At 63.1% G+C, this 41,682-nt stretch carries 36 protein-coding genes; 23 read left to right on the forward strand and 13 right to left on the reverse strand.

Annotated features, from left to right (window positions below):
• A partial coding sequence (locus tag A4A58_RS16960) for a transposase (protein WP_139069873.1) occupies positions 1 to 236 on the forward strand: 236 nt, incomplete at its 5' end.
• A gap of 77 nt (positions 237 to 313) precedes the next feature.
• Here the strand turns inward: A4A58_RS16960 and A4A58_RS16965 are convergent.
• The gene (locus tag A4A58_RS16965; RefSeq protein WP_068734239.1) at positions 314 to 1,486 is read right to left on the reverse strand and encodes an isovaleryl-CoA dehydrogenase; all 1,173 of its coding nucleotides are present in this window, start codon (positions 1,484 to 1,486) and stop codon (positions 314 to 316) included.
• Between the two features lie 260 nt (positions 1,487 to 1,746).
• Here A4A58_RS16965 and A4A58_RS16970 point away from each other — a divergent pair, with 260 nt between their 5' ends.
• The 7 genes from A4A58_RS16970 (at position 1,747) to A4A58_RS17000 (ending at position 11,809) form a co-directional block, all read left to right on the forward strand.
• A complete protein-coding gene (locus tag A4A58_RS16970; protein WP_244499790.1) occupies positions 1,747 to 2,943 on the forward strand; it encodes a cytochrome P450 in 1,197 nt (398 codons plus the stop codon).
• Between the two features lie 46 nt (positions 2,944 to 2,989).
• A complete protein-coding gene (locus tag A4A58_RS16975) occupies positions 2,990 to 4,261 on the forward strand; it encodes a cytochrome P450 (protein ID WP_068734185.1) in 1,272 nt (423 codons plus the stop codon).
• A 49-nt stretch (positions 4,262 to 4,310) separates the two neighbouring features.
• A complete protein-coding gene (locus A4A58_RS16980) occupies positions 4,311 to 5,486 on the forward strand; it encodes an acyl-CoA dehydrogenase family protein (RefSeq protein ID WP_068734187.1) in 1,176 nt (391 codons plus the stop codon).
• 9 nt (positions 5,487 to 5,495) lie between these two features.
• Positions 5,496 to 6,590, forward strand: a complete 1,095-nt coding sequence (locus A4A58_RS16985) for a CaiB/BaiF CoA transferase family protein (RefSeq protein ID WP_068734189.1) — start codon at positions 5,496 to 5,498, stop codon at positions 6,588 to 6,590.
• Between the two features lie 25 nt (positions 6,591 to 6,615).
• Positions 6,616 to 7,467: an FAS1-like dehydratase domain-containing protein gene (locus A4A58_RS16990; RefSeq protein WP_068734191.1), complete on the forward strand. Its 852-nt coding sequence runs from the start codon at positions 6,616 to 6,618 to the stop codon at positions 7,465 to 7,467.
• A gap of 341 nt (positions 7,468 to 7,808) precedes the next feature.
• Entirely contained in the window at positions 7,809 to 9,437 is a 1,629-nt protein-coding gene (mdlC, locus tag A4A58_RS16995) for a benzoylformate decarboxylase (RefSeq protein ID WP_068734193.1), read from the forward strand.
• Positions 9,438 to 9,466: 29 nt separating this feature from the next.
• On the forward strand, positions 9,467 to 11,809 hold the full coding sequence (locus A4A58_RS17000) for a molybdopterin guanine dinucleotide-containing S/N-oxide reductase (RefSeq protein WP_068734195.1): 2,343 nt from the start codon (positions 9,467 to 9,469) through the stop codon (positions 11,807 to 11,809).
• A 211-nt stretch (positions 11,810 to 12,020) separates the two neighbouring features.
• Here the strand turns inward: A4A58_RS17000 and A4A58_RS17005 are convergent, their stop codons facing one another.
• Both A4A58_RS17005 and trhA read right to left on the reverse strand, forming a co-directional pair.
• On the reverse strand, positions 12,021 to 12,815 hold the full coding sequence (locus A4A58_RS17005; protein ID WP_068734197.1) for an SDR family oxidoreductase: 795 nt from the start codon (positions 12,813 to 12,815) through the stop codon (positions 12,021 to 12,023).
• 113 nt (positions 12,816 to 12,928) lie between these two features.
• Positions 12,929 to 13,627, reverse strand: coding sequence for a PAQR family membrane homeostasis protein TrhA (gene trhA / locus A4A58_RS17010; protein WP_068734198.1), 699 nt, complete (start codon positions 13,625 to 13,627; stop codon positions 12,929 to 12,931).
• 224 nt (positions 13,628 to 13,851) lie between these two features.
• Between trhA and A4A58_RS17015 the strand changes: the two genes are divergently transcribed.
• Entirely contained in the window at positions 13,852 to 15,315 is a 1,464-nt protein-coding gene (locus tag A4A58_RS17015) for a YcjX family protein (protein ID WP_068734199.1), read from the forward strand.
• Positions 15,312 to 16,346 (forward strand): YcjF family protein, encoded by a 1,035-nt coding sequence (locus A4A58_RS17020; protein ID WP_068734201.1) that lies wholly within the window; start codon positions 15,312 to 15,314, stop codon positions 16,344 to 16,346. The genes A4A58_RS17015 and A4A58_RS17020 overlap by 4 nt, the downstream gene beginning before the upstream one ends.
• A 12-nt stretch (positions 16,347 to 16,358) precedes the next feature.
• On the opposite strand, the gene A4A58_RS17025 is transcribed toward A4A58_RS17020, so the two are convergent.
• Positions 16,359 to 16,751: a RidA family protein gene (locus A4A58_RS17025; protein WP_068734203.1), complete on the reverse strand. Its 393-nt coding sequence runs from the start codon at positions 16,749 to 16,751 to the stop codon at positions 16,359 to 16,361.
• A 131-nt stretch (positions 16,752 to 16,882) separates the two neighbouring features.
• Here A4A58_RS17025 and A4A58_RS17030 point away from each other — a divergent pair, with 131 nt between their 5' ends.
• Positions 16,883 to 17,644, forward strand: a complete 762-nt coding sequence (locus A4A58_RS17030) for an ArsR/SmtB family transcription factor (protein ID WP_081421918.1) — start codon at positions 16,883 to 16,885, stop codon at positions 17,642 to 17,644.
• Here the strand turns inward: A4A58_RS17030 and A4A58_RS17035 are convergent.
• Positions 17,626 to 19,224 (reverse strand): glycosyltransferase family 39 protein, encoded by a 1,599-nt coding sequence (locus A4A58_RS17035; protein WP_068734205.1) that lies wholly within the window; start codon positions 19,222 to 19,224, stop codon positions 17,626 to 17,628. The genes A4A58_RS17030 and A4A58_RS17035 overlap by 19 nt on opposite strands.
• A gap of 119 nt (positions 19,225 to 19,343) precedes the next feature.
• Here A4A58_RS17035 and A4A58_RS17040 point away from each other — a divergent pair, with 119 nt between their 5' ends.
• From A4A58_RS17040 to A4A58_RS17050, 3 genes are all read left to right on the forward strand, one after another.
• Complete coding sequence (locus tag A4A58_RS17040) at positions 19,344 to 21,104, forward strand: adenylate/guanylate cyclase domain-containing protein (RefSeq protein WP_068734208.1); 1,761 nt, start codon at positions 19,344 to 19,346, stop codon at positions 21,102 to 21,104.
• Positions 21,105 to 21,270: 166 nt separating this feature from the next.
• Positions 21,271 to 21,516, forward strand: a complete 246-nt coding sequence (locus A4A58_RS17045) for a hypothetical protein (protein ID WP_068734241.1) — start codon at positions 21,271 to 21,273, stop codon at positions 21,514 to 21,516.
• Between the two features lie 334 nt (positions 21,517 to 21,850).
• Positions 21,851 to 22,051 (forward strand): cold-shock protein, encoded by a 201-nt coding sequence (locus tag A4A58_RS17050; RefSeq protein ID WP_068734210.1) that lies wholly within the window; start codon positions 21,851 to 21,853, stop codon positions 22,049 to 22,051.
• Between the two features lie 280 nt (positions 22,052 to 22,331).
• Here A4A58_RS17050 and A4A58_RS17055 read toward each other — a convergent pair whose 3' ends face one another.
• Entirely contained in the window at positions 22,332 to 22,901 is a 570-nt protein-coding gene (locus A4A58_RS17055; protein ID WP_433993632.1) for a hypothetical protein, read from the reverse strand.
• Between the two features lie 179 nt (positions 22,902 to 23,080).
• Positions 23,081 to 23,545 carry an Lrp/AsnC ligand binding domain-containing protein gene (locus A4A58_RS17060; RefSeq protein ID WP_068734214.1) on the reverse strand — a complete coding sequence of 155 codons (465 nt, stop codon included), beginning with the start codon at positions 23,543 to 23,545 and terminating at the stop codon, positions 23,081 to 23,083.
• 112 nt (positions 23,546 to 23,657) lie between these two features.
• On the opposite strand from A4A58_RS17060, the gene putA reads away from it, so the two are divergent.
• The 3 genes from putA to A4A58_RS17075 all read left to right on the forward strand — a co-directional run bounded on the left by putA (position 23,658) and on the right by A4A58_RS17075 (position 28,783).
• The gene (putA, locus tag A4A58_RS17065; RefSeq protein ID WP_068734243.1) at positions 23,658 to 26,660 is read left to right on the forward strand and encodes a bifunctional proline dehydrogenase/L-glutamate gamma-semialdehyde dehydrogenase PutA; all 3,003 of its coding nucleotides are present in this window, start codon (positions 23,658 to 23,660) and stop codon (positions 26,658 to 26,660) included.
• A 134-nt stretch (positions 26,661 to 26,794) separates the two neighbouring features.
• A complete protein-coding gene (locus A4A58_RS17070; protein ID WP_068734216.1) occupies positions 26,795 to 28,000 on the forward strand; it encodes a CaiB/BaiF CoA transferase family protein in 1,206 nt (401 codons plus the stop codon).
• A gap of 219 nt (positions 28,001 to 28,219) precedes the next feature.
• Complete coding sequence (locus A4A58_RS17075) at positions 28,220 to 28,783, forward strand: fasciclin domain-containing protein (protein WP_068734218.1); 564 nt, start codon at positions 28,220 to 28,222, stop codon at positions 28,781 to 28,783.
• Positions 28,784 to 28,853: 70 nt separating this feature from the next.
• Here A4A58_RS17075 and A4A58_RS31160 read toward each other — a convergent pair whose 3' ends face one another.
• The 3 genes from A4A58_RS31160 to A4A58_RS17085 all read right to left on the reverse strand — a co-directional run bounded on the left by A4A58_RS31160 (position 28,854) and on the right by A4A58_RS17085 (position 31,581).
• Positions 28,854 to 29,012, reverse strand: coding sequence for a hypothetical protein (locus tag A4A58_RS31160; RefSeq protein ID WP_176454609.1), 159 nt, complete (start codon positions 29,010 to 29,012; stop codon positions 28,854 to 28,856).
• A gap of 12 nt (positions 29,013 to 29,024) precedes the next feature.
• Positions 29,025 to 30,530 (reverse strand): hypothetical protein, encoded by a 1,506-nt coding sequence (locus A4A58_RS17080; protein ID WP_068734220.1) that lies wholly within the window; start codon positions 30,528 to 30,530, stop codon positions 29,025 to 29,027.
• 94 nt (positions 30,531 to 30,624) lie between these two features.
• On the reverse strand, positions 30,625 to 31,581 hold the full coding sequence (locus A4A58_RS17085; protein ID WP_081421921.1) for a hypothetical protein: 957 nt from the start codon (positions 31,579 to 31,581) through the stop codon (positions 30,625 to 30,627).
• A 173-nt stretch (positions 31,582 to 31,754) separates the two neighbouring features.
• Here A4A58_RS17085 and A4A58_RS17090 point away from each other — a divergent pair, with 173 nt between their 5' ends.
• Positions 31,755 to 32,366 carry a glutathione S-transferase family protein gene (locus A4A58_RS17090; protein ID WP_068734224.1) on the forward strand — a complete coding sequence of 204 codons (612 nt, stop codon included), beginning with the start codon at positions 31,755 to 31,757 and terminating at the stop codon, positions 32,364 to 32,366.
• A gap of 3 nt (positions 32,367 to 32,369) precedes the next feature.
• Here A4A58_RS17090 and A4A58_RS17095 read toward each other — a convergent pair whose 3' ends face one another.
• Genes A4A58_RS17095 through A4A58_RS17105 form a run of 3 tightly spaced genes read right to left on the reverse strand, consistent with a single transcriptional unit; the run spans position 32,370 to position 34,381 of the window.
• The gene (locus A4A58_RS17095) at positions 32,370 to 32,867 is read right to left on the reverse strand and encodes a TPM domain-containing protein (RefSeq protein ID WP_068734226.1); all 498 of its coding nucleotides are present in this window, start codon (positions 32,865 to 32,867) and stop codon (positions 32,370 to 32,372) included.
• Complete coding sequence (locus A4A58_RS17100; RefSeq protein WP_068734227.1) at positions 32,867 to 33,748, reverse strand: TPM domain-containing protein; 882 nt, start codon at positions 33,746 to 33,748, stop codon at positions 32,867 to 32,869. Before A4A58_RS17100 ends, A4A58_RS17095 begins: the two co-directional genes overlap by 1 nt.
• A 24-nt stretch (positions 33,749 to 33,772) precedes the next feature.
• A complete protein-coding gene (locus A4A58_RS17105; protein WP_068734229.1) occupies positions 33,773 to 34,381 on the reverse strand; it encodes a LemA family protein in 609 nt (202 codons plus the stop codon).
• Positions 34,382 to 34,569: 188 nt separating this feature from the next.
• Between A4A58_RS17105 and A4A58_RS17110 the strand changes: the two genes are divergently transcribed.
• The 5 genes from A4A58_RS17110 to glgA all read left to right on the forward strand — a co-directional run bounded on the left by A4A58_RS17110 (position 34,570) and on the right by glgA (position 41,420).
• Positions 34,570 to 36,132, forward strand: a complete 1,563-nt coding sequence (locus A4A58_RS17110) for an AMP-binding protein (RefSeq protein WP_068734231.1) — start codon at positions 34,570 to 34,572, stop codon at positions 36,130 to 36,132.
• Positions 36,133 to 36,316: 184 nt separating this feature from the next.
• Positions 36,317 to 36,820: a helix-turn-helix transcriptional regulator gene (locus A4A58_RS17115; RefSeq protein ID WP_068734233.1), complete on the forward strand. Its 504-nt coding sequence runs from the start codon at positions 36,317 to 36,319 to the stop codon at positions 36,818 to 36,820.
• A complete protein-coding gene (locus A4A58_RS17120; protein ID WP_081421920.1) occupies positions 36,817 to 38,241 on the forward strand; it encodes an MATE family efflux transporter in 1,425 nt (474 codons plus the stop codon). The genes A4A58_RS17115 and A4A58_RS17120 overlap by 4 nt, the downstream gene beginning before the upstream one ends.
• Positions 38,242 to 38,409: 168 nt before the next feature.
• Positions 38,410 to 39,801 carry an MFS transporter gene (locus A4A58_RS17125; RefSeq protein ID WP_068734235.1) on the forward strand — a complete coding sequence of 464 codons (1,392 nt, stop codon included), beginning with the start codon at positions 38,410 to 38,412 and terminating at the stop codon, positions 39,799 to 39,801.
• Positions 39,802 to 39,998: 197 nt separating this feature from the next.
• A complete protein-coding gene (gene glgA / locus A4A58_RS17130) occupies positions 39,999 to 41,420 on the forward strand; it encodes a glycogen synthase GlgA (protein WP_068734237.1) in 1,422 nt (473 codons plus the stop codon).
• The last annotated feature ends 262 nt before the right edge of the window (positions 41,421 to 41,682 follow it).

The raw sequence follows: 41,682 nt of genomic DNA on the forward strand, positions 1-41,682 counted from the left end.
CGCCACCGCGGGCGATGATTGCCGGCGGTCGGCCCTGCGTTCGCGCCGCGCTGTACATGGCAGCTCTCGTTGCCTGCCGCCATCATCCGCAGATGAAACAGGCCTATCAGGCCCTGCGGTTGCAGGGAAAGCCTGCCAAGGTCGCACTCATCGCCGTTGCCCGAAAGCTCCTCATCACCGCCAACGCGCTCGTCAAAGCCAACAAACACTATGACGGAGAGACCCAGCCTCATTGACACACAAGACAGTCGCCGGGTTCGCACTTCAGCGGCTTTGCCGCTTTCGTGCGCCCCGGAATGACGGCGTGAAAACCTCACCCGTTCTTCGCAAACAACTCCCGCCCGATCAGCATCCGCCTGATCTCGCTGGTGCCGGCGCCGATTTCGTAGAGTTTGGCGTCCCGCAGCAGGCGGCCGGTGGGATAGTCGTTGATATAGCCATTGCCGCCGAGGAGCTGGATCGCGTCGAGCGCGCATTGCGTGGCGCGTTCCGACGCGTAGAGGATGGCGCCGGCGGCATCCTCGCGGGTGGTCTCGCCGCGATCACAGGCTTTCGCCACCGCATAGACATAAGCGCGGGCAGAACTCAGCGCGACATACATGTCGGCGATCTTGCCCTGCACGAGCTGGAAGTTGCCGATCGGTTCGCCGAACTGCTTGCGCTCGTGCACATAAGGCTGCGCGACATCAAGACAGGCCTGCATAATGCCGAGCGGCCCCGCCGCCAGCACCGCGCGCTCATAATCGAGGCCGGACATCAGGACATTGACGCCGCGACCGACCTCCGCGAGCACATTCTCCTCGGGCACCTCGCAATCCTCGAAGACGAGTTCGCAGGTATCCGAGCCGCGCATGCCCAGCTTGTCGAGCTTCTGCGCCGTCGAGAAACCCTTCATCCCCTTTTCGATGATGAAGGCGGTGATGCCGCGCGGGCCGGCCGCCGGATCGGTCTTGGCATAGACCACCAGCGTCTGTGCCACCGGACCGTTGGTGATCCACATCTTGTTGCCATTGAGAACGTAGCGATCGCCCTTCTTGTCGGCGCGGGTCTTCATCGACACCACGTCCGAGCCGGAACCCGGCTCGGACATCGCCAGCGATCCCACATGTTCGCCGGAGATCAGCTTCGGCAGATATTTGCGCTTCTGCGCCTCGTTACCATTGCGACGCAACTGATTGACGCAGAGGTTCGAATGCGCGCCATAGGACAGGCCCACCGACGCCGAAGCGCGCGAAATCTCTTCCACCGCGATGACGTGTTCGAGATAGCCGAGCCCGGCACCGCCAAACTCTTCCTCCACCGTGATACCGTGCAGGCCGAGCGCGCCGATCTTGGGCCAGAGATCGAGCGGAAACTGATTGGTCTTGTCGATGGCTTCGGCGCGCGGCGCGATCTCGTTCTGGGAGAAGTCACGCACCGTCTCGCGAATCGCGTCCGCAGTCTCGCCGAGATCGAAATTGAACATCCGTTGAGCGTTCGAAATCACAGGGTCGCCTCCGGTCAGAACGGCGCGCAAGCGCGCCGATTTTGTTGATTGAAATCACCATGTCACGGGCCGAACGGGCTGAGAAGAGGCATAAAGTGGTCCTTGCTCTTGGCCGCGCAACGGGTTGTAATTCATCCAAATAAGCCCTCCGGGACCCAACCACGGAAGGCATGCCAGGGAGAGAACCGATGCTCGATCGCGTCCAGGATTCCGACAGCAACGAATCCGCCCAAGCCGCCGCTCACGCCCAAGCTTACGGGATGCCGCTCGATGAGTTCGATCCCGGCAACCCCGAACTGTTCCGCACCGATACGTTCTGGCCCTATTTCGAACGGCTGCGCCGCGAGGATCCCGTCCACTACTGCAAGGACAGCATGTTCGGACCGTATTGGTCGGTGACCAAGTACAACGACATCATGCAGGTCGAGACCAATCACGCCACCTACTCCTCCGCTGCGGCTTTCGGCGGCATCACCATCCGCGATGCCGGTGTGCAGTTCCGCCGGCCGATGTTCATTGCGACAGATCCACCGCATCACAGCGCCCAGCGTAAGACGGTGGCGCCGATGTTTGCGCCTCACCACATGGACGAGCTCTCCAGCCTGATCCGCAGCCGCACTGCCGAGGTGCTGGACTCCCTGCCCCGCAACGAGACCTTCGACTGGGTCGACCGCGTGTCGATCGAATTGACCACACAGATGCTGGCAACCCTGTTCGACTTTCCCTGGGAGGAGCGCCGCAAGCTCACCCACTGGTCGGATGTCGCCACCATGTTGCCACCCACGCCCGAGGCCGAGCTGGAGCGGCAGAGAGAACTGCGGGAATGCGGCGAGTATTTCGGCCGGTTGTTTCAGGAGCGACTCAATGCGCCGCCGAAGAGCGACCTGATATCGATGATGGCGCATAGCGAGGCCACGCGGCATCTCGATCCGGAGAGTTTTCTCGGCAACATCATTCTGCTGATCGTCGGCGGCAACGACACCACGCGCAATTCGATGTCTGGCGGTGTCTACGCACTCAATCAATTCCCCGGCGAATATGACAAGCTGCGCGCCAATCCCGCGCTGATCGAGAGCATGGTCCCGGAGATCATCCGCTGGCAGACGCCGCTGGCACATATGCGGCGCACGGCGTTGCAGGATGCCGAGCTCGGCGGCAAGCAGATCAGGAAGGGTGACAAGGTCGTGATGTGGTATGTCTCGGGCAATCGCGATGACGAGGTCATCGAAAACCCGAACGAATTCATCATCGATCGCGTTCGTCCCAATCGCCATCTGTCATTCGGCTTCGGTATCCACCGTTGCGTCGGCCTCAGACTTGCCGAACTTCAATTGAAGATTGTGTGGGAAGAGATCATGAAGCGCTTCGAGCGGATCGAGGTCGTCGGCGAGCCCCGCCGCGTCTTTTCGAGCTTCGTGAAGGGCTATGAAACACTGCCTGTGCGGATCCCTGGCTGAACCAGCGACCACAACAGCTCAGGATCGATTTTGGAGAGCAGACGCCATGAATATCCAGACCAGGATCAATCCTGACAAAGCCGAGATCCAGCGCATCGCACGCGATCTCGCCTATTCGATGCCGCTGAAGGACTTCCATCCCGGCGCGCCGAAACTGTTCGCTACCGACACGCTATGGCCGTTCTTCGAACGGCTGCGCGCGGAAGAGCCGGTGCATTACTGCACCAGCGCGCCGATCGAGCCATACTGGTCGGTGACCAAGTACAACGACATCATGAAGGTCGATACCAGCCACGGCATCTTCTCGTCGGATTCCAAGCTCGGCGGCATCGGCATTCGTGACGAGCCGGAAGGCTATAGCTGGCCGAGCTTCATCTCGATGGACGAGCCGAAACACACGCCGCAGCGCAAGACCGTGACGCCGATGTTCACGCCCGATCATCTCGACGAACTGGCCAAACTGATCCGCACGCGCACATGCAAGGTGCTGGACGGCCTGCCGCGCGGCAAGACCTTCGACTGGGTCGACCGCGTCTCGATCGAACTCACGACCCAAATGCTGGCGACGCTGTTCGACTTCCCGTGGGAGGAACGCCGCAAGCTGACACGTTGGTCCGACGTTGCCACGGCGCTGCCAAAAAGCGGCGTCGTCTCCAGTCCGGAAGAGCGTCGCGAGGTAATGGACGAGTGCTTCGCCTATTTCCAGAACCTCTGGAACGAGCGAGTAAATTCCGAACCACGGAATGACCTCGTCTCGATGATGGCGCATAGCGACGCGACGCGCTTCATGGATCCGGACAACCTGATGGGCAACATGATCCTGCTCATCGTCGGCGGCAACGACACCACCCGCAACACCATGACGGGCTCGGTGCTGGCGCTGAACGAGAACCCCGACCAGTATCAGAAGTTGCGCGACAATCCGTCGCTCATCGAGACCATGGTCCCCGAAGTGATCCGCTGGCAGACGCCGCTGGCGCATATGCGCCGCACGGCGCTCCAGGATACCGAACTGGGTGGCAAGACCATCAGGAAAGGCGACCGCGTGGTTATGTGGTACGTCTCCGGAAACCGCGACGACGAGGTCATCGAGCGCCCGAACGAGTTCATCATCGACCGTGCGCGGCCGAAGATTCACCTGTCATTCGGTTTTGGCATACACCGCTGCGTGGGCATGCGCCTGGCGGAGTTGCAATTGAGGATCGTTTGGGAGGAGATACTGAAACGGTTCGAGAACATCGAAGTTGTGGGGGAACCCAAGCGCGTGTATTCGAGCTTCGTTAAAGGCTACGAGACCCTCCCGGTGAGGATTTCGTAATGCCGGTCAGGATTCATAATTTTCCCCTCAAGAAGAGAAGCTCAATTCCTTGACGAAACACCATCCCGCGGAACAGGACGAATTCCACGATATCCGCGATGCCGTTGCCAAACTGTGCGCACAGTTCCCCGGTGAATACTGGCGCAAGCTCGACCGCGAGATGGCCTATCCGAAGGCTTTCGTCGATGCACTGACGGAAGCCGGCTATCTGTCGGTGCTGATCCCCGAGGAATATGGCGGCTCCGGCCTCAAGCTGTCGGCCGCAGCGGCGATCCTCGAAGAGATCCAGCGCGCCGGTTGCAACGGCGGCGGCTGCCACGCGCAGATGTATACGATGGGCACGGTGCTGCGTCATGGCAATGACGAGCAGAAGGCCAAGTGGCTGCCGAAGATCGCCAGTGGCGAAGTTCGCCTGCAGGCCTTCGGCGTCACCGAGCCGACCTCGGGCACGGACACGTCCTCGCTGAAGACGGTGGCGAAGAAGGACGACAACGGCGACTACATCGTCAACGGCCAGAAGATCTGGACCAGCCGCGCCGAATATTCCGACCTGATGGTGCTGCTCGCGCGCACCACGCCGAAGGAACAGGCGGCGAAGCGCACCGACGGGCTGTCGGTGTTTCTGGTGGACATGAAGGAGGCCAAACAGAACGGCCTCGAGATCCGCCCGATCCGCACCATGATGAACCACGCCACCACCGAAGTGTTCTTCACCGACATGAAGGTGCCGAAGGAAAACCTGATCGGCGAAGAGGGCAAGGGCTTCCGCTACATCCTCTCCGGCATGAATGCCGAGCGCATCCTGATCGCGAGCGAATGCGTCGGCGATGCCAAGTGGTTCATCGCCAAGGCGAGCGCCTATGCCAAGGAGCGTCAGGTGTTCGGCCGCCCGATCGGCCAGAACCAGGGTATTCAATTCCCCATCGCCAAGGCCTATGCGAATATGCGCGCGGCCGAGCTGATGGTGAAGGAAGCGCTGCGCAAATATGAAGCCGGCATGGAATGCGGCGCCGAGGCCAATATGGCCAAAATGCTCGCCGCCGATGCGTCGTTCGAGGCGGCCAATGCCTGTATCCAGACCCATGGCGGTTTTGGATTTGCCGAGGAATACGACGTCGAACGCAAATTCCGCGAGACGCGTCTGTATCAGGTGGCGCCGATCTCGACCAACCTGATCCTGTCCTTCGTGGCCGAGCACGTGCTCGGCATGCCGCGCTCGTATTGAGATAGACACATGCTGCCGCTCAAGGGACTGACCGTCATCGCCGTTGAACAGGCGGTGGCTGCACCATTCTGCAGTTCGCGGCTCGCGGATGCCGGCGCGCATGTCATCAAGATCGAGCGCCCCGAAGGCGACTTTGCCCGTGGCTATGACGCCGCGGCCAAAGGCCAGAGCAGCTATTTCGTCTGGCTCAACCGCGGCAAGGATTCCGTGGTGGTCGATCTCGCCACGCCGGACGGCCGCAAGGCCATGGAAGAGCTGATCGCCACCGCCGACGTGCTGATCCAGAACCTCAAGCCCGGCTCGATGGACAAGCTCGGCTTCACGCGCGAGCGTTTGCGAAAGGATTATCCGCGGCTGATCTGCGCCACCATCACCGGCTATGGCGACACCGGTCCCTATGCCCATCGCAAGGCCTATGACCTCTTGATCCAGGCCGAGAGCGGGCTCGCCTCGATCACCGGCGGCCCCGAAGGCCCGTCGCGTGTCGGCGTCTCCATCGTCGATGTCGCCACCGGGGCTGCCGCGCATGCGGCGATCCTGGAAGCGCTGATCGGGCGTTCGGTGACCGGCGAAGGCGCCGATATCCGCATCTCCATGTTCGACGTGATGGCCGACTGGCTCACTGTGCCGCTGCTCAACTCCGAGGCCGGCAACGAGCCGAAGCGCATGGGCTTGGCACATCCCTCGATCGCGCCCTATGGCGTGTTTCGCTCCAAGGATGGCAAGGACATCCTGATCTCGATCCAGAGCGAGCGTGAGTGGAAGGTCCTCTGCGCCAAGGTGCTCGGCGATGCCGCGCTGGCCAGTGACCCACGTCTGGTCAACGGCGTCGAGCGCGTGCGCAACCGCGCCTTCACCGACCAGACTGTCAGCGACATCTTCGGATCGCTCAGCCGCGACGAACTCCTGAAGCGCCTGACCGACGCCGACATCGCCTTCGCCGAAGTGAACACGATGGCGGATCTCACCAACCATCCGCATCTGCGCCGCATCACCGTCAACACGCCGAATGGCGAAGTGTCGTATCCGGCACCGGCCGCGATCTGGGTCGATGCGCCGCGCAGCTACGGCGCGGTGCCCGGCATCGGCGAAGTGCAGATGTAATTTTCAAGATCAGACGGAGGTCATCATGACCGAGACGCTCGACATCGATCATCTCAAGCAGTGGATCGGTCGCACCATTGAGGCCTCCGACGTCGTGACTGCGCAGCTCGTGAAGGGCCTGCGCGCGACGCTCTTTCTCGACATCGGTACGCCGAAGCCCGGCGACGCCGCGCCCTTCACCACGCAGTGGTGCCTGGCGCAACCGGTGGCGGCGATGGACAAGCTTGGCACGGATGGTCATCCGGCGCGCGGCGGTTTCCTGCCGCCCGTGCCGCTGCCGCGCCGCATGTGGGCCGGCGGCGAGTGCCAGTTTCTCGACACCATTCGCGTCGACGATGAGGTCACGCGCTCGTCGAAGATCCTCGACGTCAATCTGAAGACCGGCTCCACCGGCGCGCTGTGCTTCGTCAATGTCGAGCACCTGATCACCACCAAGCGCGGCCTCGCCATCCGCGAGCGCCAGGACATCGTCTACAGAGACATGCCGACCAGCATGGCGCCGCCGGCGCCCGCGCCGAAGGAGATACCGGCCGCCAAGCATCAGGAGACCCATTACGCCGATCCTGTGCTGCTGTTCCGCTACTCGGCGCTGACCTTCAACGGTCACCGCATCCATTACGACCGCGACTATGTCACCAAGGTCGAATTCTATCCGGGCCTCGTGTTTCATGGGCCGCTGCAGGCAGCCTTGCTGGTGGAGTTCGCCGCCAAGCTCAAGGGTGGCAAGGCGCCCGCGAAGTTCAGCTATCGCGGCGTGTCGCCGCTGTTCGATGGCGCGGATTTCACGGTGAATGCGAATGAGACGGCCGACGGGCTCGAGGTCTGGACGGCGAACGACAAGGGCGCGCCGACCATGAAGGCGACCGCGAGCTGGTAGCCGAAGGAGCGCGCTGATCTTACCTCTCCCCGCTCTGCGCGGGGAGAGGTCGCCGCGTCTTCGCGGCGGGTGAGGGGCAGCGCGCTGTAAGAGCCCAACTCACTCCGCTTTCGGATCGCTCAATTCTTCGACCCGAGCATCCTGCGAATTTCGCAGGCTCGGTGCCTCGCCCCTCACCCCACCCCTCTCCCCGCGCAACAGCGGGGAGAGGGAGCGACGGCGCGCCTCCGCTCCATCGAGGCGGTTTCACCCCCCTCCCCGATTGACTCCCCACCCCCTCCTGCTGTTGATGAGTCAACAACACACGGCAGACCACTGCCCGATCCCGTGAGGAAACGACCTTGGCCCGCGACAGCAAGACAACCGCCGCCCGTACTCCCGTGACCGTCAAGGACGCCACGCTGAATCTGCTGCGCGGCTTCGGGATCACCAAAGTCTTCGGCAATCCCGGCTCCACCGAACTGCCGTTCCTGTCCGACTGGCCGGACGACATCGACTACGTACTCGGGCTGCAGGAAGCCTCCGTCATCGGCATGGCGGACGGCTATGCGCAGGCGACGCGCAATGCCGCCTTCGTCAATCTTCATTCCGCTGCCGGCGTCGGCAATGCGCTCGGCAACATCTATACCGCGCATCGCAACCAGACGCCGATGGTGATCACCGCCGGCCAGCAGGCGCGAAGTATTTTGCCGCTGCAGGCGTTTCTCTATGCCGAGCGCGCCTCGGAATTTCCGCGGCCCTATGTGAAGTACAGCGTCGAGCCCGCGCGCGCCGAGGACGTGCCCGCCGCCATCGCCCGCGCCTATTACGTCGCGATGCAGCCGCCTTGCGGACCGACTTTCGTGTCGGTGCCGATCGACGACTGGACGCATCAGGCCCAACCTCTCGAGGCGCGCCATGTCAGTCGCGAGCTCGGGCCAGATCCGCAAGCGATGCAGGAACTTGTCGCCGCACTCGGCACAAGCAAGAACCCGGCGCTCATCGTTGGCCCCGGTATCGACCGCGCAAACGCCGTCGATCTCATGGTCAGCGTTGCTGAGAAAACGAAGGCCGCCGTCTGGGTCAGTCCGTTCTCGGCGCGCTGCAGTTTCCCGGAACTTCATCCGCAATTCGCGGGCTTCCTGCATGCGTCGCCGGCGCAGCTCTCCGACGCGCTGCGCGAACACGATCTCGTCGTTGTCATCGGCGCGCCGGTGTTCACCTTCCATGTGGAAGGCCATGCCGCGATCTTCGACGGCGATACCACCATCTTCCAGATCACCGATGATGCGGACTCCGCCGCCGTCGCGCCGATCGGCACCAGCATTATTGCCACCATGAAGCCGGCCCTCAAGCTGCTGCTCGATCTGCTGCCAGACACAAAACGAAACGTCGCCAAGGGCCGCATCCTGCCGCCGCCGCCCGCGGGTGCTGACCCGATCCCGATAGATTATCTGCTGCACACGCTGTCGCGGGCCATGCCTGCTGATGCGATGCTGGTGGAAGAAGCGCCCTCGCATCGCCCGGCGATGCAGAAGTATCTTCCGATGCGCGGCGCGAACAGTTTCTACACCATGTCGTCAGGTGGCCTCGGCCATTCACTGCCGGCATCTGTCGGTATGGCATTGGGCTATCCGGATCGCCGCACCGTGTGCCTGATCGGCGACGGCTCGGCGATGTATTCGATCCAGGCGCTATGGACCGCCGCGCAGCGCAAATTGCCTTTAACCATAGTGGTTATCAACAATTCCGGTTACGGTGCGATGCGCTCCTTCAGCCAGGTGATGCAGGTGCGTAATGTTCCCGGGCTGGATCTGCCCGGTCTGGATTTCGTCAAATTGGCGGAAGGCATGGGCGCGCATGCCATCCGCGTCGAGAAATCATCGGAACTTGCAGGCGCCTTCGCGCAGTCTCTGCAACATCCGGGCGTCAGCCTTGTCGAAGTCATCGTCGACTCGGCCGTTCCCGTGCTTTATGGACAGAAGCATTGATATGACAGGATCATAGCGGAAGGGCCGGCATGACCAAGCAGCCGAACGACAACGCCAAGAAATCGCACAGCTCCCACTGGGGTGCCTTTTCCGGACAGTGGGTCGACGGCAAGCTGGTCATCACACCGCATCCGATCGATCCCGATCCGAATCCGATCATCCAGAATTTTCCTGAAGCGCTCCGCCACAAGGCGCGCATCGCCAAGCCGATGGTGCGTCGTGGCTGGCTCGAGAACGGCCCCGGCCCGGACGATCGTCGCGGCCGTGACGCATTCGTCGAGATGGAATGGGACGAGGTCCTCGACCTGCTCGCCGGTGAGCTGAAGCGCGTCAAGGACGCCTACAGCGCCAAGGCGATCTATGGCGGCTCCTATGGCTGGTCGAGCGCGGGACGCTTCCATCACGCGCAGAGTCAGATCCATCGTTTTCTGAATGTCGCCCTCGGCGGCTATGTGCGCTCGGTCAACAGCTACTCGGCCGGCGCATCGACGGTTCTCATTCCGCACATCCTCGGCAATTACGAAGACATGACCCGCCGCAATATCGGCTGGGATGAAATCGTCGAGCACACCGATATCATTCTCGCCTTCGGCGGCATGAACACCAAGAATTCGCGCGTCGCCGGCGGCGGCATCAGCAAGCACACCGAACATCGCGACATGATCGCACTGAGCAAGCGCGGCGGCGAACTGGTGCTGATCTCGCCACTGAAGAGCGATCTGCCGGATGAAGTGAACCAGGACTGGGTCGCCGCACGGCCCGGCACCGATGTGGCGCTGATGCTCGGCATCGCGCACACCGCCGTGATGGACGGCACACATGATCGCGCGTTCCTCGCCAGCCATACGCACGGCTGGAACACCTTCGAGGACTATCTGATGGGCCGCAGCGACGGCCAGCCCAAGGACGCCGCCTGGGCCGCCGCGATCACCGGACTGACAGCCGACGCTATCCTCAAGCTGGCGCGTCGCCTGCCCGGCAAGCGCGCGCTGTTCGTGGTCGCCCATTCGCTGCAGCGTGCGAAGCATGGCGAACAGCCGGTCTGGATGGCCTCGGTGCTATCAGCGATGTTCGGACAATCGGGCCTGCCCGGCGGCGGCTTCGGCTATGCGCTCGGCGCCATCGCCAATTACGGACGCCACCAGAATGCCGTGCCGATCGCCGGCCTGCCGCAGGGCAAGAACGGCGTCAGCGAATTCATTCCGGTGGCGCGCGTCAGCGACATGCTGCTCAATCCCGGCGCACCGTTCGAATATAACGGCGCGCACATGACCTATCCGGATATCAAGCTGGTCTATTGGGCCGGCGGCAATCCGTTCCATCACCATCAGGATCTCAATCGCCTGCGCAAGGCCTTTGCGCAGGTCGACACGCTGGTGGTGCACGACCTCGCCTGGACCGCATCGGCGCGTCATGCGGACTTCGTGCTCCCCTGCACCATGTCGCTGGAGCGCGAGGATATCGGCAGCTCGCAGACCGATCCGATGATGGTGGCGATGCATCAGATGGCCGAGCCGTTTGGCGACGCGCGCGACGACTACGCGATCTTCACCGGCCTCTCCGAACGCCTCGGCGCCGCCGATGCTTTCACCGAAGGCCGCACGCCGCGTGAATGGCTGAAGCATCTCTATCAGCCGACGTACGATGGGCTCAAAGCCAAGGGCATCGATGCACCCGACTTCGACGCCTTCTGGGCGGCCGGCGAAGTGATGCTGCCGCAACTGCCGCTGGATGGCGGCACGCTGCGCGCCTTCCGCGAAGATCCCGAGGGCACGCCGCTGCCGACCACCAGCGGCAAGATCGAGATCACTTCCGACACCATCGCCAGCTTCGGTTACGACGACTGCCCCGGCCATCCCGTCTGGCTCACGCCCGAGGACGTGGTCGACGCGGCGAATCCGCTGCAGCTCGTCGCCAACCAGCCGGCGTCGCGACTGCACAGCCAGCTCGATTTCGGCGGGCATAGTTCGGCCGAGAAGCGCCGCGGCCGCGAGGTCGCACGCATGCACCCGATCGACGCCGATGCACGCGGCATCAAGGACGGCGATATCATCAGGCTGTTCAATCAACGCGGCGCCTGCCTCGCTTCCGTCGTCGTCACCGAGGACGTCATGGCCGGCGTCGTCCAGTTGCCGACCGGCGCCTATTACGATCCCGAGGATCCGAACGAGGAAAAGCCGCTCTGCGTGCACGGCAATCCGAATGTGCTGACAAGGGACACCGGCACCTCGCGCCTCGCGCAGGGCTGCACCGGCCAGCTCACGGTGGTGAATGTCGAAAAATTCACCGGCAACCTGCCACCGATCCAGGCCTATGACCCACCGGTCCCGGTGATCTGGCCGCGGCCGCCGAAGCTCGAAGCAGCGGAGTAGTTTCTTCAGCAACTGAACCTGTAACGCGCAGACGCCCGTGGTCTCCCTCCCCCTTGCGGGGAGGGTCGGCCGATAGGCCGGGGTGGGGGTGCCCCACGCGCCGACCTACCGTGGGGCACCCCCACCCGACCGGCCTGACGGCCGGCCACCCTCCCCGCAAGGGGGAGGGAAAAAGCAGCGGCGCTCGCAAGTGCCACCCTAACTACACTTCTTACTTCCCAAACGTCTCCCGCATCTTCGCCTGGATCTTCGCCATGCCGCCGATCCAGCGATCATAGTTCTCGGTCTTCTTGCGCATGTAATCGATCACCTGCTTGTGCGGCAGGATCAGGAAGGTCTCCGCCTCGATCCCCGCCAGCGCATCCTGCGCGACCTGCTCCGGCGACAGATTGCCGTCATTGGATTGCGGGCCCTTCGGAATGTTTTTCAGCATGTTGGTATCGACACCCTGCGGGCACAGGATCGAGACCTTGATGTTATCGGCCCGGTGCGAGATCGCGAGATTTTCGGCGAAGCCAACCGCGGCATGTTTGGTGGTCGAATAAGCCGGGCTGCCGACTTGCGACAGCAGACCGGCCGCCGAGATCGTGTTGAGGAAGTAGCCGCCGCCCCGCGCCTTGTAGAGCGGGATCAAATGCCGTGCCGCATAGACATGGGCCATCACATGAATCGCCCAGCTCCGCGCCCATGGTTCATCCGACGTGCCGCCGGCATTCGGGCTCATGGGATCGAAGCCGCCGCCGATGCCGGCGTTGGAGCAGAACAAAGCGATCGGCCCGTAATGCCGTTCGGTCAGTTCGATCACATGCTGAATGTCTTTTTCCTTGCCGACATCGCATCGGAATGCGGCGCCGCCGATGGACTCTGCAACGGCTGTCGCGCGCTCACCGTCGAGATCGACGACGACGACTTTCGCTGCACCCGCTTGATGAAATGTCTCGCATAGCGCCTGGCCAATGCCATTGGCGCCACCGGTCACGACGACGACCTTGCCGGTCACCTGCATGAAGGGTCACTCCCTGTGTTTTTTTGTAGCCCGGATGAGCGCAGCGATATCCGGGGATGTCGAGATTGGTGAGACGCCGGCCCCGCATGTCGCTGCGCTCATACGGGCTACAACTACGTGCTCAGCACCATGTCGAGCACGGCCGTATAGTGGCATGCGGCGCCGAGTAGGACAAATGCGTGCCAGATGGCGTTCTGGAAACGCAGCCGCTGCCAGGCGTGGAATACGACGCCCAGCGTATACAGCGTGCCGCCGGCAGCGACGAACCACATGGTGAGCGGCGGCAGCGGCGTGAACACGGCGTCATAGGCCATCAGGCCGCTCCAGCCCATGGCGAGATAGAGCACCACGGCGAGCCGATCGAAACGGCCGGGATAAACCAGCTTGATGACGATGCCGGTGATGGCGACGCTCCACACCCCAGCTAGCAGCGAGATCGCGAGCCGCGCGTTGGCGATCTGCGCGAAGAACGGCGTGTAGGTCGCGGCGATCAGCAGATAGATCGCGGAGTGATCAAAACGGCGCAGGAACCACTTTCGCGGCGACACCGGCCACATGTTATAGATCGCCGACAGCACCAGCATCGCCAGCAGGCCCACGGAATAGACCGAGACGGTCACGACCTCATAGGCCGTCGCGAACACCGCGGCGAGCACGATGAGGACGGTGGCGGCGATCAGGCCGGAGAACACGCCGAGACCGTGAACGATGCCGTCGGCGATCAGTTCGGCACGGTCGTAATTCCAGCGGATCGCGCCGGCCACCATGTGAGCGGAATTGGTGGTCAGTTCTTTGAATCGGAAAACGGTCATGGTGGCGTCAACCTGGCCGGTGCGATGCGGTGAGCTTGCCCCGTAAGCCCGCCTGTGACTACCCCTGAAGTCAGCGATAAATCATAGGCCGGAGATCGTCAACGAAAGCCGAACGACGGAGTGACGACGCTTTCGTGACGAACTTGATTTCAGCCAGACAATCGCCATTTTTAGAGGCAGACCAACACCCGCGCACCATTCACCATGATGAGCTTTCCCGCACGATGCCCAGCCTATCCGAACTCGTCGAAGAAGCACGGCTGTCCGCGCGCGCATTGCTCGATTATGGCGATGGTCTGTTCAATCCCACGGTGCGGCTTGGGGTCACAGGCCTGTCGCGCGCCGGCAAGACGGTCTTCATTACTGCACTCGTGCATGGCCTGACGCGCGGCGGACGCTTTCCGGTGTTCGAGTCACTCGCCACCGGACGCATCGCCAAGGCGCGCCTTGCGCCGCAGCCCGACGATGCCGTTCCCAGGTTCGCCTATGAAGAGCATCTGCGCACGCTGATCGACGACCGGAGCTGGCCGAACTCCACCACCGATATCAGCGAGCTGCGTCTGGTCATCGACTATCAGCGCGCGAGCGGCGCCGACCGCAAGCTCACGCTCGACATCGTCGACTATCCCGGCGAATGGCTGCTGGACCTGCCGCTGTTGGGCAAGAGCTACGAGGAATGGTCGGCGGAGAGCCTTGCGCTGTCGCGACAGGGACCGCGCGCGACACTGGCCGCGGCGTTTCACGCGCATCTCGCCACGCTCGATCCCAATGCGCCGGAAAACGAGCAGGCGACGCTGATCGCAGCGAGGCTCTTCACCGATTATCTGCGCGCCTGCCGCGACGAACGCTTTGCCATGAGCCTGCTGCCACCGGGCCGGTTCCTGATGCCGGGCAATCTTGCGGGCTCGCCGGCGCTCACCTTTGCGCCGCTCGACGTCGCCAGCGATGGCAGCGCACCGGATGGTTCGCTGTGGGCGATGATGAAGCGACGCTATGAGGCCTATAAGGATGTGGTCGTTCGCCCGTTCTTTCGCGATCACTTCTCCAGGCTGGATCGGCAAATCGTATTGGTCGATGCGCTCTCTGCCTTCAACGCGGGACCCGAAGCACTGCACGATCTCGAAGCCGCCCTCGCCGGCATTCTCGATTGTTTCCGCATCGGCCGCAGCACGATCTTGAGCACGCTGTTCCGCCCGCGCGTCGATCGCATCCTGTTTGCGGCGACCAAGGCCGATCATCTGCATCACCTCAGCCATGACCGGCTGGAGGATGTGCTCAGGCGCACCGTGACCAAGGCGGTGTCGCGTTCGGAGTTGGCCGGTGCATCCGTCGACGTGGTCGCCATCGCCGCCGTGCGCGCCACCAAGGAAGCGCTGGTGCAGCGCGGTCGCGACAAGCTGCCGTCGATCCTGGGCACGCCGGCCGCGGGCGAGGTGGCCAATGGCGAGACATTCGACGGCGAGACCGAAGTCGCGACCTTTCCCGGCGATCTGCCAACCGACCTCGACGGACTGTTCGAGGGCGGCTCCTTCAGGGGGCTCTCGACAGATGCCGCCGACAAGACCGACTATCGCTTCCTGCGCTTCCGCCCGCCGCTGCTGACGCGCGGCGGCGGCGAGGAGCCGGCTCTGCCTCACATCCGCCTCGACCGCGCGCTCCAGTTCCTGATCGGAGACAGGCTGCAATGACCGACCGTACGCGCCGCCCGGCCACGTTCCGGCTCGACGATCCCCACGTCACCGTCATGGACGCCGACGAGGACGCCGGCCGCCTCGCCCGCGGCACCATCCGCATCACGCCCGAAGCCGATCCGATGGCGATGCCCGTCGTCATCGACGAGCCGCTACGACCCGCACGATCGGGTTTCCGCTGGGGCACGCTGTTCTGGACCGGGCTCGGCGGCCTCGTGCTGCTCGGCACGGGTCTCGGCGTCACGCAACTGGTCCGCGACCTGTTCGCCATCAATGACGGCCTCGGCTTTCTCGGCCTCGGCTTCGCCGCGCTGGTCAGCATCGCGCTGATCGCCATCATCGCACGCGAAGCGCTGAGCCTGATGCGGCTCGCCACTATCGAGAAGCTGCATGCCCGCGCGCTAGCCGTGATCGCCAGCGACGATCATGCCGAAAGCCGCGCGGTGCTCGCCGATCTGCTGAAACTCGCACATACCAATCCGCGCCTCGCCCGCGCCCGCACTGCCCTGCAGGGCCATGCCGACGATATCATCGACGGCGCCGATCTCATTCGCGTGGCCGAACGTGAATTGATGAGCCCGCTCGACATCGAAGCGCGTCGCCTCGTCTCGGTCGCCGCGCAACGCGTCTCGGTGGTGACCGCCGTCAGCCCGCGCGCGGTGGTCGATGTCCTGTTCGTTGCTGCGGCTGCGATCCGGCTGGTCCGCCAACTTGCAAAACTCTATGGCGGCCGGCCGGGGACGCTCGGGATGATCACGCTGATGCGTCATGCCATCAGCCATCTCGCCATCACCGGCGGCATGGCCGCCAGCGACAGCATGATCCAGCAGGTGCTCGGCCATGGCATCGCCGCGAAACTCTCGCAGCGGCTGGGCGAAGGCGTACTCAATGGCCTGCTCACTGCCCGCCTGGGTCTCGCCGCCATCGATGTGACGCGGCCATTGCCATTCACGGCGCTGCCACGCCCGCAGCTTGGCGATCTCGCGAAGGATCTGCTGCGCAAGCGGGACGGGGAAGAGAATACGTAATCCGCACTACTTCTAAACTGCGGCTACGCAGTCGACCTCGACGTCGAACGGGCCATGCCATCCTGCAACGATGAAAAAGCCGCGCGCCGGCGGGTCGGCCGAGAAGTAACGCGCATAAACCCGATTGATGGTTTCGAACTGATCGGCCCCGGTGCAATAGACATTGCACTTGATCACCCTGTCGATCGATGAACCCGCAGCCGTAAGGCACAGCGCCATCTGATCGAGGACGATCTCGATCTGCCGCTCCAGCGGAAAGCGCCTGATCTCCCCGGTCTCGGGATCATAGGGCGGCAGTTGCGAGACATAGACGAGATCGCCATAGCGCACGGCCGGCGCGACAGGAACCTTCCGTGCCTCGAAATAGGATGAGAACGGTTCGACGCGGATGAATTGCGCTTCCATGTATTGTCTCCCGGTGCAGCTAGTTCCCGGCACAGGATCGCACGGGCGGCAGCTCCGGATGGGCCAATTGGTTCGGCGCCGGCCGAACCGACGGGAGTGGCGGATTATCCGGCGAGCCGCTACGCTGGGATATGGTCGCCTCCGCAAACATGGTCGAAGTCGCAGCGCTGGTTGGCGATACTGCGCGCGCGACCATGCTTGCGGCACTTATGGGAGGTCAGGCGCTCACGGCAACCGAGCTGGCGTTTCAGGCGCGGATATCCCGCCCCACCGCGAGCGAACATTTGGCTCAGCTGCTCAACGCGCGATTGATATCGGTAACACCGAGCGGGCGGTTTCGTTACTATCAAATCACATCGCCGCTCGTGGCCCAGATGCTGGAAAGCATGATCGCCGTCGCGGCCCTGGAAATGCCACCGAGGCATCGACCGCGTTCTGCGCGCGATGAAGCGTTGTGCCTTGCGCGCAGTTGCTACGATCATATGGCCGGACGGTTGGGCGTTGCGGTCGCGGACGCGCTGATCGCACGAGATTACATGCATTTGAGTGCAGATGGCGGAGCCCTTACCGATGCAGGCCACCGCTTCCTCTGCGACTTCGGAGCCAACCTTGAAACCGACCGCCGCAGCAAGCGCATCTTCTGCCGGGCTTGTCTGGACTGGAGCGAGCGGCGCTATCATGTGGGTGGATTGGTCGGCGCCGAGCTTCAACGGCGGTTTCTGGAACTCGGATGGGTTGCGCGAACGGGCGCGACTCGCGCCTTTAAAGTAACGGATGCCGGCAAGGTTGAATTGAAAGACATATTTGGTGTCGATCTGGACGTCGCATGCACCAATCGCGGCCTACTTCCGCCTCGTCAGCCGGGAGAGAGTAGTCAGCGCGCTGCAAGCTGAATGCGTGACGACACAGACATCCCCGCCAGCGCCGGCCATCGATAGAACGGCGTATCAGGCTTCGGCGTCAGGTCCGGCGTCCAGCCCGTGAGCTTGTCGATCGCATAGTGCTTCATGGCCGTACCGCGCCAGATGGTATCGACTTCGGCAACTGGCGTGAGCACCGCACTCGTCGTCGCCAGCAGCCGGCGCTGGTTGTCCGCGGTCTGCGCGATGTAGAGTCCAGTGTGCCCCTTAATTCTGTCCATGCCGGGATCGCGGAAGCCGATAAATCTGGCGCGCTCATTGACCTGCACCACCGGGACCTTGTCCTTCAGATGCCAGCGCAGCATCGCATAGGTGCGGTAATCGGTCGTCGCGATCCAGGTGGCGCCGGAGGTCTTCATCTCCGCCAATGCGCGGTCGGCCAGCACCTGATAGCCGCCCTCGCCGCCGAGCGGATCGTTCTTGCCGATCAGATTCCACGGCGCGGCCACGCTATAGAGGAAGACCAGGACTACCAGCGGAATGCCGGTGGCGATGGCGGCGATGCTCCAGCCATAGGAGGCACGCACCATGCGCGGCGACCAGCCGTCGGCCGGCAGTTTCGTCAGGTTGATCGCCGCCGCAGCGATGCCGGCGGGCCACAGGAACATCGGCCAGGTATCGCCGACACGCAGGGTCAGCGACTTCCATGCAAAGAAAAAGAACGGCACCAATACGCAGGTGGCGAGCAGGATCGCGACGGCTTCGTGGCGGCGATAGCCACGCCATGCCGTGACGACAACCGCGGAGAGGATCACCGGCATCAGGATGACGCCGACCTGACCGAACTGCAGGCCGAGAAAATCGCCGAGCGTGCGCAGCGACACCTCGTTGTTCGTGGTGGCGCGGATGAACTGGAACCTGAACGACGCCCAGTCGTGGCCGGCATTCCAGATCAGAACCGGCGACGAGATCGCCAGTGCGATCAGCACGGCCAGCCATGGATACGGGCTGCGCAGCCAGCGCCCACGCCATTCCGGCACCAGCATGAAAGCGAGAATGCCCGGCACGAACATCACCACGGTGAGTTTGGATAGCAATGCGAAGCCGCCAAAGGCGCCGGCGGCGAGCCACCAGCGTCCGTCATGGCTTTCGGCAAGCCGCACCAGTGACCACAGCATCGCCATCGCGAACGGGATCAGCGCGACATCCGGCGCGACCTTGGCCATCAGCAGCCCGTAATACAGCGCCGCTTCCGACATCAGCACCGCCAGCAGCACCGCGCGCAGATCCTGCGTGACGCGGCGAACGATGTCGGCGAGCAGCAATTGCGTCACCGCCATCGCCACGATACCGGCGAAACGCGCGCCGAAATTCGTGTCGCCGAAGATCAGCGTGCCCGCACGGATAAACCAGGAGATCATCGGCGGATGATCGAGGAACGACAGCACGTTTTCCTTCGACCAGGTCCAGTAATAGGCCTCGTCGGTGCGCAGATCGAACAGCCCGGCATAGACCAGCCGCATCGCAGTCAGCGCCACAAGCAATGCACCGATCACCCAAAAGGCGCGGCGAGAGACATTCCGATCGAGGTAAGGGTCGGGAAAAGACGTCATCGCCGAGCTTTTCGGCGGACTTCGCCATGCTGTCAACTTGTTGACTTTACTGCTGGATAAGGTCTGTCCGGGGGCCGCTCCGGATGGCATCGGAGCGCGTCTCGCCGTAGGGTTTCGCCATGGACGCGACGTTCAAGACAGTCGGCAAGCCGCCCGGGGCCACCCCCGCCACCGCGTGGTGGCGCAGTGTCGGCCTGCGCCAGATCCGCCTGGCCTGCGGGCTGGTCCTGTTTGCCTATCTGCTCAGCCATTTCCTCAACCACGCACTTGGCAATATCTCGCTCGACGCGTTGCAGGCCGGCGTTATCATCCATGCCGGCTTCTGGCAGTCCTTCCCGGTCGCCGAGATCTTTTATTCGGCCGTCACGATCCATGGCGCACTCGGCATCTGGGCGCTGTACGAGCGCCGGCAATTTCGCTGGCGGGCCATCGAGCCACTGCAACTCGTGCTCGGACTCAGCATCCCGGCACTCATCGTCGCCCATGTTGTCGCCGTCAGGCTCGGCCAGAACCTGTTCGATATCGACCGCAGCTACCCGCAGGTGTTCTATGGCTGGATTACATCTCCGCTCAGAACGTGGTCGATGTATCTCGTGGTGCTCGTCTCCTGGCTGCACGGCTGCATCGGGCTGTATTTCTGGCTGCGGCTGAAAGTTTATTTCAAGCGCGTCGCGCCCTACCTGCTCGCAGCAGCGGTTCTAATTCCGACACTGGCGCTGCTCGGCATCTTTCAGGGCAAGCGCGAGGTCGAGGCAAAGCTGGCATCGCCGCAATGGCAGGCCGCAAATCTCAACGAGACACGGCTCGGCACCGAGCCGCAACAACAGACCCTGGGCGATCTCACAGATCAGCTCCTGATCGGCTATGCCGCGCTGCTCGCCCTTGTGCTGGCGGCACGCGGCATCCGGCAGGTGGTGGAGCAGCGCGCAGGAATGATCAATCTCGCCTATGGCGATGGCCGCAAAATTCGCGTCCCCACGGGACTTAGTGTCCTCGAAGCCAGTCTGCGCCATCGCGTTCCGCATGCCAGCGTCTGCGGCGGACGCGCGCGCTGTTCGACCTGCCGCATTCGTATCACCAGCGACATCGGCAACCTGCCAGCACCGTCAGCACGCGAAGCCTTTATTCTGAGCCGCATTGGCACCGGTGCCGATCCCGCGGTTCGCCTTGCCTGCCAGTTGCGGCCGACAACTGATGTGGCCTTCGTGCAATTGTTCGCACCACAGGTGACCAGCGCGAATGCGCATGCATCGCAGCCGGCGCGGATCGGCCAGGAGCGTTATCTCGTCTGCATGTTCGTCGACATGCGCGGCTCGACCATGCTCGCCGAGAAGCGGCTGCCTTACGACACCGTATTCATCGTCAATCGCTTTCTCGACGCCGTCTCGCAAGCTGTGATCGCAAGCGGCGGCCAGCCCAACCAGTTCATCGGCGACGGCGAGCTGGCGCTGTTCGGCCTCGCCTGCGATCCGCAGACTGCGTGTCGTCAGGCCCTGCAGGCTGCACGGCTCATTGCCGAGAATATCGACGCACTTAATCTCGCCCTCGCCCACGACTTGCCGCAGCCGCTGCGTTTCGGCATCGGCATTCATGGCGGCGAAGTCATCGTCGGCGATATCGGCTATCGCGATCACATGGTGTTCACCGCACTCGGCGATGCGGTCAATGTCGCTGCGCGCCTGCAGGACATGACCAAGAGCCTCGCCTGCGAAGTCATCATCTCCGAAGAAGTCTGCACCACTGCAGGCCTCGCGGGTGACGCGCTGCCACAACAGGACGTCGCGATCCGCGGTCGCGCCGCGCCGATGAATGTACGCACGATCACAGACGCCAAGGTACTTTCATCTCTCGTTACCAGCGACATGGTTTCCGCGCTTTAACGCTGTTCCTGCAGGGCGCACACGCTTTACCCGCCTGAACAAGTATTCAGAAAATTCCTACAGAATTTCTTCGAACCCGCTCCGAAATCGATGCGACGAATTTGCGATGGATCGAACGGACAGATCCCGCAACCAGCGCTCCGCGCATCACTGAAGGAGAATGACCATGTTTCGCAAACTCGCACTCGCATTCGTTGCTGCAGCTTCCCTCGGCGCGATGGCGCTGACGCCGTCCACAGCATCGGCCCATGGCTGGGGCTGGCATGGCCATCACCACCACTTCCATGGCGGCGGCTTCTACGGTCCCACTTTCGGCGTCGGCTATGTCGGTGGCGGCGGTGGATGCTATGTGAGCCGCCGCGTGATGACGCCCTACGGCCTGCGCTGGCGTACGGTTAACGTCTGCTACTAATCCTCGCATGAGAGCTGCGAACCCCGGCCGCGTCGGCCGGGGTTTTGCATTGCAGCGATATCACCTGCGTGCAGGCGACAACGCATGGTCGTATCGCGACCGAGCCTGGCACTCTGCTTTTGCGACCTTCCGCCGCGTCGGAAACATCCTGAATAGCGACCTGAATAGCGACGAATCCCGGCAAATTGGACAGATAACGGTCGGTTTGGACGATTTCTGCACGCCGTTTGAGCTATCAAGCTTGGCAATCCGCGGGTAACGTGCGCATGTCGGATATGCCGGTTTGCGGGGACCGGGTGTTCGTTATCGATTTTGATCCCGCGGAGACGACGTGATGACTAAAGGCACTGTGAAGTGGTTCAACCCGACGAAGGGTTACGGATTCATCCAGCCGGCGAATGGCGGCAAGGACGTGTTCGTTCATATTTCGGCAGTTGAGAAGGCTGGCCTTTCGACACTGAACGAAGGACAGACCGTTGAATTCGAGGAAGTTGCCAACCGCGGCAAGACCTCGGCTGAGAACCTCAAGGTCTGATACATCTGGTTTGATACCAGTGTGATCCGGCTACTTCCCCGAAGTTTTCCAGATCACGCCTCAACAATGTAGAGCGCATTCGGCACGAGCGGTTTCCTCCAAAGGGGCACTTCTCCTGCAACGCAATCAGTTTCACGCAGGATTGCGCTAATTCGATCCGCGGTGTGCGCTCTAGCCTAACTCCCAAAACCCGAGCTGGGATCTTTCGAAGGTCCGCTCCTTAGAGCTGCTAGTTGACGTGACGCACGCCTCAGCGACACGACGGCGCTCCATTCCCGCTTCAGTTTTCCTTGACCCACTGATCGGCCGGCTTGACGTCCGGCAGCTGCGCATAGCCGCGCGTCCACATATCGACGACCCATTCGGTGCCCGTCGCGCGGTCCAGCAGCACGGCGGTATTGTGCGGCGTCTGCAGCACCAGCGCATTGCCGCGATAGCGCGGATTGCCCACCGTGTGATGCTTGAGCAAACCCCAGTCCTGGATGATCAGAAGCAGGCTGGTGACGTTGCGCGTCGTGTCCCAGCAATCGAAATTATGCTTGTCGTCGAAATAGCGGAAATCCGCATTGGCGATCCGCTTGTCGGTGCCGAGCACCGGGCCGACGCGGCGGTCCCACCACACGACCGCCTTCTGCACGGCAGCGCGCTCCGCCGCGGCCGACGCCTTGCCTGCGGCGAGAAGCTTGGTGAGCGCGGCCCTGTCGGCAGACGTGAAATCGAAGGCGTGGCGACGCCGGCAGACGAAGCCGTAGCAGATGGTCATGGAACCGGCGGATGGCGGGTAGATCGACACCGACGTGTAGAGATCGCTGACCTCGCGGGACATTTCGATCGCGCGGGCATGCGACATCGAGAACAGGCCGGTCACTGCGATGACACTTGCCGCCATCAGAATACGAAAATCGGCGACACGAAGATTGAAGTAGCCTGCCCGCATGATTTGCTCCGAGAGAAACGCGCGGAAACCTAACGCAGGGTCTCCACGCTGCCAAGACAACGGCAAGACAACGGCAGCGTTATCCCTGCTCGCTATCCCACCGGCAGCGGTGCGTCGCGCTTCACTTCTTCCATGACGGCATAGGTGCGGCTCTCGCGCACGCCGGGCAGCGCCAGCAGGCTTTCGCCGAGAAAACGGCGATAGGCGCTCATGTCGGCAACGCGCGCCTTCACCAGATAATCGAAACCGCCGGCCACCATGTGGCACTCCAGCACCTCGGGCGCGAGCCGCACGGCCCGGGCGAAGCGTTCGAACACGTCGGGCGTGGTCTTGTCGAGCAACACCTCGACGAACACCAGCAGGCCAAGGCCGAGCATCTGCGGATTGAGCCGCGCGCCATAGCCTTCGATGTAACCGTCGCGCTGCAGCCGCTTCAACCGCTCGCCGATCGAGGTCGGGGACAGGCCGACCTTCTCGGCCAGCTCGACATTGGCGATTCGGCCGTCAGCCTGCAGGACGGCGAGGATTTTACGGTCGATTTTGTCGATGTCACTCATATCAGGTGTATAGCACGGTCATTTCCGGATTATCTAAGGTAAAGTTGCGATATCTCCTATCGAATTACGGATGGACCGGGATTAGGGTTGCAGAATGTCCGAGGAAACGCCCATGCCGCCCGATTTCATGCCTCCCTTCACGGCTCCCTATGCACCGGATGATGGGGCCATCGCCGCCGGGCTTCTGGCCGACGCGGCCATGACGTCCGCCCAGGACGCGCAGATCGACGCATCGGCCACTCGCCTGATCGACGCGATCCGCGCCAAAGACGACCGCTTCGGCGGTGTCGAGGACATGCTGCGGGAATATGCGCTCTCCACCAAAGAAGGCCTTGCGCTGATGGTGCTGGCGGAGGCGCTGCTGCGGGTGCCGGACGCACGCACCGCCGATGCCTTCATCGAGGACAAGCTCGGTCAGGGCGACTTCATTCATCACGAGACCAGATCCAGCGCCTTCCTGGTCAACGCCTCGGCTTGGGCGCTCGGCATCTCGCAGCGCGCGATCCAGCCTGGCGAGACGCCGACGGGGACGCTGGGCCGGCTGGCGAAGCGGATCGGCCTGCCTGCGGTGCGCACCGCGACGCGGCAGGCGATGCGGCTGATGGGCAGCCATTTCGTGCTCGGCGAAACCATCGATGCGGCGCTGGCCCGCGCCCGCGCGCCGTCCGAGCGCCCGGCACGCTACTCCTTCGACATGTTGGGCGAAGGCGCCCGCACTGCCGACGACGCGCAGCGCTATTTCGACTCCTATGCCTCGGCCATCTCGGCCATCGGCCACGCCGCGGACAACAGGCCGCTGCCCGACCGGCCGGGTATCTCGGTCAAACTCTCGGCATTGCATCCGCGCTATGAGGCGGTGAGCCATCAGCGCGTGATGCGCGAACTGGTGCCGCGCCTGATCGCGCTGGCGCAGCAGGCAAAGGCCTATGACCTCAATTTCACCGTCGATGCCGAAGAAGCCGACCGGCTCGAACTCTCGCTCGACGTGATCGATGCGGCCTTTGCCGATCCGTCGCTGGCGGGATGGGACGGTTTCGGGCTTGCTATCCAGGCCTATCAGAAGCGCTGCGCGGATGTGATCGACCACATCGACGCGCTGGCGCGCAAACTCGATCGCAAGATGATGGTGCGCCTTGTGAAGGGCGCCTATTGGGACACCGAGATCAAGCGCGCGCAGGAACGCGGGCTCGACGGCTATCCGGTGTTCACACGCAAGGCGATGACCGATCTCAACTACATCGCCTGCGCACAGAAGCTGCTGGCTTTGCGGCCACGCATTTTTCCGCAATTCGCCACGCACAATGCGCTCACCGTCGCGACCATCCTCGAACTGGCCGGCACGAGCGGCGGCTATGAGTTCCAGCGCCTGCATGGCATGGGCGACGCGCTCTATGAGCAACTCGGCAAGGATCATCCCGCGATCCGCTGGCGTACTTATGCGCCGGTCGGCAGCCATCGCGATCTACTGGCCTATCTGGTGCGGCGCCTGCTGGAGAACGGCGCAAACTCATCCTTCGTGGCGATCGCCGCGGATGACGCTGTGCCGGTCACGACGCTGCTGCAGCGACCGGCCGCGATCATCGGCTCTCCCGATCGCGCGCGACACGCGAAGATTCCGCTGCCAGCCGATCTCTATCGACCGGAGCGCACCAATTCACGCGGCATCGAATTTGGCGAACGCGCTGCGTTGATCAAATTGCTGGCCGAGATTGCGGCCAGCAAGCCAGACATGCACAAAATCGTTGATGCCAATGCCGAGCAGGCAAATGCTGCAGTGACAGCAGCATGCACAGGCTTTGCATCGTGGAGCCGCACGCCGGCCGAAGACCGCGCGGCGATCCTCGACAACGCCGCGGGCCTTCTGGAACAGCGCCGCGCGTCCTTCATCGCATTGCTGCAACAGGAAGGTGGCAAGACGCTAGATGACGCGCTGTCGGAAGTCCGCGAAGCCATCGACTTCTGCCGCTATTACGCCGCGCAGGGCCGCAAGCAATTCGGCACTGGCCAGACAATGCTCGGGCCAACCGGTGAGAGCAATGTGCTAAGCATGCGCGGCCGTGGCGTCTTCGTCGCCATCTCGCCATGGAATTTTCCGCTGGCGATCTTTCTCGGCCAGGTGAGCACCGCGCTGATGGCGGGGAATGCGGTCATTGCCAAGCCTGCCGAACAGACACCGCGCATCGCGGCACAGGCTGTACGCCTGCTTCATGAAGCCGGTGTGCCCACGTCAGCACTGCATCTGATCCAGGGTGACGGCCGCATCGGTGCCGCGCTGGTGGAGCATCCCGCCATCGCCGGTGTGGTGTTCACCGGCTCGACAGAGGTGGCGCGATCCATCAACCGCGCCCTCGCCGGAAAGGACGGCCCGATCGTCCCCCTGATCGCCGAGACTGGCGGCATCAATGCGATGATCGTCGATGCTACCGCCCTTCCGGAGCAGGTCGCCGACGATGTGGTGATGTCAGCATTCCGGTCGGCCGGCCAGCGCTGCTCGGCATTGCGGCTGCTGCTGGTGCAGGACGATGTCGCAGACCGCATGATCGAGATGATTGTCGGCGCGGCCGAGGAACTCAAGCTGGGCGATCCCTCGGACCCTGCCACCCATATCGGCCCGGTGATCGACGCCGAGGCAAAGCAAAAGCTGGATACGCATATTGCGCGCATGACGACCGAAGCACGCGTGCACTTTGCGGGCACGGCACCTGCAGGCAACTTCGTCGCGCCGCATATCTTCGAACTCGCGAGCGCACGGCAACTCACCGAGGAAGTGTTCGGTCCGATCCTGCATGTGGCGCGCTACCGCGCTGCCGACTTCGACAAGGTGTTGCAGGACATTGCCGACACCGGCTACGGGCTCACGCTCGGCGTGCATTCGCGGATCGACGATATGGTTGAGCGCGTGATCGCGCGCCTGCCGGTCGGGAATGTCTATGTGAACCGCAACATGATCGGCGCCGTGGTGGGCGTGCAGCCCTTCGGCGGCTTCGGACTCTCCGGCACCGGACCAAAGGCCGGCGGCCCGCATTACCTCGCCCGCTTCGCCACCGAACAGACGGTGACGATCAACACGGCTGCCGCGGGTGGCAATGCAGCATTGATGACGGGCAACGACTAGCAGCGCTGCTTCCCGTTTCAGGCCGTTGCGTCACCCATCGAAGATGGGTCAAATGCGTCACCGGATTCCAGATGGAATTAAATTCCGGCAGACGGCAAGAACAACACACAGAACAAAAGCGACGGGAGTGACGTATGGAAGACGGTCTGTTCAAAGGGCTGAAGGTGCTGGACTGCGCGAGTTTCATCGCCGCGCCCGCCGCAGCCACAGTGCTGTCCGACTTCGGCGCCGATGTCATCAAGATCGAGCCGCCCGGTGCCGGCGACCCCTATCGCAATCTGCCCAACCTGCCCGGTTATCCCAAGAGCGAGCACAACTATGCGTGGATGATGGAGAGCCGCAACAAGAAGAGTCTCGCGCTCGATCTGGCCAAGCCGGAAGGCCAAGCGGTGCTCTACAAATTGATCGCCGAGGCGGACGTCTTCATCACCAATTTCCCGCCGCCGGTGCGCAAGCGCCTGAAGATTGCCTATGAGGATATCGCGCCACTGAACGAGCGGCTGATCTATGCCTGCTTCACCGGTTACGGCGACAAGGGCGCGGAAGCTGACAAACCAGGTTTCGACTCCACCGCTTGGTGGGCACGCTCCGGCATGATGGATCTGGTTCGCGCCGATGAGGACACCACGCCCGCGCGGTCGATTGCCGGCATGGGCGACCATCCCTGCGCCATGGCGCTTTATGGCGCCATCGTCACCGCGCTCTACAAGCGCGAGAGGACCGGCAAAGGCTGCCAGGTAAAATCCAACCTGATGGCCAATGGCGTGTGGTCGTCGAGCGTGATGGCGCAAGCCAAACTTGTCGGCGCCAAATTCGAGAAGCGCCGCTCGCGCGAGGAAGCGCTCAATGCCGTCACCAATCACTACAGGTGCCGCGACGGTCGCTGGATCATGCTGTCGCTGCTTGCCGAAGAGCGACAATGGCCGGCTTTCACCAAATGCCTCGGCCGCGAGGACCTGCGCGACGATCCGCGCTTCGCAACCAAACCCGATCGCCATGCGCGCTCGGTCGAACTGATCAAGATCCTCGACGAGGTGTTCGCGACCCGCGACCTCGCCGACTGGCGCGAGCGGCTTGACGGCAACGGCCTCGTCTTCGGCTTCGTCGGCATCCTCGACGATATTCCGAACGATCAGCAGATGAAGGACAACGATGTGCTGATCCCGTTCGAGGGAACCGACATCCTCACCATCAACAGCCCGATCTGGATCGGCGGCGAGACCAAGCGCAAGCCGCATCTGCCGCCATCCATCGGCCAGCACAGCGACGAGATCCTGCGCGCCGCTGGTTTCGACGATGCCGAGATTGCGCGGTTGCGCGCCACCGGCGCGGTAGCATAGTCACGCAAATAGCGGACTACGCAGCTCGCGCAAAAGAGTTTCAATGTTGCGATGCGGCCCGTGATCACGAAGTGGTCACGGGCCAATCTGAAACCGCCTCCCTCAAAACGCGTAGCTGGTCTCGTTGGCGCAACAGGCACTCGCCATGTCGCGCGGCCACGAGATCACAACGTCTGCGGATTCCCCGCCGGCGACGCCACAATCAATCGGGAGACGACCATGTCCAAGAAGCGCATTGCATTGCTGTCATTTGCCGCCTTCAGCACGCTGATGATTTCGGCGAGCTTCCTCGAGCCTGCTGCTGCCAAGATGAAGGGCGAGAACACCGTCATGGTTGGTGGCGCCGCCATGTATCCGTCGAAGAACATCGTCGAGAACGCCGTGAATTCGAAGGATCACACAACGCTGGTCGCCGCCGTGAAGGCCGCCGGCCTCGTCGATACGCTCGCCAGCCCCGGTCCGTTCACCGTGTTCGCACCAACCAATGCGGCATTCGGCAAACTGCCGAAGGGCACGGTCAACACGCTGGTGCAGCCCGAGAACAAGATGACCCTCACCAAGATCCTCACCTATCATGTGGTGCCCGGACGGCTCTCGGCGGCCGACCTAACCGATGGCAAGAAGCTGACGACTGTTGAAGGCGAACAGCTCACTGTAAAGCGCTCGGGCGGCAAGGTCATGATCGTCGATGCCAAGGGTGGCGCCTCCACCGTGACGATCCCGAACGTCAACCAGTCGAACGGCGTGATCCACGTCGTGAACACCGTGCTGATGCCGGGCTGATCACCTTTCTCCTCTCAGCGACGAGACGGCGCATTCCCAAAGCCTCGGCTGTTGGGGATGCGCCTTTTTATCACCGGGCCAGCAGCCATCCGAAGAAGCCGAGCCCGAGCAGAACCGCCACACCGATCGCCCAGACGCTGACGCGGATGCTGCTTGTCGTCTGCTGCTTGCTCTCGTTCTCGGCGATCGCGATGTCGCGTTCCTTGATCTCTTTGTCGGTCTCGTTCATCGCATCCTCATTTCATTTCACGAAACACATGCCGATCGCAGACGACGCATCCGCGCCAACCTGCTGACAGGCGAGACCTTCGGCACAGGTCCAGGACGCGAAACTCTTGTCCGCGACGCCCTTCTGCTTCGGTCGATAACATGTCGCGCCCCAGCCATCGAGGAGAGGCGATCCCGCGAGTTCATTGTTCCCGCGCGTCTGCGGCCGGTCCGAGAAACCGCGTGAAAAGTCTGGCGCCTTTCCATCGCGCATCGCGATGACGATATCGCGACGACGGGGCTGGTCACCGATGAAATGCGGCGATGCCGGCACCGTCCCCTGCGACTGGTCCGCGAGCGTGTCCGCGCCGGGAAAATGGAAACCACCGATGCCGCGGATCTGGTGGCAACCACCGCAGGTGATGTCGTTCAGCCGCCGCGCGAAGCCAGCCAGCGAACGGATATTCTCCAAGGCGCCGCCCTGCGCCACTGCCCGCTCCAGCGCGGCGACGACGTCACGCTCGCTGAACACGCCCTTCCCCTTAGCATCCGTTGCCATCAGCCCGAACTCCGGCTGCAGGGCCGACGGTGCAAAGCCGACCGGTGTCGACGACAGCGACGAGGTCGCGAGGAATTTCTCGGGGATCAACACCATGCCGCGATCGAAGGCCCGCAGATTGTTCGGTGCGAGCAGCCAGTCACGAAATGCGCGACCGAGCGCCGCGTCAACCAGCAACCGGTCGCGGTCGATCTGGTTCTCCATGGGAGCCTCGCGAAACTGCTTCGCGGTGGCATCGAAGCGAAACACCTTCTGCAAATAGTCGGTGCGGAATTCCTGCGTATCGGACTTCGGCCGATGCGCGATCTGCAGATTGGTCTCGATGCGGTCGATATGCGCGGCTGTGATTGTCGCAAGCGGGCCATCCGGTTTCAGCAAGCGATCCGCGCGTGCTGCGCCAGTCTCGGTGAACGACGCTGAGTTAAGCCAGCGCCCGGCGAGATCCGCGCATGTCACCGATGCATCGTTTGGGTCCTTCGCATGAAGCACAAGATTAAGCGTCATGGGCAGACGCGGCGGTGTTGTGCCGGCGGCCGTGCGCGTGAGGCGATAGATCAGCCTGATTTCACCGCAGGTATCCGGCGCGACATAGGCCCGGTCCATACGATTGACGATCCCGGCCAGCACGAAGCGCGCATCGGGCGATGTCAGCATCGCCTGGTCGAACTGTTGCACGTCGTGGGCGGGGCCGACGCCGATGCTCGCGCGCGGCTCATGCTTTTGATGATCGGCGAGATAGCGCGCAAAGGCATCGTCCAGTGCCGCGCGGATTTGTGTCATCGCAGGCAGAGCAAATAGCGCGTCATTGGAGATCGGCGTCGTCCGCGCGGGATCGAGCAGTTGCGCGAGGCCGAATCCGCGTGTCTCAAGTGCCCGCAATGCCCCGGGATCGGTGACGGCAAGACCATTGCCCTCATCCGCCCGCGCGACGGGAGCCACGAGGCAGAGCAGCACGGCGATGAAGCTCAAGCGAAGTCGCACGGCGCAATCCCAGACGTCACGTCGGGAGGCTAGCCCAAAACAAAGGCCGCTGCACCAGCAGCGGCCTGAACGCTTTCATCGCAGAAAGAGCGGATCAGCGGGCGACGATCAGGCCCTTGGAGGTGACCACCGTCCAGCGGCCGTCCTGCTTGCGGATCGCATCGATACGGCCGAGGCCCGGAACCGGATCGCCGGCATAGACTTCGAAGATTCCGGCACGGCCCTCGATAGTGGCGCCGCCGCCGGCGATGTCGATGATGCGCCAGCCGTCGACCATGGGCAGGCGCGCAACTTCGGGCTTCGGCGCCGGAGTCGGCACCGGGGCGTTGATCGAACCGGTCACTTCCTTGGCCGGCGCCGAGGCAACCGGTGCAGGGGTCGGCGCGGGCGCAGCAGCAGGCGGCGTGGTGCGCAGCTTTTCGACGATCTCGCTCAGCTTGGCGAGTTTCGCGGCCGGTTCGGCCTGGCCCTTCTCAAGCTTGTCGAGACGCTCGGCGGACTTCGCGCGCGCCGCAATGGACTGCTTGGCGTTGCGGTCGACCTCGGCCTTGAGCGCCGAGAGTTCGCCGTCGAGACGGGCGATATGGTCTTCCAGTGCCTGGTTGGTCGACCTGGTGTCGTCGGCGGCAAACAGCTTGCCGAGGCCCGACATCGCGACCGAACCGCCAACTGCGCCGACGGTGATGCCCAGCGCGATCATCGCCGCGATCGCCATCATCCGGCTGCGGCCAGCCTTTTCTGCGGACTCAATCTTCGGCTCGGCATTGACGAAGTCTTCCCAGGAGTGCTCCCGCGACGCATGCTCGCGGGATGCGCCGTCACGCGGGCCGCTGTCGCGAGAGGGAGCCATGATGGTGATCCGGCCGGGCGCTCCGAGCTTCGGCGCTTCCCTCTTTGGCATCTGGGCGGGGCGCTCGTTGCCCTGCTCCGGTGCGAGCTTCGGCGAATCCACGTGAATGTCAGCATCGTGGGAACCGGCCGCCGCCGCGGCGCCGGTGTCGACGTGATCGCCGCTGACGTCTGGGGTGGAATCGGCCTTGTGCTCGCTCACGATCAAATTCTCCGGAATAGATGAACACTTTGGTAACTTTCATTGCTTGCCAAATCCTTACCGCCCGCCGTGCTTACGAAAATTTCACCTCTTGTCCGGCGGAGGAACCGTTGCTTGACGCGCACCCGCCCGGCCCGCACAACAGCTGCCAACAAGACAATCGGGGAAATGCCATGAAGCTCTACGATTCCATCGGGCCGAATCCACGCGTGGTGCGCATGTTCTTGGCCGAGAAGGGTATCAGCCTCCCCGTCCAGACCGTCGATCTTGCTGCCGGTGAGAACCGCGAGCCTGCGCATCTGGCGCGCAATCCGCATGGCCAGATGCCGACGCTCGAACTCAATGATGGCGCCTATGTTTCGGAGACGGTGGCGATCTGCGAATATGTCGAGGAAACACGTCCAACGCCGGCGCTGATCGGCACCACGCCAGAGCAGCGCGCGGAGGCCCGGATGTGGCGCCAGCGCGTCGATCTCAACATCTGCCAGCACATCGCCAATGGCTATCGCTTCGCCGAGGGGTTGAAGCGCTTCGAGACGCGCATCGTCTGCGTGCCGGAAGGCGCCCCGGGCCTGAAGACAATCGCCATCGACCGGCTGCGCTGGCTCGACGGACAGATGGGCGGCAAGACCTTCATCTGCGGCGAGCGGTTCACGATGGCCGACATCGTGTTGTTCTGCTGGCTCGATTTTGCCGACAAGGTGAAGCAGCCGTGGGATCGCGGGAACGCAAATGTCGCGGCGTGGTTCGAGCGGGTGAATACGCGCGAGTCGACGAAAGCGTAACGGCTACAGCACCACCGGCGCATCCGGCAGTTCGTTCACCGAGCCGGCATCGCGCGGAAAATGCGTTGCCAGATGCCGCGTCACCGCGTCGATGCCCTTGATCACGCCTTGCTCGAAATGCCCGGCGCGAAACTCCGCTTCCATCATCTGGCAGATCGCTTCCCAGCCGGGTTTCCCGACGCGGGCATCGATGCCGCGGTCGACCACGATCTCGACATCGCGATCGGCGAGCAGCAGATAGATCAGCACGCCGTTGTTATGCGCGGTGTCCCAGACACGCAGTTGCGCGAACACATCGATGGCGCGTTCGCGCGCCAACTGATTGCGGAACAGTGGGGCGCCGTCCAGCGCGCCTTCGACGACAAAGCGGATTTGGCCGGCATGGCTGGCCTCGGAAGCCTTGATGGCCTGCTCGATCGCCGCCAGCGATTGCGGCGGGAACGCCTTGCGGACCCGCGAGCGATTGCCGAGCAGATGGTTACCGATGCGTTTCAGGCTCATCACCAACTCCCCGAAGCGCCGCCGCCACCGAAACTGCCACCGCCTCCACTGAAGCCGCCGCTGCTCGATGAACTCCCTGATGACCAGGAACCGCCGCCGCCACCGATATAGCCACCGCCACGACGTCCACCACCTCCGCCGCCCGACATGAGGGCCTCGCTGATCAGCGTAAAGAAAAACGCGACCACGCCGAGAATGCCGCCGAACAGCAGGCTGCCGGCGACAAGCCAGACCACCGTGGTGACGAGCCCACCGGTCGCCAGCGAGCCGAACAGCCGGCCGAAAATATTGCGCAGGATGCTGCCGAAGATCAGCACGCCGAACAGCAGGAACGGCGCATATTCCATGATCTGATCGAGGGCATTCGAATTGCCCTTCCATTCGTCCGGCGCCGGCAGCGGCTCGCCGTCGATCACCTTGATGATCTGGTTGACGCCGGCTGTGACGCCACCCGCGAAATCGCCGGTCTTGAAGCGCGGCGTGATGATCTCGTCCATGATCCGTTTCGTGGTCACGTCGGTCAGTGCGCCTTCGAGGCCGTAGCCGACTTCGATGCGGAGCTTGCGATCGTCCTTGGCGACCAGCAGGATCGCGCCGTCATCGACTTTCTTGCGGCCAATCTTCCAGGCTTCGGCAACGCGGATGGAGTATTGCTCAATGGCTTCCGGCGCCGTGGTGGGCACGATCAGCACCACGATCTGGCTGCCCTTGCGCGACTCGAAATCACGCAGCGTGCTGTCGAGCGACGCCCGGTCGGACTCGCTCAACGTCATGGTCTGATCGATCACGCGCCCCGTCAGAGCCGGCACGGCCACATCGGCCAGAGCAACGGCGCTCCAGCACAGCAGCAATGCGAGCAGACAGGCTTTAATCGCCTTCATCGGATCGGCCTGATCGGCACCGGCCTATTTCGCAGGCGCCGGCGTCGGGTTGAAGTCGACCTTCGGCGCGGTCGAAATCTCACTCTCATTGGCGACAGAGAAATTCGCCTTCTCCTTGTAGCCGAACATCATGGCGGTGAGATTGTTCGGGAAGGTGCGCACACCGACGTTATAATCCTGCACCGACTTGATGTAGCGGTTGCGCGCCACGGTGATGCGGTTCTCGGTGCCTTCGAGCTGCGACATCAGATCCTTGAACAGCGCGTCCGACTTGAGCTGCGGATAGTTCTCGGTAACCACGAGCAAGCGCGACAGCGCGCTGGAGAGTTCGCCTTGCGCGGCCTGGAATTTCTGCAGCGCGGCAGGATCGTTGACCACATCAGGCGTCGCCTGCACCGAGCCGACCTTGGCGCGTGCATTTGTGACGCCCAGAAGAACGTCCTTCTCCTGCTGCGCGAAGCCCTTCACGGAATTCACGAGATTCGGCACGAGGTCCGCGCGGCGCTGATACTGGTTGACTACTTCAGACCAGGCCGACTTGACCTGCTCATCATTGGTCTGGATCGCGTTGTAACCGCAATTGGTCAGGCTGAGGGTCGCCAGTGCTGCCAGCACGGTCCAAAACTTGCGCATGAAATTCTCCTGTGACGCGGCTCAAATGGCTCGACCGCTTCTAGCACAGGCAAACGACGAAAGCCGCCACAAGTTCATCGCGAATGCTGCAATGCCCATACGGGTTTATGTTTGCATGCCCGGCATTCATTGTTAGCGTTGCCACAACCATCGGCCCACAGAAGCCGAGGACATTCGGGGAGGTTTCCATGACGGACGTGCTCAACGCGTTTCCGACGGTCGGGGCGCAGACCTTGCGGGCGCTGGCGCGCTATCCGGATCGCATCGCTTTCAGCTGGCCCGGCGGCTCGATCACCTATCGCGGCACCACGGACCTGATCGCGCGGCTGCAGAATGTGTTTATGAACCTCGGCGCACAGCCCGGCACGAAGGTGGCGCTGCTCACCGCCAATCGCGCCGACACCTGGTGCGCCGGCGTCGCCGCGCAACTGTCGCGTTTCGCAATCTCCTGGCTGCACCCGCTGGGCTCGATGCAGGATCAGATCGACCAGATCGAGGACGCCGAAGCAACGATCCTGATCATCGATGCCGACAACTTCCTGCAGCGGGGCGGCGAGCTCGCCTCGCGCGCGCAGGGCCTGCAACACGTATTCACGCTGGGCCGTGCGGACTACGGCATCGATCTGCTGAAAGTCATCGGCTCAGGCGGCAGCGCCACTGCGCGGGACTTTGCACATGTCGATGATATCGCCGTACTGAACTACACCGGCGGCACCACCGGCAAATCCAAGGGCGCGCTACGCCGCCATCGCGAAGTGTCGGGTTTTGCCAGCGCCATTCTGTCCGACTTCGAGATCCCGGACACGCCGAGCTATCTCACGGTGGCGCCGATCAGCCATGTCGCCGGCACCAAGGTGCTGCCGACGCTGATGCGCGGTGGCACCGTGCATATGCTGAAGGGCTTCGATCCCGAAGCGGTGCTGAAGACCATCGAACGCGAACGCATCAATTTCACGCTGTTCGTGCCGACCATGATCTATGTGTTGCTCGACAACCCGACGCTGTCAAAGACCGATCTATCGTCGCTCGATCTGGTGCTTTACGGCGCATCGCCGATGTCGCCGAGCCGGCTGGTGGAAGGCATCGAGCGGATCGGTCCAGTGTTCTCGCAACTTTATGGACAGACCGAATGCTATCCAGTGTCGGTGCTGCGCAAGACGGATCATGATCCGAAGAAGCCCGAGCTGTTTTTGTCCTGCGGTTTTCCGATCGCGGTCTGCGATGTGCGTATTCTTGATGATGACGATCAGGAGGTCTCGCCCGGCGAGGCCGGCGAGATCTGCGTGCGCGCGCCGCATGTGATGAAGGAATACTGGAAACGTCCGGAGCAGACGGCGGAAACGCTCAAGAACGGCTGGCTGCATACTGGCGACATCGCCCGCGCCGACGAGCGGGGCTACATGTTCATCCTCGACCGCAAGAAGGACATGATCGTCTCCGGCGGATTCAACATCTTCCCGCGCGAGATCGAGGACGTGTTGACCACTCATGCCGATGTCGCCATGTGCGCCGTGGTCGGCATTCCCGACGACAAATGGGGCGAGGCCGTCACCGCCATCGTGGTCGCGCGTGGCGGCGCGAAGCCGGACGCCAACGAACTGATCAATCTGGTGAAGACACGCAAGGGGTCGGCCCATGCGCCGAAACACATCAAGTTCGTCAGTGAACTCCCGATGACCGGCGTCGGTAAAATCGACAAGAAGGCGCTGCGCGCAAGCTTCTGGGTCGGACGCGAGCGGATGGTGGGGTAAGGGCCACCAAACACGTCATTCCGGGGCAGACCGAGCGCGCAGCGATCGGGTGAACCCGGAACGACATGCTTGAAGTGGCGTCGGCCCCGCCCTGAGGCAAACCAATCGGTTTGCCTCAGAATGACAGTGGAGGGTCACCACCTAGTGACTTGCATGATGATAGTTACTCGCCTATCTTCCCGCCATGGAGCGCAAGAGTTTCGAAAAACTGGAATGCCCGGTTGCCCGCAGCCTTGAGCGCGTCGGCGAATGGTGGAGCATTCTGATCATGCGCGATGCCATCTACGGCATGACGCGGTTCGACCAGTTCCAGAAGAACCTCAACATCGCGCCGAACATGCTGACCCGTCGGCTGGCAGTCCTGGTCGAGGCCGGACTGCTGGAGAGGCGGCAATATTGCGAAAAGCCGCCGCGCTACGAATATATCGTGACCCCGCGCGGCCGGGATTTCCGCTCCGTGCTGTGGTCGCTGCAAAGCTGGGGCAACCGGCACTTCGCGCCTGAAGGCGAGAGCGTTGTTCTGATCGACAAGGAGACCGGCGAGACCGCCGATCCGATCCTGGTCGACCGCCGTACCGGCAAACCAATCACCGAAGCCACCCACGCCAATGCGCCCGGCCCTGCCGCCAGCGCACGCGTGCAACGGCGGCTCAGCAAACCGCGCCCGCAGAAGGACGGATCACTATGAAACTCGAAACGCCGCAAGCCATCGTGGCCGCAGCAGCTGCCCCCGTTCCGGAGATGAACCCGCGGACACGCATGCTGCTGCAGGCGCCAATCGCCTCCACGCTGGTCAAGCTGGCCTGGCCCAATCTGCTGGTGATGCTCGCGCAGGCTTCCACCGGCCTGATCGAGACCTGGTGGGTGTCGCATCTCGGTACCGACGCGCTGACCGGCATGGCCGTGGTGTTTCCCGGCTTCATGATGATGCAGATGCTGTCGGCTGGTGCCATGGGCGGCGGCATTTCCTCGGCGATCGCCCGCGCGCTCGGCGCAAGGCGCACCGACGATGCCGAGGCGCTGGTGATGCACGCGACCCTTATCAATATCCTGCTCGGCCTCATCGGCTCGGCGATCTTCCTGATCTGGGGCCGTGCGATTTACACGGCGATGGGCGTCAGCGGCGGCGCGCTGGACGCAGCCATGCAATATTCCAACGTGGTATTCGGCGGCAGCGTCCTGGTCTGGCTGATGAACGGCTTTGCCAGCATCATCCGCGGCACCGGCAATATGCTGGTGCCCTCGCTGTCGATCTGTATCGGCGTCGTGCTGCTGATCCCGCTGTCGCCGCTGCTGATCTTCGGCTGGGGTCCGATCCCCGCACTCGGCATCGCCGGCGGTGGCTGGGCCGTGGTGCTGTCGACCTTCACCGTCGGCGCGGTGCTCGCCGGCTACATTCTCTCCGGCCGCTGCATCGTGCATTTCAAGCTGGCCCGCCTGCGCTGGGATCTCTCAGCCGACATCCTGCGCGTCGGCGCCATCGCCGCGGTCATCTCGCTGCAGACGAGCTTCACCGTACTGCTCACCACCGCGCTGGTTGGCGGCTTCGCCGGCGGCGACGCCGTGGCGGGCTTTGGCACCGGCGTCCGGCTGGAATATCTGATGGTGCCGCTGGCCTTCGGCTTCGGCGGACCTCTGGTGGCCCTGGTGGGCACCAATATCGGCGCCGGGCAGGAGCAGCGCGCACTGCGGGCGGCGCTGATCGGCGGCGGCATGGTGTTCGTGATCACCGAAACCGTCGGCCTGGCGGCCGCGATCTGGCCGGCCGCCTGGCTCGGCCTGTTCGGGTCGGATCCGCAGATGATCGAGACCGGAAGCGCCTATCTACGCATCGTCGGTCCGGCCTATGGCTTCTTCGGCCTCGGCCTGTCGCTGTATTTCGCGTCGCAGGGCGCCGGCAAGATGCTCTATCCGCTGCTGGCCGGCGTGCTGCGCCTCCTGATCTCCATCGGCGGCGGCTGGCTGGCGCTGCGGCTGACGGGATCGCTGACCTGGCTGTTCGCCTGCCTGACCTTCGCGCTGGTCGTCTACGGCACTATCATCGTCACGGCGGTGGCGTCCGGGACCTGGTTCAAGACCAACCGGTCTGACGGCGATGTAATCACCTGACAGCGATGTGATCGCCTGACAGCGATGTGATCAGCCGAAAGCGGATTTTCCGCTGGGAATAAAGATGTGCATATGCCTCATGCAGTTACACGCCTGTAGGGGCAAAGCGAACTATCCTAGATAGCGCGGATCGGCGGCCAGTTCGGCCGCACCCAGGAATCCCCAGCTATGGCAGACGGTATCGCGGCACAGGCTCCCCAGCCGACGGAAGGGCTGACGCCGAGCCAGCAGCGTTGGGCGCGGCTTGCCATCTTTACCGCCCTTGCCATGGCCTCGCTCGATACCGCCATTGCCAATATCGCGCTGCCCTCCATCGCCAGCGACCTGCATGCCACGCCAGCGGATGTAATCTGGGTGGTCAATGTGTACCAGATCGCCATGGTCGCCACGCTGCTGCCGTTCGGCGCGCTGGGCGAGATTGTCGGCCATCAGCGCATCTATCTCGGTGGGCTGATCCTGTTCACGATCGCGTCCGTCGCCTGCGCATTCGCGTGGTCGCTGGACACTTTACTGTTCGCGCGGGTGCTGCAGGGCCTCGGCGCCGCCGGCGCCATGAGCGTCAATGCCGCGCTGGTCCGCGTGGTTTACCCCCCAAGCCATTTCGGCCGCGGGCTCGGTCATAACGCCCTCGTCGTCGCGACGGCCTTCACCCTCGGCCCCACCATCGCCTCGGGCATCCTGTCGGTTGCAACCTGGCCCTGGCTATTCGCGATCAACCTCCCCTTCGGCCTCGCCGCCATTGTCATCAGCCTCAAGACCCTGCCAAAGACCACGCGCGCCACCCATCGTTTCGATTTCTTTGGCGCTTTGCTTACCTCGCTCTGCCTCGGCCTGCTGATCCTCGGCATCGACAGCGCCGCGCATCACACGGCGCCGTCCATCGTCGTCGCCGAACTGGTTGCCGGCCTGTTGTTCGGCTGGCTGCTGCTCCGCCGGCAGGCCGATCACCCTGCGCCCATGCTGCCGATCGACCTGTTCCGCCGCCCGCTATTCGCGCTGTCGGCGGCAACGGCGGTGTGCTCGTTCTCCGTCCAGGGCCTCGCCTTTGTGTCGCTGCCGTTCTATTTCGAAGAAGTTCTGCATCGTTCGGCAGTCGAGACCGGCTTTTTTCTGACGCCCTGGCCGCTGGTCGTCGGCATCATGGCGCCGATCGCCGGCCGGTTGTCAGACCACTATCCCGCCGGGCTTCTTGGCGGTATCGGCATGGCCTTGCTGGGCACCGGCATGGTGCTGCTGGCCACTCTGCCGCCCGACCCGAGCGTCGCCAATATCGTCTGGCGGATGGTGATCTGCGGCGCCGGCTTCGGCTTCTTCCAGGCGCCGAACATGAAGGCGATCATGTCGAGCGCGCCGGCCGGCCGCAGCGGCGGCGCTAGCGGTATCGTCGCCACCGCCCGGCTGACCGGCCAGAGCATGGGCGCGGCACTCGCCGCCTTCTGCTTCGGCCTGTTCGGCCATGGCGGCGCGACCTGGGCGCTGGCGCTCGGCGCCGGCTTTGCCGCGCTCGGCTGCATCATGAGCTTCCTGCGGCTGATCGTCCCGTCGTCACCCGGTCACTGATTCAGAGATAATTTTGCGAACTCACATTTCTCTTTTGCAATGCCGTATTAAGTGATGTGATATACTGCAGTGCAGAGACAAATATTTTGCGGCGCAAGTAACAAAACTGAGTTCCATTGCCCTTCGGTTCCGTAAGTACCCAAAGACGCTGGACCAGTTTCGTATCCTTGTAGTCGCGGCGGGCACGAGGGCGTTTCTTGAGGGTACTGTTCGTCACTCCAGAGATTGACGACTTCATCCGGGTGGGCGGCCTCGCAGCCGTGTCCGCCGCCCTCCCTAGAGCTTTGCGTATCTGGACCGACGTTCGCATCATCCTTCCCGGCTACCGCGACGTCGTCACGCAGTTTCCTGACATCGAGATCGTCGGCGAATGCCCGGCGCTGGCGGAAATGCCTGCCTGCTCGGTCGGCCTTGCCGCGACCAAGGACGGGCTACCGATCTATATCCTGCTCTGCCCGCAGCTCTATGACCGTCCCGGCAATCCCTATGGCGACGCCTGCGGCCGCGACTGGCCGGACAATGACATCCGCTTCGCGCGCTTCGCCTCCGCTGCTGCGTTGCTCGCCTCGGGCAAGCTCGACAAGAACTGGTCGGCCGATCTGGTCCACGCCAATGACTGGCAGGCGGCCTTGGTGCCGGCCTATCTCGCCTGGAGCGGCGTCAAGATCCCGACCATCCTGACGATCCACAATCTCGCTTATCAGGGCCTGTTTCCGAAGTCTTCGCTGCGCCGGATCGGTGCGCCGGCGGAGTCGTTCCATATCGACGGGCTGGAATTCTACGACAAGCTGTCCTTCCTCAAGGGCGGGCTGATCTACTCGTCGCACCTCACCACGGTGAGTGAGACCTATGCGCGCGAGATCACCACACCCGAACTCGGCTGCGGGCTGGAAGGCCTGCTGACCAAGCGCTCGAACGAGTCGCGTCTGACAGGCATTCTCAACGGCATTGATGAGAGCTGGGACCCGCGCGTCTGCGCGGAGCTCATGAGACCGTTCGGCGCGGGCGACTGGGAAGCCAAACGCGCCAATGCCGACGGGGTACGCCAACAATTTGGGCTCGCACTCTCCCGCGGGCCCATTTTTGGTTTGGTCGCCCGCCTCGTGCATCAGAAGGGTGTCGACCTCGTATTGTCAGCGGCCGACGCCATCGTGTCCGCCGGCGGACAGATCGTCGTCACCGGCCGCGGCGAGACCGAACTGGAGAATGCGCTGATGGACGCGCATCGCCGTCGCCCCGACGCCATCGGCGTGGCCATCGGCTTCAACGACCGCGAGGCCCGTCGCATCTTCGCCGGTAGCGACTTCACGCTGATGCCGTCACGCTTCGAGCCGTGCGGCCTGAGCCAGATGTATGCGCAGCGCTTCGGCTCGCTCCCCATCGGTCACCAGACCGGCGGCCTTGCCGAGACCATCGTCGATGGCGAGACCGGCTTCCTGTTTACGCAGCCATCCACCGAGTCATTTCTGGGCGGGATCCTGCGGGCGTTTGCGACCTACGGATCGAAGGACCGTCTGAACTCGATGCGCCGCAGCGCTATGTCGAAGTCGTTCAGCTGGAATATTTCTGCGGCCAGCTACAGCGCGCTGTATCGCAAGACGATCGTCGCCGGGGCGTGATCGGGCTGTTTCATCCCATCTTCCGCATCCTCCCCGTCGTCCCGGCGAAAGCCGGGACCCATAAACGCTGGAGACTTGGTGAAGATGCGGTCGTAGTGACCGAGCCGTTTAAATCACGCTGACCGTGGTTATGGGTCCGCTGAGTTCTCAAACGAAGTGCAACACCAGACTAGGGTGTTGCGATGGACCGAACCTACGCCCAGCTGTCGCTGGATGACCGCTACAGGATTGCCCAGCTTTACGCCGAAGGGCGCTCGATCCG

Source organism: Tardiphaga robiniae (assembly GCF_001618955.1).
In the GTDB taxonomy this organism is placed as follows: domain Bacteria; phylum Pseudomonadota; class Alphaproteobacteria; order Rhizobiales; family Xanthobacteraceae; genus Tardiphaga; species Tardiphaga robiniae_A.

Bases quoted from the DNA above. Each gene is read 5' to 3' on its own strand.
- A4A58_RS17060 (WP_068734214.1), bottom strand. From the start codon at position 23,545: ATGAGTGACATCGACAAAATCGACCGTAAAATCCTCGCCGTCCTGCAG.
- A4A58_RS17070 (WP_068734216.1), top strand. From the start codon at position 26,795: ATGGAAGACGGTCTGTTCAAAGGGCTGAAGGTGCTGGACTGCGCGAGT.
- A4A58_RS17095 (WP_068734226.1), bottom strand. From the start codon at position 32,867: ATGAGCCTGAAACGCATCGGTAACCATCTGCTCGGCAATCGCTCGCGG.
- A4A58_RS17020 (WP_068734201.1), top strand. From the start codon at position 15,312: ATGACCGACCGTACGCGCCGCCCGGCCACGTTCCGGCTCGACGATCCC.
- A4A58_RS16990 (WP_068734191.1), top strand. From the start codon at position 6,616: ATGACCGAGACGCTCGACATCGATCATCTCAAGCAGTGGATCGGTCGC.
- A4A58_RS17125 (WP_068734235.1), top strand. From the start codon at position 38,410: ATGGCAGACGGTATCGCGGCACAGGCTCCCCAGCCGACGGAAGGGCTG.
- A4A58_RS17120 (WP_081421920.1), top strand. From the start codon at position 36,817: ATGAAACTCGAAACGCCGCAAGCCATCGTGGCCGCAGCAGCTGCCCCC.
- A4A58_RS17000 (WP_068734195.1), top strand. From the start codon at position 9,467: ATGACCAAGCAGCCGAACGACAACGCCAAGAAATCGCACAGCTCCCAC.
- A4A58_RS17015 (WP_068734199.1), top strand. From the start codon at position 13,852: ATGCCCAGCCTATCCGAACTCGTCGAAGAAGCACGGCTGTCCGCGCGC.
- A4A58_RS17100 (WP_068734227.1), bottom strand. From the start codon at position 33,748: ATGAAGGCGATTAAAGCCTGTCTGCTCGCATTGCTGCTGTGCTGGAGC.
- A4A58_RS17105 (WP_068734229.1), bottom strand. From the start codon at position 34,381: ATGCGCAAGTTTTGGACCGTGCTGGCAGCACTGGCGACCCTCAGCCTG.
- A4A58_RS17030 (WP_081421918.1), top strand. From the start codon at position 16,883: ATGGTCGCCTCCGCAAACATGGTCGAAGTCGCAGCGCTGGTTGGCGAT.
- A4A58_RS17090 (WP_068734224.1), top strand. From the start codon at position 31,755: ATGAAGCTCTACGATTCCATCGGGCCGAATCCACGCGTGGTGCGCATG.
- putA (WP_068734243.1), top strand. From the start codon at position 23,658: ATGCCGCCCGATTTCATGCCTCCCTTCACGGCTCCCTATGCACCGGAT.
- A4A58_RS17055 (WP_433993632.1), bottom strand. From the start codon at position 22,901: ATGTCGCATGCCCGCGCGATCGAAATGTCCCGCGAGGTCAGCGATCTC.
- A4A58_RS16970 (WP_244499790.1), top strand. From the start codon at position 1,747: ATGCCGCTCGATGAGTTCGATCCCGGCAACCCCGAACTGTTCCGCACC.
- A4A58_RS17045 (WP_068734241.1), top strand. From the start codon at position 21,271: ATGTTTCGCAAACTCGCACTCGCATTCGTTGCTGCAGCTTCCCTCGGC.
- A4A58_RS17040 (WP_068734208.1), top strand. From the start codon at position 19,344: ATGGACGCGACGTTCAAGACAGTCGGCAAGCCGCCCGGGGCCACCCCC.
- A4A58_RS17035 (WP_068734205.1), bottom strand. From the start codon at position 19,224: ATGACGTCTTTTCCCGACCCTTACCTCGATCGGAATGTCTCTCGCCGC.
- trhA (WP_068734198.1), bottom strand. From the start codon at position 13,627: ATGACCGTTTTCCGATTCAAAGAACTGACCACCAATTCCGCTCACATG.
- A4A58_RS16975 (WP_068734185.1), top strand. From the start codon at position 2,990: ATGAATATCCAGACCAGGATCAATCCTGACAAAGCCGAGATCCAGCGC.
- A4A58_RS17050 (WP_068734210.1), top strand. From the start codon at position 21,851: ATGACTAAAGGCACTGTGAAGTGGTTCAACCCGACGAAGGGTTACGGA.
- A4A58_RS17110 (WP_068734231.1), top strand. From the start codon at position 34,570: ATGACGGACGTGCTCAACGCGTTTCCGACGGTCGGGGCGCAGACCTTG.
- A4A58_RS17025 (WP_068734203.1), bottom strand. From the start codon at position 16,751: ATGGAAGCGCAATTCATCCGCGTCGAACCGTTCTCATCCTATTTCGAG.
- A4A58_RS16985 (WP_068734189.1), top strand. From the start codon at position 5,496: ATGCTGCCGCTCAAGGGACTGACCGTCATCGCCGTTGAACAGGCGGTG.
- A4A58_RS17005 (WP_068734197.1), bottom strand. From the start codon at position 12,815: ATGCAGGTGACCGGCAAGGTCGTCGTCGTGACCGGTGGCGCCAATGGC.
- A4A58_RS17075 (WP_068734218.1), top strand. From the start codon at position 28,220: ATGTCCAAGAAGCGCATTGCATTGCTGTCATTTGCCGCCTTCAGCACG.
- A4A58_RS31160 (WP_176454609.1), bottom strand. From the start codon at position 29,012: ATGAACGAGACCGACAAAGAGATCAAGGAACGCGACATCGCGATCGCC.
- A4A58_RS17115 (WP_068734233.1), top strand. From the start codon at position 36,317: ATGGAGCGCAAGAGTTTCGAAAAACTGGAATGCCCGGTTGCCCGCAGC.